Origin of the sequence: Pseudolactococcus raffinolactis NBRC 100932 (genome assembly GCF_001591765.1) — a bacterium.
In the GTDB taxonomy this organism is placed as follows: domain Bacteria; phylum Bacillota; class Bacilli; order Lactobacillales; family Streptococcaceae; genus Pseudolactococcus; species Pseudolactococcus raffinolactis.
Genome location: NZ_BCVN01000008.1, coordinates 1 through 57,671 on the forward strand (window position 1 = coordinate 1; position 57,671 = coordinate 57,671).

A 57,671-nucleotide genomic window follows, 5' to 3' on the forward strand; every position below is an offset into this window, starting at 1 on the left:
TTAAGTTTACTTTTTCTTAATATTTATACGTTTTATAATACTTAGTTAAAGATACACCAATTTCTACACTTTTATTTTGACACTTTACTTATACAATTGCTAGATATTTCATAAAAAAATATTATTTTCTTGCTTTTGACAAAAAAAGTTCATTCTAAATCAAAAAAAACGACTAGATTTTTTTTAATCGTTTCGTTTCCTTACCCATGCTCATGCACGTATGTGCCATCTAAGATTTTTCATTAGATACCATTGTCACGGCGAGTACTTTTTTATGAAAATCAATGTCTCAACTAAAATACTCTGATCAGATTTCAAAATTCTCTTTCTTGAAATCCGCATAGTATCGTCCTTTATGCGCTGTAAACTTCAGCACACAATAATCTGGATCAGTCACGCCTTCTGGATAGTACATCGTGTCACCTTCTCGCCAGATCATCTCTTTGGATTCATCGTCGGTGAGCACTTCCATCATATCAATTAACTACACACCACGAAATAGTTGCTCGTCACAAAAATAAATACAAGCCTTCGGGTTCTCCAGATATTGTGTTACTCGCATAGATGATGTATTGGTTGTGAACCAAAATGTGCTGATGCCTTCTCGTTTCCGAGGAGACAGCATGGCTTTCATATTTGGAAAACAATCTTGGTCCATCGATCCGATAAATGATACGCTCTGTTTGTCAATTAAGTTGCCAATCGTTTGTTCTGGGTTTTTCATCATGATTTTTTACTACTGTTTAGAATTTTAACATTGATAGCACTGTGCATGATATATTTGGTTAGCTCTCTATTAACTTTGCCTCCTTTCGTTTGCCTACTGTAATATAGTAAAATTTCAAGAATCGCTCTAAAACAACCTTATGTTGATGGTATGCTTTTCAAAATAATTTATGACTGTTTAATCGTTTCTTCCTTTCTTTAGCCCATTTGGCAAAATCAATTATATCTTTTTCAATTTCATCAATCTCCGGTTCATTAATAGGAGTTTCATCCGAATGAGAATGCTCATAGAATGAATATTTTGTCATAATCCTATCAATTATGTCACAATCATCTTCAGTTATAAATGCAAGTTTTTTTACTTGAGAACTTTTTATTTCTTGATTATACCTAGTAACGATTTTTCCTATGAGCAAGTCCTCTATGCTTTTTTCAGCCAATTTTCTAAAATCTTGACAAATTTTCCAAATTGCATCAGTATATGCCTCAGTATGTATATCTTTTTTCTTTATTTCGTTGATTCTATCGTTAACTAAAGTATTTAATGCAGTAACTATTTCTTGATGATCCACTCTAGATTTAGTGGCAATTCCTTTTTTATCGTTCCTAGATACAATCTCAACGACTTCTGTATCATCAGCCTCTGTTTGAAAAAGTTTCAATAAAGATAGTCTATGAGTAAAAATAATCACTTGTCTTTTTTTTGATAATTCTGCTAATCTCTTGACAACCTTTCTCTCATAATCAACATCTAAAGATGATATTGGATCATCAAATATTAACGGATTATTTATACCACTAATTGTGTTGTCTGCCAAAAATGCTGCCATTGAAACAATTCTTTGCTCTCCTTCACTAAGAACTTCTTTCGGAGTTATTACTTCTTTACTATTAGCTATTAATACTAATCGTAATGAAACCTGTCCCTTGTTTGCTTTTCCTTTTTTTATTGCTACTTTAATTTTTCCAGAAGTTAATTCTTCAAGTTCTCTATTAAACCTTTCTATAAATGATTCAGTTAAAAGTAATTCTGTAAGTTTTTTCATGAACATAGTAACAGAAATAGTATTTGTTTTCTTTTCCGAAATTTTCAACTTATTTTTCCGTTGTATTTTCAAATTATTTTGAATAATAGTGTGAGAATTCTCTTTGTAATATTCTTTTATTTTTAATTCAATATATTCAGTCTTGAGTTTTTCTACTTCCTCAACATTTGAACTCAAGTTTAATAATTCAAGCTCTTCAATCGTAACTTTCTTCTTGTCTTTAACCAGATCTATTATTGAAAAAATTTGTGTAATATCATTCTTTTTAGCTTTTTTCAAATCACTAATTTGATCAAAAATGGATCTATAAACAGATAAAATCTTATCGGCTGTATCATTTTCAAAGTCTACTCTTTTAATATCAGATATAAAATCTTCAACACTCTTTAACACAAAGGGAAGAGTCACACATTGTTTTATATTAATTTCAGTTTGTATTATATCTTGATTAATTTCACTATTCACATAAGAATCAATAGTCTGATATCTTTTCGCAACTTCACCCGTTAACTTTTGACCACACAAACTACAATTACATTGATTTTCTTGCAATATAGAAAATTTCCTTGCATATGACCATAATAGTTGCCACTCTTTACTTTCTACTATTGCATCATCAATATCTTTTGTTGTACTTAAAAAACTTTTCTTCAATTTATCCTGAATATTTTTTTGAAACTTCAGCTTTTCGCTAAGTTTTATAAAACTATCAATTCTTTCTTCAGTATAAAAAGTTGAACATTTATCAAGAAATTCTAACAACGAATTACAAGATATTATGATTGCATCCAGTTGTTTTTTTCGATTTCGAGTATCAGTTTCTTGAAAAAATATATTTAGTTTATTCAATCTTACTTCATCATTTTTATCATATGATGTATAAAGAACTTCCGGTACTTCTTTGATGCCTTTAACATACTTTATATCAATTCCCATATAATTCTTCGGAGTTAATAACTCCTCACATTCAATGGTTTTTATTTTTTCCTGAATATTTTGTCTAATAAAATCCATTACTTGAATCAATTTAGTGAAATAAGTTAGAAGTATTGGCTGATATGAGGCAACATTATTCTGTGTAATATACCCCTCTGAAACATATGTATCAAAGATACTAACTGGAAGAATTTTATCTTCTTTATCTATTCCCTCAAACGATTTTTGAATTACATTGTTTTCATCATTAACAGAAAATTCCACTTTGGCTCTAGGAATTTCAGAATTTGTACTAAATACATTTCCCAAAATTTTCTCTTTATGAGGGCTGTTTGTAAAACCTTTCAAAACTCTCACATAACCCGATTTTCCAGCACCGTTTAAACCATAAATGATTGTCGGATTTTCTTGTGAAAACACTAAGGGGGTCTTATCATAAAGGGCATTGACGTTTTTAGTTTCATTAATTTACAATAGGAGAATTTTATCACTTATACCATTAAGATTAAATCGGTCGATATTTAATTTTTGATTCTCAAAAATAGTATCATTTATGAGTGAGTCCATTATCTCATCAAGAAAGTCATTATCAATTTTTTTCTCTTCAAAAATTCTAATCAGTATTTTTACTACCCATGGTTCCTGCTTTTCAACCCATTCTTCTATTTCTTGATTTACAGTGAATTTCATGACTCTTCTTCCTTCCTTAGATATAGTTTCTATTTTACTTATTTTAAATATAAATAGCAAGTTATATTATTTTATATTAAAAAAACAATTTTTTATATCAATTATGATTTCCAGATATTTAGGAAAATATTTTTAGTGAAATTGAAAAAAATACCTCTATTAGTTCAACAGAGATATTTTTCCTATTATTAAATTTACTGAAATACCCAGATTTTGGCGAGACTTTTTGCGGGGGACTAAGTCAGTTTAACCAATTTTGAGCCTTTTACAACTCGTAAACCCTTTTAAATCAGCGTTGAAGTTTCAAATTTATTGACTTCGTTATTCCCACTCAACAGTAGCTGGTGGCTTAGCCGTAATATCATAGACGACGCGGTTAACACCTTTAACTTCATTGGTGATACGACGTGAAACCTCAGCGAGGACTTGCCAGTCGATTTCAGCGAAGTCAGCGGTCATCCCATCAATAGATGTAATGGCACGAATGGCGATAACTGTATCATAGCTACGGAAGTCACCAGTTACACCAACTGAGCTAACACCTGTATCGACAGTGAAGTATTGCCAGATTTTCTCGTTGAGGCCTGCTTTTGCGATTTCTTCACGAAGGATCAAGTCTGAATCACGGACTTTTTCAAGGCGTGGTTCTGTAATTTCACCCATGATACGGATAGCAAGACCTGGACCTGGGAAAGGTTGGCGCCAAACAAGATCGTGTGGCATGCCAAGAACTTCACCAAGTTCGCGGACTTCATCTTTAAAGAGTTTGTTCAATGGCTCGATCAGCTCAAACTGCATATCTTCAGGCAGTCCACCAACATTATGGTGACTCTTGATTGTTTGTGCTGTATCTGTACCAGATTCGATGACGTCAGTGTAAAGTGTGCCTTGGGCAAGGAAGTCGACACCGTCAAGTTTTGAGGCTTCATCGTCAAAGACTTCGATAAATTCATTGCCGATGATTTTACGTTTTTTCTCAGGATCAGCAACGCCAGCTAGTTTGCTCATGAAGCGTTCTTTGCTGTCTACTTTGATGATGTTGAGGCCGAATTTGCCGCCCAAGTCGTTCATGACTTGTTCTGCTTCGCCTTTACGGAGTAAGCCATGGTCAACGAAGATAGATGTCAATTGATCGCCGATGGCACGTTGCAAGAGCACGCCTACGACTGATGAATCGACACCGCCAGAAAGACCAAGCAAGACTTTTTTATCGCCGACTTTTTCGCGAATTTCTTTGATTTGTTGGTCTACGAAACCAGCCATTGACCAGTCGCCAGATGCTTGCGCGATGTTCTTCACGAAGTTTTCAATGATGTCGTGACCATATTCGCTGAGGGTTGTTTCAGCATGGAATTGCACGCCATAAAGGCCTTTTTCATCATTTGCAATGGCTGCAATTGGTGTTTTATCGGTATGGGCCGCAATTTTAAAACCTTCTGGTAGGACAGTGACGTTATCAGAATGGCTCATCAAAACAGTTTGCTCAGCGGGTGTGCCTGCAAGCAATTTAGATGTGGCATCAAGGTTAATTTTGGTTGGACCAAACTCTCCATTACCTGGGTTAGCTTCTACTTTTCCCCCTAGTTTTTGAGTCATGAGCTGCATGCCATAACAAATGCCCAAAACGGGAACGCCAAGCTCAAATACACCTGGATCAATATCAAAAGCGTCATCTTCATAGACTGAGTTAGGACCGCCTGAAATGATAATGGCTTTAGGATTGTAGGCTTTGATCTCGTCGAGGGTCATTTTATGGCTTTTCAGCTCAGAAAAGACGCCAAATTCACGAATCCGACGGGTAATCAATTGGTTGTACTGGCTACCGTAGTCGAGGACGATGATTTTCTGCATCTCTTGCTTATCTGTGGTTGTCAAAGTAGAACTCCTTCTCTTATGTTGCAAAAATTAGATTACATCTATTTTACCAAAAAAAATGCCCTTTTGCATTTTTATTTTTGGTGGTAGACCTTAGTCTTCTCTTAATTTGTCTAGTGTGGTTTGGAAAAGTTTCGGTGGATCTTGCTCGAACGCTAACCATTGGTGTGTCCTTGGGTGTTCAAATCCTAGCATTTGTGCATGTAAAAACTGACCATTGTTAGGTTTTAAGGCATTTTTCGGTCCGTATAAAGGATCACCTGCCACAGGATGGCCGATATAGGCCATGTGCACACGGATTTGATGGGTGCGGCCTGTCTCTAGGGTCAAACTGACCAAGGTAAAATCACCAAAACGCTCTAGCACTTCAAAATGAGTCAAGGCAGGCTTGCCACCGGCGATAACAGCTTGCTTTTTGCGATCCTTGGCATTGCGGCCTATCGGTGCTTCAATGATGCCACGGTCATTAAGTAAGTTACCATGGATAATGGCAAGATAACGACGTTTCGACGTGTGATCTTTAAGCTGAGCGGCTAGGAATTCATGCGCTTGGTCATTTTTAGCGACCATTAACAGGCCACTGGTATCCTTATCGATACGGTGCACAATGCCAGGTCTGATCACGCCATTGATGCTTGACAGGTTGGTCATGTGATACATCAATGCGTTAACGAGAGTGCCCGTTTGATGACCTGCTGAGGGATGGACGACCATGCCTTGTGGTTTATTAATCACGGCGACATCATCATCTTCATAAACGATGTCAAGTGGGATGTTTTCCGCTTCATAGGACAAGACTTCAGGCTCAGGGATGTCAAATGACACGATGTCATTTTCTAACACTTTGTATTTGGCTTTTTTGATTTGACCATTGACCAAAACAGCATCTGCTTTAATCAGGTCATTGGCCTGAGTTCGTGATACCTCTGAGTTATCTGAGATGGCCTTGTCAAGTCGCAATCCTGCGGACTGGGCTTTAATTTTTATTTTCAATTTATCTTAACCTTCATCTTTTTCTATCAAAATACCAATAAAGAGCACTACGAATCCTATCGACAGCAAAATATCTGCTACATTGAAAATAGGAAAGTTGATAAAGTCGAGCTGGAACATATCAACGACGTAGCCTTGGCGCACTCGGTCAATAAAGTTGCCTAAGGCACCTGAAATGATCAAGGTTAGGCCAATGCCATACCAATTTTTTGACAGATTTTTGAGCCAAAACCAGATAGCGACTGCCAAGACGATCACAGTCGTCAAGACAAAGAACCATTGCTGACCTTCTAAGATAGACCAGGCCGCACCGTTATTGCGCAGATGAGTCAGTGACAAGATGCCATTGATGACAGACTTTTGCTCTGATAATCTAAGATTTTTGACGATGGCCATCTTGACGATTTGGTCAAGGACAATGCCTAATATAATCACGATTGGTAAACTTATTTTTTTTAACTTCATTGTTTCATTATACCAAAAAAAGCAAGCATCTGCTTGCTAAATTTGCCAATTAAGGGGTTAGACTATTTCAACTGTGCAGATTTAACGCCACCCTCAATCGCCTCATCAAAGATAAAGGAACCGTTTGATGTCCGGTCGAGCAGATTTAAGTCTGGTAAATTGATTTCAAATAATTTATCAGTTTGTGATAGGACTTGTAGCATTTGTAATTCTTGGTCAGTTTCAGAGAATAAATCGCCTCCGTAGACGTTTTTCACTGTACCTGAGGCAAATACTTTATGTGGTGCTTTTTTGAGGTCACGAAGTATTTGTAAGCCACGACCTGCACGGCTTTTAGCTGGAATTTCATTGAAATTTACACGTTTCAGAGACCCACGCTGCGTCAAAATATAGAATGAATCGGTATCAGCAAAATAACTTGCAACGACAAAATCGTCGTCTTTCAAGTTAATAGATTTAACACCAGCAGCTTTTGCACCAACAACTGGTACATCTTGCGATGAGAATCTCAAGGCATAGCCATTATAAGTCACCAACATCACATCAGCATTTTGATCAAAGTCTACTGAAACAACCCGATCATCAGCCTGCTTGAATTTGGCATACTGCGCAGATTTTGAGCGATAAGTTCGCCAAGGTTTGAAGTCAGCGAGCGCTACTTTTTTAATCAAGCCAAATTTGGTCGACACCATAAGCTCACGAGACTCTAGATCAAAATCATCTAAGATTTGGACGAATAGAATTTCTTCCTCTTGAGAAAAGTTATTGACCAAGGAAGAGCTGTGCGTACCAATATCTTTCCACTTAATATCATCCAACTCATGAATTGGTCGATAGATGACATTACCAAAGGTCGTGAACATCAGCAGATGCTGCGTGGTTACCGCAGGTTGATGGAAAATCAGGCGATCATCCCCACGTTTGCCGATTTCTTCCAGTTTAGAGGCTGAAAAACTACGTGGCGTTGTGCGTTTGACATAGCCGGAACGTGTCACGCTGACAATCGTTTCTTCTTTAACGATGAGTGAGGCAGCTTGAACTTCAACTGCGACCACTTCATCCACCAAAATACTTTTACGAGGTTGCCCGAATTTCTTTTTGACTTCGCGCAATTCACGCTTCATCACATTAAACATCGTTTTTTCATCATTGATGATGGCGGACAATGTTGTGATGCGCTCTTTGAGCTCCGCTTCTTCACTTTGCAAAGTGACCACATCTGTATTTGTCAAACGATACAGTTGTAAAGTCACGATGGCTTCGGCTTGGGGTTCAGTAAAATCATAAGAAGCCATCAAGTTTTCTCTGGCATCCGCTTTATTATCACTGGCACGGATGAGGGCAATGACTTCATCCAAAATGCTCAGAACACGAATCAGACCTTCGACGATGTGCAGACGTTTTTCTGCCTTATTACGATCATAGATAGAACGTGAGCGGATGATGTCGCGTTTGTGGCTGATATAGCTTGATAAGATCGGGACTATCCCAACTTGACGCGGTGTGGCATTGTCAATCGCAACCATATTGAAGTTATAATTGACCTGTAGATCGGTATATTTGAGCAGATAATTTAAAATCAGCTCAGCATCCGCATCTTTTCTCAGCTCAATCGCAATCCGTAAGCCATCTCGGTCAGATTCATCACGGACTTCCGCAATACCTGCTACTTTAGCATTGACCCGGACATCATCGATTTTTTTGACCAATGTTGCTTTGTTCAGCTCATAAGGAATTTCAGTGACGACGATTTCTTTTTTACCGCCCTTGAGTTCTTCAATCTTGGTTTTAGACCGGACAACAACCTTGCCTTTACCAGTTTCATAAGCTTTTTTGATTTCAGACTTGCCTTGGATTGTAGCACCTGTTGGGAAGTCTGGGCCAGGTAGGAAGTCCATCAACTTATCAACGGTCGCAGTCGGATGGTCGATCATATAGACTGTGGCATCAATGACTTCACTTAAATTATGCGTCGGTATATCCGTCGCGTACCCAGCTGAAATCCCTGTTGAACCATTGACCAAGAGATTTGGAAAACTGGCTGGTAAAACGGTCGGCTCTTTTTCGGTATCATCAAAGTTCCAAGCGAAGGGCACGGTATCTTTGTCAATATCTTGTAAGAGGTAGGCCGAAATTTCAGATAGGCGCGCCTCGGTATAACGCATGGCTGCGGGTGGATCACCATCCATTGAGCCGTTATTTCCGTGCATTTCGACGAGGACTTGGCCCATTTTCCAGTCCTGTGAGAGGCGAACCATGGCATCATAAATCGAACTATCGCCGTGGGGGTGATAGTTACCCATGATATTTCCGACTGATTTGGCAGATTTCCGATAGCCCTTATCAAAGGTGTTACCGTCTTTATTCATCGAATAGAGAATCCGGCGCTGAACAGGTTTCAAGCCGTCCCGAATATCCGGTAAGGCGCGCTCCTGTATGATATATTTAGAATAGCGACCAAATCGGTCGCCCATAATCTCTTCTAGAGAGAGTTTTTGTACATTGCTCATAGTTTTTTCTTTTTCTTTTTATATGATTTCAGAGAAATTTTCGATGTCTTCTTTGGTTCCAACGACATAAAGAACATCGCCCAAGCCGATTTTCGTATTGTGTTTACCAATCGTTGCCGTGCCATCTGCTTTCTTTACAAATGCGACATTGACGTGATACTCTTGGGTCAGGTTAGCTTGAAAGAGGTTGAGACCATCGAATCTGATATTTCTGACGGCAATCTTGGCAAATGAGTAGTCATCTGATAGATCTAGATATTCAGAGATATCTGGATGTACTAGATTATCAGCAACCCGATCTCCAGCATCTTTTTCAGGCTGAATAATCTTATCCGCGCCAATTTTCGACAAGACCTTGATTTGTACATCTGTTGTTGCTTTGGCCACCACGTTTTTAGCACCAGCCTCAATCACGATCATGGTCGTCAAAATACTGGCTTGTACGTTTCTGCCAATGGCAACTACCACACCGTTAAACTTATCAATTTCAACATTCTTTAACACACGCTCATCCGTCGCATCCGCGATCATGACGTGTGTGGCAATATCTTTGTAGTCATCAATTTTTTTGGCATCAGTATCTATGGCCACAACTTCGTGACCATTTTTGACTAAACTTTTCACGACGCTAGAGCCAAATCGACCCAAGCCAATCACACAAAAACTTTTCATCTCATATTCTTTCTTTAAAGTGCCGGTAAGTTAAGTCAAACCTTAGCCAACAACTATTTCTTCTTCAGGATAACGAATCAATTCTTCATCTATCTTAGCATGACTACCAAGGGCATAAATGACAGTCATAATCCCTATTCGACCAATAAACATCAAAACCATAATTAAAATTTTACCAATGGCAGTCAAATCGGGTGTCAAACCTAAAGACAAACCAACTGTTGCAAGCGCTGAAATGACTTCAAAAAAGACATATTCAATCCCATTATTCAGTGGTAAATTTTCTGTTATCAGTAAAACAAAAGAGAAGCTAAAGATAATGGCCAAATAGATAAAGATAATCTCATAGACACGGCGAATAATCCGACGTGGAATTTGTCTTTCGTGATAAATCGTTTTGAAACGATTGCTAAAAATATAGCGAATATTCATCACTAGAACACCAAACGTTGTCGTTTTCACCCCACCCGCAGTCGAACCTGACGTCCCACCAATAAACATCAATACCATGGTCAAAACTAGGCTGGCATAACTCGTCGCATTATAATTACTAAAGGTAAAGCCCCCTGAACGCGGTGTGATACTCAGGAAAAAGTTTTGTGCAAAAAAAGTCATCGGATGACCATTGTACTCTTGGATATTGAGCAGACTATATAAAATCGTGCCCGTAACAACCAAGATTGCCGTCATGGTCAAGGCTAACCTAGAGTGTAGCGTGATTTTCTTGATACGGTGTAAATTAATCAAGTCAAACCAAACGATAAAACCAAAGGATCCTGATAAAATCAAAAGGCTCATGATCATCAGGACATAGGGATTATCCTTAAACTGAAACAATGACGTTTCAAATAAGTCAAAGCCAGCATTAGAATGCGCTGAAACAGCATGAAAAACACTAAACCAAATCCCTTTTGCCCAACCAAATTTAGGGACAAAATCAAGACTCAGTAAGACTGCACCGATGAGTTGCGTCACTAAAGACAGTTTGACAATGGACTTGACCAACTTATCACCGTTGTTAAAACTCGTGAAATTGTAGGCATCTCGTATCAGCATTTTTGATTTGAATGAGGGATGTTGTCCTGTCATATTTAACAAGAGCACCAAGAAACTCATAAACCCCAGACCGCCCACTTCTACCATAATCAAGATAATCACTTGACCAAAAGTATTCCAGTGGTCTGCTGTATTCACAACAGCTAAGCCCGTCACACAAGTTGCTGAAACAGCCATAAAAAGACTGTCCAAGTAAGAAGTCGCTTGACCATTTTGGTCAGAAATTGGTAAGGCTAGAAAAATCGAGCCAATCAGAATCACAAATAAAAATCCGAAGATAATCATCTGTGGCGGTTTCATTTGTTTTATAAATTGAGGCATGTGCATTCCTATTGCATCACTTCACTTTTTTCTTCAAGGGTAAATTCAACGTTATTTTCGATCCATTTCCGACGTGGCTCAACCTTATCACCCATGAGAACCGACACACGCTTTTCAGCCTGTGCGACATCATCCAAGGTTACTTGAATTAAGGTTCTCGATTCAGGATTCATGGTCGTTTCCCAAAGCTGATCAGCATTCATCTCACCAAGTCCTTTGTAACGCTGTAAAATTGCGCCCTTACCAAAATTCTTGCGCACATCGTTCAACTCACCATCAGTCCAGGCATACTCGATCTTTTCAGACTTGCCTTTGCCCTGACTCATCTTATAAAGTGGTGGCAGGGCAATGTAGACATGACCATTTTCAACTAAAGGTTTCATGTAGCGATAAAAGAATGTCAGTAACAAGGTTTGAATATGCGCACCATCGGTATCGGCATCGGTCATGATGATGACTTTATCGTAGTTAATATCCGAAATATCAAAATCTGCGCCTACGCCTGCACCAATCGTGTAAATCATGGTATTGATTTCTTCATTTTTGAGAATGTCAGCCATCTTGGCTTTCTCAGTATTGATGACCTTCCCTCGAAGTGGTAAGATGGCCTGGAACTTACGGTCACGGCCTTGCTTAGCAGAACCACCGGCTGAGTCTCCTTCGACCAGATAAAGTTCGTTTTTAGCAGAATTTTTTCCCTGAGCAGGTGTTAGTTTACCTGATAAGAGACCTTTATCTTTCTTACCTTTTTTACCAGTTCTCGCATCATCACGCGCCTTTCGAGCTGCCTCACGCGCATCACGCGCTTTAATGGCTTTTCGAATCAAGTTTTGTGATAGTTCCGCATTCTCCATCAGGAAGAAAGCTAATTTATCACTGACGATGTTATCAACGATTGGACGCGCTTTTGGACTTCCCAATTTATCCTTGGTTTGACCTTCGAACTGCAGATGTTCTTCGGGAACAAGGACAGATAGAATGGCAGTCAGACCTTCACGGTAGTCAGAGCCTTCTAAGTTCTTATCTTTCTCTTTAAGCAGGCCTGTTTTTCTGGCATACTCATTCATGGATTTGGTAATGGCTTGTTTAAGTCCCGCTTCGTGCGTCCCACCGTCTTTTGTTTTAACGTTATTGACGAAACTGAGAATGTTGTCAGAGTAGCCGTCATTGTACTGAATCGCTACTTCAACTTGGAAATTCTCCGCTTCTCCTGCAAAATACATGACAGGCGTTAAAGTATCCTTATCTTCATTAAGGTAAGCGACAAAATCCTGCACACCATTTTCATAGTGGAAGCTTGCTGTTTCAGGTTGACCATCAATTTCATTGCGTTCATCTGTCAAAGTCATTGTCACATTTGGCAAGAGAAAGGCTGACTCATTAAGGCGGTCAAAAATGGTGCTATATTTAAAGTCCGTTGTCGAGAATATCGTCGGATCTGGCATAAAGTGGACTTTCGTCCCCGTTTTAGATTTAGGTGCTTTACCGATTTTTTCAAGCGTTGTGGCAGGTTTGCCACCATTTTCAAAACGTTGGCGGTAGACAACACCATCACGCGTGATTTCAACTTCAAGATAACTTGAGAGGGCATTCACGACGGATGATCCGACACCATGAAGACCACCTGAGGTCTTATAGCCACCTTGACCAAACTTACCACCCGCGTGAAGTACTGTGAAGATAACTTCAACTGTTGGAATACCTGTTGCGTGAGTACCAACTGGCATCCCACGACCGCTATCAGAAACAGTTAGTGAACCATCTTTATGAATTGTCACATTGATTTGGTCACCGAAGCCAGAAAGGGCTTCATCGACAGCGTTGTCGACAATCTCCCAGACCAAATGGTGGAGACCAATCCCATCCGTTGACCCGATATACATCCCAGGACGTTTACGGACCGCATCTAGGCCTTCCAAAACCTGAATGGCATCATCATTGTAATTATTAATATCTATTGTCAATTTACTTTTCCTTTGGACATACAGTCTAGATTTTTTGATAGCAAAACAGTGCGTAACCCTCTAGGGAACCTCACTGTGATGATATAAAAAATGTTCTATACTATAGAATACCTTATTTTCTCGATTTTGGCAAAAATCTTTCTAAACAAAGTATACATGAGGATTGATTATGTAAAAAAACACCTCTGATGAGATGTTTTTTCGGCACTTGAGACTTGAATATTCTTTGAGCCTGTATCATCAAAAGAGATTTTTGCGTCTCTTTTCATAAAATATTTGCTAAAAAAGATTTCTGAGTTTCTTTTTGTCTATTTTCTAAAGAAAAAACTCAGAAATTTCTTTTTATCCAAAATTAAAATGCTATCGACTGACAGCATTTTAAATATGGACTGATTTAAAACTACTTAATTTTTTCTTCTTCATAGTCGCCATTGCTACACACGACTTGTTTACCACCGCCACGGACTTTCTTCTCAACCAAGAATTGACCACATTTTGGACAATCTCGACCGATGGGTTTATCCCATGAAGTGAATTCACAGTCTGGATAGCGGGCACAACCATAAAAAATCCGATTACGTTTAGACTTACGTTCAATAACTTGGCCTTCATGACAAGTCGGGCAGACGACGCCAATTTCCTTGACAATTGCCATGGTATTACGACAATCTGGGAAATTACTGCAGGCGTAAAACTTGCCGTATTTCCCAAGTTTAATCACCATAGGATGACCACAGACATCACAGTCGAAACCGGCAGGCTCATCTTTTATCTGGATCTTTTCGATCTCGGTTTCAGCTTTTTCAAGCTCAACGGCAAAAGGTTTATAGAACTCATCGACGACCTCCACCCATTTACGCATGCCGTGTTCGACATCGTCCAATGACTGCTCCATATCGACTGTAAACTCTGTGTTGACGATATTAGGGAAGAACTCGACAACCATGTTATTGACGATTTCACCAAGTTCTGTCGGCTCAAAGCGTTTAGCCGAGAGCTTGACATAGTAACGTCGCTGAATCGTTTCAAGCGTTGGCGCATAGGTTGATGGACGACCGACACCGATTTCTTCTAGCGTTTTGATCAGCGTTGCTTCACTGAAACGTGCTGGTGGTTGCGTGAAGTGTTGCTCTGGCTTGATGTTGTCTTTCTTGACAACATCGCCCTCAGCCATTTCCGGCAGCATCTTGTTCTTATCCGCGTCATTATAAACGGCCATATAACCGTCAAATTTGACTTGTGAGCCGTTGGACGTAAACATGACACCATTTTGCGAGAGATTGACCTTAACCGTATCAAAAACAGCAGGCGTCATTTGACTGGCGACGAAGCGATTCCAGATCAGGCGATAGAGTTTGAGCTGATCTTTGTCGAGGTACTTGGCAATGGCCTCAGGCGTGTTAAGGACGTTGGAAGGCCGAATGGCCTCATGGGCATCCTGAGCACCCGCAACATTCTTAACCTTACTGCCGTGTTTACTATATTTTTCGCCAAAGGTATCGACGATATAGCTGGCCGCTGCCGCTTGGGCAACTGGCGAGATACGTGTCGAGTCGGTACGCATATAGGTAATCAACCCTTGATGACCATTTGGCCCTAGCGTGATGCCTTCATATAATTGTTGAGCGACAGACATAGTCTTACGCGCTCTAAAGTTAATTTTATTGGCCGAATCTTGTTGGAGTGAAGACGTTGTATAAGGCAGGGGTGCATTGCGACGACGTTCTTTCTTATCAACTTTATCGACCGTAAATTCGTCTGATGTCAGACGTTCCATGACTTCTAAGACATCCGAATTTTTATGCAACTTCTTCTTCTTGCCATCAAGGCCGTAAAAACTACCCGGAAATTTCTTGGTCCCTTTTTTGAAATTTCCTTCAATTGACCAGTATTCTTCTGGGATAAAAGCATTGATTTCATTTTCACGATCAATGATTAATTTTAGGGCGATGGATTGGACACGACCTGCTGATAAACCTTTTTTAATCTTCTTCCAAAGGATTGGCGAGATAGAATAGCCGACTAAGCGGTCTAAAATCCGGCGGGCTTGTTGGGCATCTACCAAGTCTAAGTCAATTGAACGCGGTTCTTTAAAGGCGTCTTTGACGGCATCTTTAGTAATTTCATTAAAGACGACGCGATTCTTATCATGAACATCAAGCCCTAAAATATGGGCTAAATGCCAAGCAATGGCTTCTCCCTCTCTATCCGGGTCACTTGCGAGATAGACGGCTTTAGCGTTTTTAGCTTCTTTTTTAAGGGAATTAATCAAAGGCCCTTTGCCTCGAATATTGATGTATTGAGGTTCGTAGTCGTGCTCAATATCAACAGACATGGTTGATTTCTTTAAATCACGGATATGCCCAACAGACGCGACTACTTTATAGTTACGCCCGAGATATTTTTCAATTGTCTTTGCCTTAGCTGGTGATTCGACAATGACCAAATTCTTTTTAATTTTTGTTGCTGCTTTTTTCTTAGTTGCTTTCTTGGGTGTTGCTTTTTTAGCTGTCGTTTTTTTAATGGCTGGTTTCTTTGTTGTCGCTGTTACCATGAGGTTAGCCAACTTTCTATCAGATTACTCAACCTATCATAACGGCTTTTTTTCTGATTGTCAAGGCATATATGTTTTTCTTATAGGAGAAACACGTTTTTTTTGATGTAAAAAACAAATACGAAAGACTGAATGATAACACCTATATATTATAACTTTAACTTGAAATATTTTGGTATTATAATGGTGTTACCAGAAAAGGAGCTACTATTATGGCAACAGTTACGATTAAGGTTAAAGATAACGAATAACAATTTTTTCAAGCGATGGCGAAATTTGAGGGACTTTCATTATCTGAGAGTATCAAACGTACGATGGTTGAAAAATATGAAAACGATTATGATTTAAAAGTCGCAGAAACTTCAATTGCTGAATTTCAAAAGTACATTATTTCAGATAAACCAGTCCAATCTTGGGAAGACTTACAACCAGAATTGGGGCTTGATCGTGACGTATGACTTTATCCCTTCGCCTAAATTTAATCGACAATTTCGTATACTTGATAAGTTTACCCAAAAATGCATTCAAAACTATATTAACAATGTCATCTTAAAAGCAGATAATCCGCACAACCACGGCAAGCAACTTGTTGGAGACTTAGCAGTACTTTGGCGTTATCGAATTGGCGACTATCGATTGATAGTCACGATACAGGATAACGAACTGATGGTCCTTGCCTTGCAAATCAATCATAGACGAGATATCTATCGATAAAAAAGTCACTCTATTCCTATAATAAAAACTTCCACTTTCTAAATGGAAGTTTTTTTATAGCGTTAGGCTCAACTATTTTCTGCTAAGAAATCTGCTGCCGCACCAATTAAGTTGGCATCATTTTGAAATTCACACACGGCAATTTTGGGCATCATTGTTGCTATCCCTACTTTGTCATAAATAACTTGCAAGGCTGCTTGTAGTTTTGGAATCAGGAAGTCTGCCTGAGAAATACCGCCTCCTAAGAGAATGATTTCTGGGTCTAATGCGTACTGTAAATTAAAGATAGCACGCGCCAGACTGTCGAATAAAACAGCAACTGCCGCTGTAGCATCAACATCTCCCCCTTCAGCCAGAGCAAAAATCTCCTGACCATTATAGGTTGTATTATGTGCTGTATTATAGTCTTGCGCCATGCGAACAGGGCTTGCATCGACCGATAAAGTGTTATCACCCATGAGCATGAAACCAAATTCTCCACCCATGAGATGCGCGCCGTGTCGAATTTTTTTATCTAGAACGACCGCACCGCCGATGCCTGTTCCAATGACGAAAAATAGCAAGTCTTGATAGTCTTTTCCTGCACCATATGACACTTCAGCCAATGCTGCACAATTGGCGTCATTCTCGACTGAAACTGGCAGGCCAAAAAGTTCTTCGAAGGCAGTTTTGATTGGAAAATTATGGATGTAAGGTAGCGCTGATGCACCATAAATCACGCCATCTGCCTTGCTTACGGCACCTGGACAGCTAATGGCGATCCCTGTGAGCTCGACTTGTTTTGCGACTTCATTTTTAATCTCTGCAAAGACTTGATAAAAGCTTTCTAAAGTTTGGGGTGTGGCTTTCGAGCCTTTGTTCGCGAGTTGACCCTTGTCAAAACTTGCATATTTGATGCTTGTGCCACCAACATCGATTGTTAATAATACCATTTGTGTTATTTCTCCATTTCTGATTCATGTAATTCAAGTCTTGAGGTGTCTGCTAGGTCTTTAAAGAAGTAGGCTGATTTTTTCAAGGTTTTAATTTGTCGTCGAATATCGACTGAGATTAAGCCATAACGATTACGGTAAGAGTTGCGCCAACTAAAACAGTCAATCGGTGTCCAAAGATGATAGCCGAAACAGTTACTACCTTCTGCAATGGCCTTGTGGACATAATAAAGGTGTTCTTTGATAAACTGAATCCGATAATCATCCTTAATCTGATTGGTTTCTGAATCATAATAGCGTTCTTCACGGCTCACGCCCATGCCATTCTCAGAGACAAACCAGGCGATGTTGCCGAAATTCTCCTGGATATTTTTGGCAATGTCATAAAGCGCTCTGGGATAGATTTCCCAACCTTTATCCACATTCATTCGAACACCACGTTTGTCATAGGCTTCAAAATATTTATTGGGTAACCAGTCTACAGCAAGCGAATCAGACGAATATTTTGGTGCTTGTGCACGATTAGGATGGTAAAAATTAACCCCTAGATAATCAATGGTATTTTGACGAATAATGTCTAGTTCTTCTGGTGTTGCATCCCAAAGTACACCATCTCGGGTCAGAATTTCAACAAGTTCAGCTGGAAATATTCCCTTGACGGAGGCATCCATGAATAGCCGATTTTGCCACAAATCTGTAAAATGTGCTGCTGCTTGATCAACCTTAGAATCACTGGCAGGATAGTTAGGTGTCAAATTAAGGATGATACCTATTTTACCGTCAGGGTTTCGATTCAATCGTCTAAAGGCAGCAATAACTTTTGATGAGGCCAATTGCAAATTGTAAGCCACTTGCACTGCTTTTCTACCATCAATCAGATTCGGATAGTGAAATTGATAAAGATAACCCCCTTCAACAACTACCATCGGCTCATTATGTGTGAACCAATCCGTCACCCGATCACTGAAAAGCTCAAAACACTTTTCAGCAAACTTAACAAATAAGTCAACAACATGTTTCGATTCCCAACTGCCATACTGGTGTACTAAATCAACTGGCACATCAAAATGGTGGAGATTGATAACTGGTCGAATACCTTGTGCTATAAATTCATCAATGACATTGTTGTAGAATTGGACACCTTCTTGATTCAAGGTAACCGCTTCCAAATCATCGATCAAACGTGTCCACTGAATAGACGTTCTCACGGAATTCAAGCCAGTAGCCTTCATCAAAGCGATATCATTTTTAAAGTCATTATAAAAATTTGATGCCGTATCAGGACCAATACCATGCCAATATTTCTCAGGAGAAATTTCAAATTCATAATCAAAGATATTGGCATGAAGTTTCTTAAACCGACCTTCAGTTTGTGGACCAGATGTGGCAGCTCCCCACCAAAAATCCTTAGGGAAATTTAAAGTCGTCATACATCGTCTACTTTCTATATAGTTTTAGATAATTTTCAGACACATTTACTAAACGACATGTTACATTATATAGTTGTCCTTAAATTGAAAACGCTATCTTTTCTATAATTTTAGTCTAAAGGAATCTGTTATATTTGTCAAGAAAATATGTACAGATTTGCAGTAACAAAGTAAAGGCTATAAGAAAAAGCCATCTCTCAAGAGATAGCTGAATTTATTTCAAGATGATAGCTGCAATCATAGGACTAACAATGACATAAACAATTCCAGTCACACCTATAGATAAGCCTGCCATGGCACCTTCTATTTGACCTAGCTGCATGGCTGCACCAGTCCCAATGGCGTGACCCGTGCCACCAAGTGCCACACCTTTCGCCACCCGATCCTTAATCCCAAATAAATCAAGCAGCACTGTTCCGATCACAGAGGTTAAAATACCAGTCGCTACGACAACGACCAAGGTAATCGTCGTCATGCCTCCCATTTTGCTGGTAATCCCGATGGCCATGGCGGTTGTCACGGATTTAGGAAAGAGACTTATGGCAAGAAAGAAATTCATGCCAAAGGCTTTGGCGAGGAGTGCTGTTAAAGTTGTGTTCACGATAGCACCTATCACAACACCTGCGATGATACTGCGCGCATGAAACCTCATGAGTTTAAAGGCTTGAAATAACGGTATTCCCAAGGCCACTGTTGAGGGTATAATCAAGGTATTCAGATAAGACCCACCGACATAGTAATCACGATAAGAAATGTTTGTTGCTTTCAAAAAGACAATTACCATAATCACGGCTAACAGTAAAGGCGTTGTCGCAGGGTTTGTCCATTTTCTATGAATTTGTGCCGCAATAAAATAGGCCAAAATAGATAAAGTCAGGCCAAATAATGGATTTGCTACAACTTCTTTCATTTTCGGTAATCTCCCTCAAAACGATGTTTGACAAACTGTGTCACAAAGCCTATAACAGCAATATTAACGACAATCGCAAGAACAGTGATGACGATAATCTGCCACCAATACTTGGCAATGGCATCCCAGTGACTCATGATCCCAACACCAGCTGGCAAGAATAAAATCGTCATATTTTCGATCAGAAATTGACCAGCATCATAAATCTGACGGAGTCTAATGATCCGAAATTTAAGGGCGAGAAATAATAAAACCATCCCAATAATCGAACCAGGAATTGGTAAGTTTAAACCCGTAGATAAAACTTCTCCAATAATGGAGAACAAGAGTATGTACATGAACTGAAAATAAATTTTCATTGCATAAGTGCGACCTTTCTGATATATATGCTTATTATAGCGCTTTTTTCTGAAAATTACAGGAAAAAATCTTATTTTCTGGTAAATAAAAACTGACTTGTGCCAGTTTTTTTTAGATATTGATTGACTAAAATTTGATATTCAACAAGTCCATCATTTCATGGTAAGCTGTCTCTATCCTTTGTTGCTTCTCTAAAGGGATCTTGTCAAAATATTTGCCACCTTTGATGTAGTCTTCTGCCAAGTATACTTGATAATCATAGGCTGGATAACCCAGAAATGTCCGATTAATTGGCTCCCTTGAAACCCAAGTCGGATGTGCCTTAACACCGGTTAGGCTTGTTTTACCATCTTTTTTAGCAACCTGAACCTCCATGATTACACCACGCTCAGTCCAGTAATTTTCGAGTGTTTCATAGCGTTGGTTTGATAAGAGATTACCCATGGAATAGATGATGAATTTTTTCTCGCCATCTTTTTCAATGGTTTCTGTTGGTTCTGCCACGTGAGGGTGACCACCAAAAACAATATCTGCTCCAAAATCAACCATTTGACGATAGATTCTTTCTTGCTCAGGCGTAGGCTCTAAGCTGTATTCCTCACCAGACTGAGGCATGACAATTGTTAAGTCTGCAATTTTTTCAGCTGCCTTAATTTTCTTTTCAACCTTAGCCATATCCAAATCATTCAGATACTTGTCATAATCCGACTGACTAATACTCGCTTCTATGCCATTAAACCCATAACTAAAACCTAAAATAGCAATTTTAATGCCATTAACAGTCTTAACTAGTATTTTATCATCTGGTACATTAACTCCGAAGGTATCAAGACTTGCTTTTTGAAAAGCATTCGCGGTGTATTTGAGACCACTTATCCCAGTGTCCAAAATATGATTGTGGGCCAAATCTAAAGCATCATAACCTGCGTCTTTAATAGATGCGACGACATCTTCAGGTGCATTAAAAATCGGATATCCTGCCAATTCACGATCTGGATTGATTGTGCCTTCAAAATCTCCCAAAGCCAGATCAGCAGAAGAAATTAATGGTTTGATTTGTTCATAGTCATTCGAAAAATCGTATTTCTCACCATCAAAAGCACTCCCATAAACAATATCATGATAGAGCATATCACCACTGGCCATAATTGTTGCTTTTTGTGTTTCCTTTGATGTTTGTGCCTTAGATTCAGACTGACTCGTTTTCTTTGTTTTAGCTTGACTTGCTTTAGGTTTCACATCTGTTTTTTCCGATGACTTTGAAAAATGTTCACCAATAAATAGAACCACAATTAATCCAGCTAAAACCAGCAAGATTATCACTAAACTTTTCGGTATTGTCGAAAATTTACTCCGCTTACTCCGTCTACTCTGCAACTTTTCCTCCTTTACAACTTCCCTTCAATTAATTATTAACTGCCTCAAACAAAATACTATAAAAACTCAGACTTAATTATTTTAACAAGCATTAAGACTTTATCTCATTATAACATATACAATATGTTAAAAAAGCAAGAAACTTAAAATAAAAAAATACAGGCATTATGTCCTGTATTTTGAGGAAAAAATTGTTTATAGATTTTCTATAACAGCTTTGGTAAATTCAGCTGTCGTCAACTGACCACCTAAATCCCGAGTTGTATGTCCACTTGCAATAGCTTTTGCAAGTGCCAATTTCACCAGTGTTGCGGCTTCTCCCCAACCCATAAACTCAAGCATCATCACACTTGACAAGATCAAACTTGATGGATTGGCAAGACCTAAGCCTGCGATATCTGGTGCCGTACCATGTGTCGCTTCAAAAATCGCATGCCCCGTGATAAAATTGATATTCGCCCCTGGTGAAATCCCAATCCCACCTACCTGGGCAGCTAGGGCATCCGAAATATAATCACCATTCAAATTAAGCGTCGCGACTACTTGATAGTCTGATGGATTCAGCAAGATTTGCTGTAAGAAGTTATCTGCAATCGCATCATCCACATAGATTTTACCTTCAGCCAAAGCCTGATCTTTAGCAGCTTTAGCAGCCGTGATGCCGTCTTGTGCCTTAATTTGATTGAACTCATTTACTGTGAAAGTCGGATACTCACTTGCAACCTCGTAACCCCATTTCTTAAAGCCACCCTCGGTAAATTTCATGATATTGCCTTTATGAACCAGCGTCAACCGCGTATTACCATTCGCCACAGCATGATCGAAAGCAGCTCGAACCAAACGTTTGGTCCCATCTGGCGATACAGGCTTGATGCCAATGGCGGAAGTCTTATCAAACCGAATTTTATTAATGCCAAAGTCAGACTTTAAAATCTCGATTAATCGAAGGGCGTCTGCACTTTCACTTTCGAACTCAATTCCAGCGTAGATATCCTCTGTGTTCTCACGAAAAATCGTCATGTTAACATTTTCAGGATGTTTAACAGGTGATGCGACACCTGGAAAGTAAGCCACTGGCCGCACATTGGCAAAGAGGTCAAAATTTTGACGCAAGGTCACATTCAAACTACGGAAACCGCCACCAATCGGTGTCATTAATGGGCCTTTGATAGCAATCAGGTTCTCTGTCAAGCTTGTCAATGTCGCTTCCGGTAAATAATCCCCAGTTGCTTCAAAAGCCTGTTCACCAGCCTGTAACTCTTGCCAAACTATTTCTTTCTCGCCAGCATAACTTTTAGCAACTGCTGTATCAACTATCTCAATCATGGCAGGAGAAATATCAATCCCCACACCATCGCCATTAATATAAGGAATTTCAGGGTTATTAGGAACGTTTAACTTCCCATCAATCATTTCAATCTTTGCCATCTAACACCTTTTTCTTAATCACCATTTGCAGAATACCACCATTTTCATAGTACTCTAAATCAGCTTGTGAATCAAAACGTAGTTTAGCTTGGAACGTTTTATCATCAGCGTGAACTGTAATCAACTGACCAATTTCTGGTTTTTCAGGGAAATCAAAACTGAAGCTTTCAAATCCTGTCAAGCCAAGACTGTCTGCTGTTTCACCTGTCAAAAATTGCAGTGGAATCAAGCCCATCATAGCAAGATTACTACGGTGAATCCGCTCAAAACTTTCAGCAATGACGACTTTAACACCTAGAAGATTTGTCCCTTTAGCTGCCCAGTCACGTGATGAGCCCATGCCATAGTCTTTACCTGCTAAAACGACAAGCGAGGTACCGTCAGCCTTGTATTTCATGGCAGCATCATAAATCGGTAACACGGCTTCACCGTATTTGGTTACGCCACCTTCAATACCTGGTGTCAATTGATTTTTAATGCGAATATTCGCAAATGTCCCACGCGTCATGACTTTATCATTCCCACGGCGACTACCGTAGGAGTTGAAATCACGTGGCTCAACACCTGCCGCAGATAGAAATTCACCTGCTGGTGATTTCATGGCAATGTTACCGGCTGGGCTGATGTGATCTGTTGTGACAGAATCGCCAAATTTTGCCAAGACACGTAAGTTCTTAAGTGGTGCATTGCTAGAAGTCGCATCTAAACTTAAGTCTTCAAAATAGGGTGGATTAGCAACATAGGTTGAGTTTTCATCCCAGTTATAAGTTTCAGATTTTGATGACTTGATGTCATTCCATGCTTCATTTGCATCAAAGACATGGGCGTAGTAAGTTTCGTAAAGTTCACGTGTGACATATTTGTCCACTTCCGCTTTTACGGTTTCATAGTCAGGCATAATATCTTTGAGGTAAGTCGCCTGTCCTTCTTGATCCACGCCAAGTGGTTCCCTTGTTAAATCTTTTTTAACATTGCCCGCAATAGCGTAAGCGACAACGAGCGGTGGGCTTGCGAGGTAGTTAGCCTTGACAAGTGGATGGATGCGACCTTCAAAATTTCGGTTGCCCGAAAGGACAGATGTCACGAGGACATCTTGGTCGATAATCGCTTCAGAAACATCATCATCAAGTGGCCCTGAATTTCCGATACAGGTCGTACAGCCATAGCCAACTACGTCAAATCCGAGACTTGCGAGTGGTGCCATCAAGCCTGCATCTTCTAAGTAGGCGGTCACGACTTTTGAGCCGGGTGCGAGGGATGTTTTAACTGTTTTGGGAACTGTCAATCCTTTGGCCACGGCGTTTTTCGCCAAAAGACCGGCCATCATCATGACATATGGATTACTAGTATTGGTACAAGACGTGATAGCCGCAATCGCGATGTCGCCTTCTTTCACCAGACCGTCAGCTTTAGGTTCACCTGTTGCAAGGTATTTTGAAAAGGCCTTAAATTCAGAAGCCATCTGACCTAGGGCAATCAAATCTTGGGGACGTTTAGGCCCTGATAAATACGTTTCGACTGTTGCCAAGTCAACTTCGATGACTTGATTATAAGCTGCTTCTTTTGTAGCATCATAAAACAAGTGATTGGTTTTAGCATAAGCTTCAACTAAGGAAACAAGTTTTTCATCTCGGTTGGTATTGGTTAAATAATTAAGTGTTTCATCATCAATCGGGAAGAAGCCACAAGTTGCGCCATATTCTGGTGCCATGTTGGCGACTGTAGCCCGATCTGCAAGCGTCAAACTCGCGAGACCTGGCCCGAAGTACTCGACAAATTTCCCCACAACATTTTGGTCACGCAAAATTTTCGTCATGGTCAAGGCTAAGTCAGTGGCTGTCGCAAGCGGGTTAAGATTACCAACAAAACGCACACCAATGACTTCTGGCATTGGGAAATAAGACGCTTCACCTAAGATAGCGGCCTCAGCTTCAATCCCGCCAACACCCCAACCAAGCACACCTAACCCGTTGATCATGGTTGTGTGACTATCTGTACCGAATACAGTGTCAGGGAGTAAAACACCCTCTTTCACACTCACAACATCTGAGAGATATTCGATATTGACTTGGTGGATGATCCCTGTTGCAGGTGGGACAACACGGAAATTTTCAAAAGACTCAGTCGCCCATTTGAGAAACTCATAGCGTTCGCCATTGCGTTCAAATTCACGCTTGGCATTGAATTGCAAGGCTTGCTCAGAACCTGAATAGTCAACTTGTACTGAATGATCGATGACTAAGTCAACTGAAACTTCTGGATTAATCAGCTCTGGTTGACCGCCTAATTTTTTGACTGAATCACGCATAGCAGCAAGGTCAACAACTGCTGGTACACCAGTAAAGTCTTGCAGGATAACACGGCTAGGTTTAAAAGGAATTTCACCGGAATCAAGTGTCTTGCCATCATAGTTCTGTAACTTTTCAAGATGTTCTGATGTGAATTTGACACCATCAAAATTGCGGAGTATCCCTTCTGTTAGGATGCGCAATGAATAAGGTAGCGTCTCTATGTTTGCGATAGCAGATTGAATATCAAAATAGGTGTAATCAGTCCCATTAACCGTAAGCGTTTTCTTATAATTTTTCGATGTCATGCGTTCCTATCCTTTAGTTTTGTATATTTTTTAGTCGTCAACACACTTTCATAGGCCGGCCGAATAATTTTATTCATGTTAAGCATTTCTTCCATGCGGTGGGCACTCCAACCAACAATTCGCGCAATCGCAAATAAAGGCGTGTAAAGCTCCTCTGGAAGACCCAACATTTTGTAGACAAAGCCACTGTAGAAGTCAACATTGGCCGATACACCTTTATAGATGTTCCGCTCTTGGGCAATGACTTGCGGTGCGAGACGCTCAATTTTTTTATAAAAGTCATACTCGTTATGCAAGCCTTTTTCATCAGCCAATTCTTTAACGTAAGACTTGAGCACTTCAGCGCGAGGATCAGAAACCGAGTAAATGGCATGCCCCATCCCGTAAATCAAGCCTTGTTTGTCAAAGGCTTCCTTATTCAAAATTTTTCGCAAATACTCAGAGATTTCCGCTTCATCACAAGGATCATCAAGATTAGCCCAAATATCATCTAACATTTTAGACACCTGAATATTGGCACCACCATGCTTGGCCCCTTTTAAACTTGATAAAGAAGCGACAACTGAGGCGTAAGTATCCGTTCCAGAACTGGTCACAACGTGAGTCGTGAAGGTCGAGTTGTTCCCGCCACCATGTTCCATATGCAGAATCAACGCCAAGTCCAAAACCTTTGCTTCAATGTCTGTAAATTGTTTATCTGGTCTTAATAGACGCAAGATATTTTGCGCCGTCGTCAGGTTTTCATCTGGATAATGGATGTAAAGACTCTCACCATTTTCATAGTGATTATAAGCCTGATAGGCATAAATCGCCAGCAATGGAAAATTTGCGATCAAACAAAGCGATTGATCCAATACATTTTCTAGCGTCATCTCACTTGCCTTGCGATCAAAAGTTGCCAAACTCAAAATACTCCGGCTGATCGAATTCATGATATCACTAGAAGTCGCCTCCAGAATAATATCTCGCACAAAGTCTTCTGGTAACTGGCGTTTATCTGAAAGCACTTTGGTAAATGTTGTCAGTTCTTCTAACGTCGGTAGCTCACCAAAAAGGAGCAGGTAGGTAATCTCCTCAAACCCAAATCGATTTTCCGCTTTAAGATGCTTTGATATATCTTTGATATTAATCGCACGATACTCTAAGATACCTTGCATGGGCTCACCATCTTCATCAAAGGAATGGATGGCTGAAATATTGGTTAATCCCGCTAAAACACCCTTACCACTGACATCACGAAGCCCTTTTTTGACATCATATTCTTGATAAAATTCAAGTGGAATGATGGAATTTTTTTTAATCTTTTCTATATATTTATTCATGAAATGCGTCAACCTTTCGAATGAATCTTCTGAAAATTTTGATATTGCCTTATTATAATTTATTTTAAAGATATTTACAAGTTTTTATACCCATTTTATTTTCACTTTTATTTTAATAGTTCGTTTTTATATTCACAATTAAAAGGTAAGACTCATTCAAGTATTAAAGAAACTTCATCAGTGGGTCTGACGAAGTTGACTGGCAAGTTCTTTAATTTTTCTGAGGCGATGATTGACACCTGATTTACCTAAAGGTGTCGCTAATTTTTGTCCTAACTCAACGATTGTTGCATCTGGATTAGCCATTCTAGCAACTGCAAGTTCGCGTAAATTATCTGGCAATTTATCCTGACTTTGCAAAAATTTGATATCTTCAATTGCTGATTGGGCAGCATTGACGGTTTTACCAATATTAGCGGCTTCAAAATTGGTCTGACGATTAGCTGTGTTGCGCATCTCGCGGACAATCTTTGCATCTTCATACTTAAACCGTGCGGCATTTGCACCAATGAGACTGAGAAAATCTATAATCATCTCAGAATTTGATAGATAGGTGACCACTCTTGTTTTACGAGCAATCATCTTACTTCTGATGCCAAAGGTTTCAAGTAAATACTGCAAATCTGACGCATGTTCCTCATAATAAGAGGCAATTTCCAAATGGTATTTACCATTCTCAGGGTTTGTCACACTGCCACTGCTTAAAAAAGCCCCTCGCAAGTAGCCGATGGCTTTTTTTTCATCAAATTTGACGCTATCAGGGACGCCATGATCTAGCAAGAGACTATCTGCTAGTTCAAAGTGATCCAAAACCTCTGATACGTTATCTTTGATCTTCAAGGTGTAAACACGATTTTTAGACAAAGTGGTTTTTTGATGGGTTTTAATTTCAGATTTGATGGCGTATGCTTCTGATAGGGTAGCATAGATGAAACGTGCTGTTGTAGCGTTTTCAGTTGTCACAGAGAGTGTCAAACCATTTGAAATACCAAGCACGCCATTCATCCGAATGAGTGCAATGATAACCCCATCTGTCACTTTTAACTGGGTCAATTCCTTCTTAACATCTGCTGAAAAACTCATTGACTGCGACGCTCACTGATTCTCATGATTTCTTCTGTAACTGCATCTCCATTATGAAAAGCACCGCCATCTACTAACTTCAAGAAATTAGCGGAAATCACGCGCACGTCTTCTGCCTGTAGCCTATTGAAATCATGTGTTACTTGTACTAGGTACTCATCGAATTTATTTGAATTCATGTAAGCATCTGGCACTGCCTCAACATTAACTAAAACAGTATCAACAAATGGAACACCAACATGCTCGTGCAAGACTCTCACATGATCAGCATCTGTGAAGTTTTCTGTTTCCCCTCGTTGGGTCATAATATTACAAACATAGACGACTTGAGCTAAAGTTCTGACTAGCGCTTCACGTATTTCTGGAATGACGACATTAGGTAAAATAGATGTAAAAAGACTACCTGGCCCCATGACAATCATATCCGCGGTCATTATCGCATTAACGACATGGCGAGATGCTGTTGGTTGCTCATCATTAAAGGTATTGGTCACATAGACATGATCAATTGTCCCAGGGTAATCCGCAATCCGACTTTCACCAATGATTTCTGTTTTATCTTTAAAAACAGCATGTAAAGTCAGAGCTGATTCGCTAGAAGGCAAGATACGACCCTGGACATGGAAAAATTTGGATAATATTTTAAGGGCATTATAAGTCGAGCCTTGCATTTCAGAAACGCCAGCAATGACAAGATTGCCAATGGGATGGCCACTGAGCGGCCCATCCTCAGCACGAAAACGATATTGAAAAATCTGCCCATAGACCCGTGGCATATCACTCATGGCAACAAGTACATTGCGCAAATCACCTGGCGGTGCAATATCAAGCGTACCTCTCAGTTTACCTGAACTCCCACCGTCATCCGCAACTGTGACAATCGCCGTCAATTCAACATCTTCTTTTCTCAGCGAATCCAAAATGACTGGAATACCGGTCCCACCGCCAATGACAACTATTTTTTTCTTTCTCATGAGCGGTTCACCGTTTCCTTTCTTCTGTCTTTGTCACGATGACTGAGATTAACCAACCAGCCATTAGCAGTCAATTCTTCCGAAATCCTTTTAGCAAAGGCGACACTCCGGTGTTGACCACCTGTACAACCAACGGCAATCATGAGAACCGATTTTCCTTCTTTTTCATAACCAGGAATAATCGGATTGAGCATGGTCATCAAGTTTTGATAGAAATCCTCTGATTCTGGCGCATCCATGACATAGTGATAAACGGCATCATCAAGTCCTGTTTGGTTACGCAGTTCTGGTACATAATGCGGATTAGGCAAGAATCTGACGTCAAACACTAAATCAGCATCCAATGGTAGACCATATTTAAAGCCAAAACTCATGACCTCAATTCTAAAGGCAGCTTTGGTATTTTCTGTCGCAAATTGTTGGATAATGAGTGAGCGCAGATTTCTAGGCGTTAACTCTGTCGTATCAATCACATTTTGTGAAAATGATTTTAAGGGGGATAACAGCTCACGTTCTCGCATGATGCCATCCAAAACACGACCATCTTCTGCAAGAGGATGACTGCGACGCGTTTCTTTATAGCGCGCAACCAGTTCTTCGTCAGAACTATCCAAAAAGAGCAATCTAAAGTCAACTTGTGGATTATCTGAAAGGTCATTGACGATATCAGATAAGGCGTCAAAAAAGCTACGGCTCCGCATGTCCACTACCATTGCGACTTTATCAATATCGCTACTTTCTGAGGTTGTCAATAAACTAATAAATTTTTCAATCAAATTAGCAGGCATATTATCAATCGTAAAGTAGCCCATGTCTTCAAAAGATTGGATGGCAACCGTTTTACCGGCTCCGCTCATCCCAGTGATAATCACTAAATTAATTTTTTGCATTTGAAAAACTCCTTTTCGTTTTGAGCAATAAAACAGACCAAAATGCTAAGTAAACCACGCCAAAAATCATGAAACACAGCATAAAATAGCGTTCTGGTAAGATATTAATAACTGGATCCGTTGCTGGATCAAACAGCCAAGTGGCATCTCGAAAAAATATTTGATGAAAAGTAATAAAGATTGACTCAAACCCACCAAATAACGCAATAACAGCGATAAAAACTGGCACTATCAGACAGATTTTTATGCCTTGATAGAATTGGATGTAGCACTTTTTTTTGATAAAGACAAACGTAGGTAGGAGTAAGACAATTGTAAGGAAAAATGCTAATAGAAAGAGCTGTTTGACATCAGCAAAGTGTTTAAGTCCAGCCTGTGAGCTAGAAAAATCAGGCATATTTAACTTTTTAACTGCAGGATTCAGCAAGTAGCCCATCAAACGATTAAAATTATAGCTAATCGTTTTTGAACCGAGATAAGTCAAATCCGGTAGTTTAAACACGTCAATCAGACGGTAAAATAAAGGCATCGCAGCAAGAATTGTCAGGGTCGCACTAGCTGCAATTGACCAAATAATCGTGAGTAAAAAGTGACCTTTAGCTTTCATAACTTACCACTCAAATTTCCCAGTCATCCAATGATGCAACGACATGCGTCGGGGCAATTGGTAGATTTGGCACTTCTTCTGCTTTGGTAAAACCAGTCGTAACGAGCAAGGTATCAATATCATTATCAATACCGGCGCGAATATCCGTCAGGTAATTATCCCCCACCATCAAAAGATCACGTCTGGCAATCCCGATTCGTTCAACGGCTTTGTTCATAATAATTGCGTTTGGTTTGCCGATAAAAATCGGTTTGACCCGAGTGGCAACTTCCAGTAATTTATTAATACTACCCGCACCCGGTAACAGACCACGCTCTGTCGGAATGTTCAAGTCAGGGTTGGTCCCGATAAACATAGCACCCTTGGCAATGGCAAGAGTTGCCAGGGTCAATTTCTCATAAGTTAAATCATTATCTAAGCCTACAACAACATAGGCTGGATTTTCAGTATCTCTTTGGTAGCTACCGTAAATCGCAGATTTGAGACCCGACTCACCAATGACATATGCAGTCTCGCCTTTTGCCATATCATCCATATACTCTAGTGTTGCTAAAGTTGCTGTATAGATGGTCTCTTCAGATGTCATGATGCCAAATTTTTCTTGCAATCTCTCTTGGACTTGCGCCGGTGTTTTGGTCGTATTATTGGTCACAAATAAATGTGGGATATTTTTTTCCTGTAGCCGTTTGACAAATCGCGTTCCCGCTTCAATACGATCTTCCCCCAGATAGATCGTACCATCCAAATCAATTAAATAGCCTTTGTACTGTGTCATTTTATTTCTCTTTCCAAGTCATTTCAGCCTGTGCATGCTTACCTTCCGATACAATTTCGTGAAACGACTGCACCCCTACCAAGTCCACACGTGATGTCACAGTGGTGCCGTAAAGCACTTCCTTGCTATACTTCAACTGAATTTTCGACGGCACGTGGGTGCTCAAAAAATCATAACCTAAAACATCCGTCATCCAGTCAAAATACTTACTATTATTCACATGACCGTTTTGATCAATGTCGTTGAACCTCACATGATAACTCTTTTCAAGCGGCGTATCTGACAGGGCCGTGTATTTGTGGCCACGGATAATCTTTGAGATTTTATCAGACTGATAAGGGGCGACAATATCATCCTCAACATGGGCGACTTTTCGGCTACTAATATCAATCAATACAAAAGTCGAATTAACCGTTAATAAAGCGTCACCATTTTCAGCAAAGAAGACAAAATCTCGATAGCAGAAAAATTTATTGTATGACTTGGCAAAGGTTTCAATCGTAATCACTTCGCTAAACCTTGGCAGACGGTTAATGGTCACATCATATTCGACCACAACCCAAGCATAGTTATAGGTCTCTTTTAACCAATCATCGCTAATCCCAAGGCTATGGGATTGTTCCCCCGATAGTTGCAAGGCGATATTGAAAATACTAGGCAGTTTCATATTGCCGTTGGCATCAGTTTCATAATATGGGACAGTATATTTTTTCGTGTAAGTTAGCATACTCTTATTTTACCAAAAAAACGCCGAAATTGGCGTTTTAGTTATTTGATAGGTTCTCCATGATTAAAGAGTTTATTATAGTCTTCAATATTTGAGACGCGATTAAAATCTAGATCGCCTGCGAAGCCATTGAGACGGCCACGACTAGTATACTGATGCAAGTCATACTTAATCGTTGTATCAGGTGATGTATCCCAATAACCAGTATCGCCTCCATAGTGCGCTAACCAAATGCTATTATAGGGTGTCACGTCTAATTGATTAGCCGTAATAAACCAATCCTGTGTGTAAATACCGATATTTTTGGCGCCAAGTTTAATCAATTCATCTCGGAAAGCTTCAATACCTTGATTAAAATCACTTTTCATCGTCACTTCTTCAACATCTAGCCACCAATAAGTCGGTTTATATTTTTCTGCACGTTCATAAAATTCATTGGCTTCTTCACGCGTTTCTTTTTCAGATTTACCATTGACATAGGCATAGACAGCAACTGGCACATTACGTTTTTGAAACTCTTGAATGTGTGTATCCATGGCTTTGTCTTTGCCATTTTGAAAAGCCGCATTATTTTTTTTCTTCATGCTAATGCCATGTTGCACACGGACAATAACGCCATTAACCTGTTGCGACAAAGTATCATAATCCATCTCTGACGGTAACTGCCAGCCAGAAATATCGATAATCGGTTTGTTGAGATCAACACCATTATTAAGCGTGACCTTAGTCACCGTACTGTCTTCAGCACTATCATCTTTTGCAATATTTAACTCAACAAAAAAGGCAGCAAGGGCAAGTGACAAAATGAGAGCCATCAAAATCCCTGGCGGCTTCAAATGTTTTCGCATCATATTCATTATTACATTATATCAAAAATCTCTAGTCATCGTCTAGTAAAAACGTCTCAAATACGTCATTACCAAGCATGAGTCCCTGTCGTGTCATGAAAATATGGTTACCTGATTTCTCCAGAAGTTGCTTTTCTATCAACTCTGTAACTGTTTGCCCATAGATCGCTTCAAAGTCTTGGTTGAATTTCTCAGAAAACTGCTTGATATTGACCCCTGATTTCTTCCGTAGCCCCAAAAAAAGTTCTTCTTCCATCTGTTCCTTGAGTGTGAGTTTTTCTTTGACGACTTGCTTATCCGCATGTTCCAAGTAATGGTGAATCGGCACATGATTCTTGTACCGCACACCGTCGACGTAGCCGCTCGCCCCAGCGCCGAAACCATAATACTCGGCGTTGTTCCAGTACATAAGATTATGCGCACTCTCGTAGCCGGCTTTACCGAAATTCGAGATTTCATAATGCTCGAAGCCTGCATCTTGCAAGCTATCGATGATGTAGTTATACATCTCAAAATCCGTATCTTCACTCGGCAAATCAAGCCGCCCACGACGCATCTTATTCATGAAAATGGTGTGGTTTTCAAGAATCAGAGAATACAGGGCAACGTGAGGCAGATCAAGGCTCAGGATATTAGCGACGTCTTGCTTCACATCAGCCATGGTCTGACCAGGTAGGGCGTAAATCAGATCGATTGTGATATTATCAAAGCCTGCTGCTTTAAGCTTCGCAACATTGTCAAAGACATCTTGGGCGTTATGACTGCGACCGATTTTCTTGAGTAGTTTATCATTGAAAGTCTGTACCCCAAGGGAAACTCGGTTGACATGGTTTTTCTTTAGGACCGCAATCTTCTCATCTGACAAATCGCCTGGATTAGCTTCTACTGTAAATTCTTGTAGCTCTGTCAGATCAAGATTTTGTGTCAAACCAGATAAGAGTCTGTCTAGCTGCTCAGAAGAAAGCGCTGTCGGTGTCCCACCCCCAATATAGAGGGTTTTGAGTGCTGTAATATTTTCAGCAGCAACTTCCGCTAAAAGTGCCGTAATATAATCATCTACGGGTTGATTTTTGATATAAACCTTAGCAAAGTCACAATAGTAACAAATTTGTGTACAAAATGGAATATGGACATAGGCTGAGGTTGGCTTGTGTTGCGCTGTTTTCATTAATTTTCTTTCATTTCTTCTTGGTTTAGAACAAGTCTATTGGTTCATTATGCTGTTTTTGGCCCGCTCTGTCAAGTTTAATCATCTTGTAGCTATCTCACTAAAATTTGAGCAATAAAAAACTCAAGTCCTCAGACTTGAGACTTGGTTCGTCGTGCTATTTAACGCCTAAAAATGTTCAGTTGTCAATACTCACGTGAAATTTTTTCATCGCTATCCATCTGTGCAATCAGACCCTCAACACCATCAAATTTAATCATACCACGAATCCGTTTTAGGAAGTAAACCGTAGCGGTTTCTCCGTAGATTTCATCCCGAAAATCAAAAATATTGACTTCAAGTGTCTGATGTTGACCACCAAAGGTATCATTGTAGCCAATAGATGCCATGCCACGGTAGCGTGTCCCCAAGACTTCAATATCAACAACATAAACGCCAATAGCTGGCAAATATTGATAATTTTTAGATTCAATATTGGCAGTTGGATAGCCGATGGTGCGGCCTCTGGCTTCACCATGGACGACAAGACCCGTCACTTCATAGTCATAGCCTAAAAGGTGATTAGCAAGACTCACATCGCCATCTAAAATCGCTTGACGCACTCGGGTTGATGAGATTTTTTCACCCGCATCTGATACTTGAGCGATTTGGTAAGATTCATAGTCAGAAAGTTGCGTAAGATCACCATGATCTGACCCAAACTGGTAGTCAAATCCGACAACAATCGCTGCAATATTTAATTTTTTGACATATTTTTGAACAAAATCATGGCTGGTTAACTTGGCAAAATGGCTAGTAAAATCAGTCAGATAGAGGAAATCAACCCCATTTTCTTCAAAAAGCGCCAAACGTTTATTGGGTGATGTCAGATGCTTGAGCAAATCTTCATTAAATTTTTTAAAAACGAGAATTGGACTTTCTGGAAATGTCAGCACTGAAATGCTAGCATTTTTTTCGACCGCTAATTCACGCGCCTTGTCAAACAAAGCCTGATGCCCACGATGTAAGCCGTCAAAATAACCTAAAACTAGGATAGTTGGTGCTGCATCAAGATTTTGTTCACTAAATTGATTGACTTTCATTTAATTACCTTCTTAGGTTTATAAAGTTGACCATCTCGTTGTTCTAGAATCGCAATGAGTTGCCCATTTTGCATGCCTGCAACAGTTCGATGTTCAGCTATAATCGTGACGAAACGGCCAAAGCCGATTTCTGAAACTTGCTCAGGTGTCAGCTCGACTTTTTCTAAATCAGAGACACCGTATTCGATAGGCAAGAACGCCTCGTCTAAACGATCCTCAGCTTTGAGTTGCTCTATTTCTGATAACTTAAAGGCCTTGTCGATGGTCAAGCCAGCTGATGCCGTCCGCTGCAGGTAAGACATATGACTGGCATAGCCAAGTTTAGCCCCCAAATCAACAGCCAGTGTTCTGACATAGGTACCCTTGCTACAAACAACACGGAAGTCAAAGTTAACAAGACCATTTGCCGCATCGAAAGTGGGCTCAGACGTTCTAGCAAACTCGGAAATCGTTACCTGCCGCTGCGGTCGCTCGATCGTCTCACCAGCGCGTGCATACTCATAGAGCTTGCGACCATTGACCTTGACCGCCGAATACATGGGTGGAATTTGCGTGATTTTGCCGACAAAGTCGGCCATGGCAGCATCAATCTCTGTGGTCGTTGGCACGTTTACAACGGGAGTAGAGGCGACCACTGTACCACTTGCGTCTTCTGTTTCAGTCGAAAAGCCTAGGGTCACTTGACCCTCATAGATCTTGCCAGCTTCCGTCATGTACTCAATCACGCGCGTCGCCTTGCCTACCGCAATCGGCAAGACGCCAGTCACGTCAGGATCTAAAGTCCCGCCATGACCTATTTTTTTCGTCTGCAAGATTTTGCGCAGTTTGAAAACTACATCGTGACTGGTCATGCCGGCTTCTTTATAGATATTTAAAATTCCGTTTACTGTCATTTTGAGTCCTTGTTTAAATTAGCAAATTTCTCAGCCATGGTTGGATTTTTCTTGGTTAATTTCTTAACTGATACATCTTCTAGTTTGTTATTAGCCAAGCGTAGTTGATTTTCACTCGTTAAGAGTGCTTTTTTAACTTCTTCCATCCGTTTGATGGATTTATCAATCTCATCAATGGCCTTGGCGAAATTTTTGCTGGCTGAGTTATAATTCTTTTCAAAACTAGTTTTGAAGACATCTAAGTCCGCTTCAAAAGTCGTGATATCAATATTTTGCTCACGAATCAAGGCGATTTCTTGCTTGTAAGCCAATGAATTCATGACAGCATTACGCAACAAACCGATCAATTGAATAAAGAAATTGGGACGTACCACATACATTTTAGCATATTCATGCGAAACATCCACGATGCCAGTGTTGAAATAATCATTATCGGCTTCTAGCATGGTCACTAGGACTGCGTACTCGCAGTTTTTTTCGTTGCGATCTTTGTCTAGTTCCTTATAAAAATCACGGTTTTTATGCTTGGTCGCCGTTTCATCGCCTTCATTTTTCATTTCAAACATGATGGAGATGATTTCATTGCCATAATCATCCAGTTCACGGTAGATGAAGTCGCCCTTGCTGCCTGTTCTGGCATCATTATCTTTTTCAAAATAAGCCTTTGGAAACATGGTGGCGCGCACTTTATTGAACTCATTTTCGGCAAAGTTCTCGAGACTTTCGCCAATGGCTTTAGTGGATTGCTGAGCCTTGAAGTTTTTGTAGAAATCCACTTCATCGTTTTTGGCCTTGAGTAAAATCTCGTACTCATTTTTAATGGCATTGGCTTTCAGTTCTTGCTCTTTTTCGGTTAACAAGAGTTCGTTTTTGACCGCATCCCGTTCTTTAGCAAGTTCCGCTAGGGCTTTTTCGTTTTCAGATACCGTTTTTTGTAGGGCGAGTTGTTTTTCGGACTCTAGCTGTTGTAACTGCGCTTTGAGTTCTGACAACTCAGTTTGGAGGGCAGATTTAGTTTGTTCTTCAATCAATTTTACTTCAGCAGACTTGGCATCTGATATACTCTTCTTCTCAAGCTCTGATTTTTCAAGCTGATTTTTAAGCTCAGAGACTTTAGCCTCAGCCTGAACTGCTAGTAATTCCTTTTCTTTTTCAAGCTGCGCATGAATTTCTTGCTCAAATTCCTGTGTACGAACTTGCGCCAAGATATCTGCAAAACCTGATGCATCAACCGTGAAAACTTCCCCACAATGTGGGCATTTGATTTGATTCATTTAAACTCCTTAACAGTCTACTTAATGCGTCAAGCGCCACTTGATAATATCACGTATCAAGTCTATATCAAAAGATTGATGATGGCCGAATTGAATGGTGCCTTTGCTCGTTTTATAAGGTGCCAAGCGCTCACCAAAAGCTATCATTACAGCATCATCAAACCCATTGCCTAGAATGCCACCTGGATAAAACCCAATGTGTTTTTTATAGGCTGCAAAACCACATAAATAATGATGATCTTGATAAAAGCAAGGCATTTTATAAGAAATCCGTTCGGTAACATCTGGTGCAACCTCATAAATAGTCTCATAAATTTGCTTTAGTCTGGCTGTAACCTCTGGTGACTGATTCACCATATACTCAAATACTTCTGGCGTCATGATATCTATCTCTCAATCTTTCTAGTCCCACCAATGCTGTTTGCTAGCTGGTCATTCACCGCATGATCTGCAAAATAAACGGTTAACCGATATTCATAACTGGTATACCAACTCACTAGAACCGCTTGTACCCGATACTATTTTGAATCAATCACTGTTGCACATCCTATCCTTTTAGATTGGCAATTCCCTCATAATTAGAGACTTTCTCAGTTTTTTTCAACCTTCTCAATCGGTGCCATTTGGGCCAGAAGGCGTTTTAAGCCAACTTCTGGGAAGGCGATTTTCAATTCCATGTTTGAACCGGTACCGGATACATCTAAGACCGTACCATCACCCCATTTTTTATGGTGAGCGGTGTCGCCGATGCTCCAGTCGCCAACTGTTTTATCAGTCGCGCCTTGTCTTGCTGAAACTGAGCCAACTGATGACACAGCGGATTTACGGCCTTTAATGGCATCGGCTAAGCTGACACCTGAGCCAAATTGACTTCTTGACGATGTGCTGGAAGATTTATAAGTGGCATTAAAGCTCGTATTAGCTTTTCTGGCTTGACCTGTATAAGTCAGCAAGTCATCGTCAATTTCACGCAAGAAACGCGATGGTTGATTATAGCTTGAGCGACCAAAGAGCATGCGTGAGCTGGCATTCGTGACATACAAGACTTCTTCCGCTCGTGTTATGCCGACATATGCTAGCCTGCGTTCTTCTTCTAACTCATCTTCATCTTCGGCTTGCCGACTTAGCGGAAAGACGCCTTCCTCCATGCCGACGAGGAATACGACCGGAAACTCTAGGCCTTTAGCGGCGTGTAGGGTCATGAGGGTCACTTGGGACGTTTCATCGTAGCTGTCGGTATCCGCGACTAGACTGAGATCGTTGAGGAAACGGCTGAGTTTGTCCAGGCCTGTTTCGCCTTCGACTGCGTTTTCAGATTCCTTATCGTCAAAGCTTTTGGTAACCGTCAGAAACTCTTCGATATTTTCCAGACGGTTTTGGGCTTCCAGACTGGTGGTCTGAACTTCCAGCGCTTTTTTATAGGTCGTTTTATCTAGGACTTTTTCGACTAATTCAGTGATGGTAAACTGGTCCACATCATCTGCTAGATTGAGCAGGGTATGGGCCAGATTAAAGAGTTCAGATGCCGCCTTGCCCTTGAGCGAGCTGAGCGTGACATCTCGTGACGCTTCTAGCAAAGAAACATTTTGTTGCGCCGCAAAATCACGGAGCGTTTCTAGCGCTTTAGGACCGACGCCGCGTTTAGGTTCATTGACGATCCGCTCAAACGAGATGTTATCACGAACATTGGCAATGACATTGAGGTAAGCAACAACGTCCCGAATCTCTTTACGAGAGTAGAATTTAGTGCCGCCGACCATGGTGTAAGGAATGTTAGATTTAAGGAGCGCTTCCTCGATTGCACGAGACTGGGCGTTGGTGCGATATAAAACAGCAAAGTCTGAATACTGACGCTTGTTTTCTTGCAGTTCATGGTTAATTTGTCCCGCAACAAAATTGGCCTCTTCACGTTCATCACCAGAACGGTGATAAATGATGTTTTCCCCGTCAGCGTTTTGCGTCCAGAGTTTTTTAGGACGACGTTTTTTGTTGTTATTGATGACTTCATTTGCAGCTTGAAGAATGGTTTTGGTTGACCGATAATTTTCTTCTAGCAAAACGACTTTGGCCTCAGGGTAGTCCTGCTCAAAATCCAAAATGTTTTGCATATCAGCGCCACGCCACCCATAAATAGATTGGTCTGCATCCCCTACGACGCACAAGTTTTTAAACCGCTTAGCGAGGAGCTGCACCAATTGATACTGGGCATGGTTGGTATCTTGGTACTCATCGACGTGAATGTACTGAAATTTACCTTGATAATAAGCCAGAACATCTGGATTTTTATCGAAAAGGAGGATGGTGTTCATGATCAGGTCGTCGAAATCCATAGACTCGCTGCGCTTGAGCTCCGTTTCATAGCGTTTGTAAGCCTTGGCGACAATTTCTGTGTAGAGGTCGTTGGCGTTTTTGGCATAGCTCTCTGCTGTAACGAGGTCATTTTTGCTATTAGAAATGGTGCCTAGAATGGTGCGCTCTGTGAATTTTTTCGGGTCAACGTTGAGCTCTTTTAGGATACGTTTCATCAAGGTGCGTTGTTCACCCGGATCGACGATGGTGAAATTGCGGTTGTAGCCGATATGATCAGCATCACGACGAAGGATGCGGACACACATGCTATGGAAGGTGGCGATGAGGGTATCTTGCGTTCGAGGGTTTAGATCAATCGCTCGCTCACGCATTTCACGCGCTGCTTTATTAGTAAAGGTAATCGCTAGAATATTCCAAGGATTGACCATTTTTTCTTCAATTAAATACGCAATTCTATGCGTTAGAACACGTGTTTTACCAGAACCTGCTCCCGCCATGATTAAAAGCGGGCCTTCTGTTGACTGTACCGCCTCAGCTTGGCGGTCGTTCATACCTTGTAATAATGGATTCATTTTACTCTCTTTTCCTGTTTGACATCTCTATTATTATAACATAAATGACTAAAGGTGTAGAAACAGTGACGTTTGAAAACACCCTCATTTTTGCAACATAAGTATTGTGGTATTACCGCACAATTTAGTAAAAAAATGAATACTGAAAATAAAAAATAGACCAGAATTCAAAATTTTCTAGTCTATTTTTTAGAGATCTCTTGTTTTATTGACGTTTCAACTTTTTCATCATTAGAATAATGAGTAAGTAAATCATTACTGGTCTCAGTAACCAAAAAAGTGTTACTGGGATACTTTTAAACATGACAAGCATATAACCATGTTGATAAAAATTCACCATACTTGTCAAAAATGGTAAAGCTAAGAGAAGCATAACAGTCAAATGCAACAAGTTGGGGTGCTGAAACTTTTCTTCAAATTTAAGCATTTCATCTCCTTTAATTAGACAATAATATATTTTTCTTAATTTTACCTTAAACTAAAAAGCCCTAGCATCTTTAATAGATACTCAGGACTTCTCTTATTCACTTTAAAAATTAGTAAATTGATTATAACTCACTTCAAAAGCTTTTTTAACATCTTTTTTAGCGGTGTCAAATGGGAATTCCTTGACATAATCCGCAAAGACAATAATCCGATTTACGGCTTCAATATCATCACAGGTAACAAGCGTCAATTCTTTCTTACCGGGATGATCATCAATCACTTCGACGTGATCAGGTGTCATGACTTGGACATCACGAATTTTGTATTGATAAATTTTTTCCTTATCCGTGATGTAAATGACCATGTCTTTTTTGGCGCGCTCAAGTGGTGTGAAAAGCAATTGTGGTGCACCTGTCACACCGCTAACATGATGACTGGCTAAGGCGTAATTACCTTGACCCATGACAGCATCTTCTTTTAGTGTTCCAGCCCCGTACATGAGTTCAACGTTGCCAATACCTCGAAAAATTGGTAGGTTAATTCCTAAATCAGGGATGGCAATACCCCCAATGACTGGCAGTTTTTGCGCATTTAACTGATTTTTCATGACATCTTCAAATGAAATGGGATTAACTTTTGAAAAATCAAAGTCACCAATTCCTTTTTGATTGTTTTTCTTCAACGTATTTTTATCAATCTTGGTCACTTGATACTTATTGGCATTCCATGCCATGAGCATGTTTCGGAAGCCTTTATTAAAAATCAGTAATAAACCAAGCATTAAGAGCAAGACCAGAAAAATGTTCACTAACCAACGTCTTACTTTTTTCATTAGGATACTCCTCACTGCATTATTTTAAATCTGCGATATTGCCAAGCTGATACTCAGATTTTTTATCAATCTCAAAGCGGTCTTTCAGATTTTTGCTGACATAGACCTTATTATCTTTATCGACAAAAATCGCTTCAATATCTTTGTGCTGCGCCACAAATTCATACCCTTTTTTAGTCCCTAGAGCAAAAATGGTTGTTGAGAGCGCATCACCGTCCACCCCTTTTTTACTGACAATGGTCACACTTTGGATGTCATTGTCAAAAGGATAGCCTGTTTTGGGATCCAATAGATGGGGATAGATCTTACCATCCACTTCTAAGAATCTTTCGTAAATACCTGAAGTTGACACAGATTCGTCTTGCGCATCTAAGAGACCAACTTGTGCAGATACCGCTTTATTAGGGTCTTTAATACCGATCGTCCATGGCTCCTCAGCGCCCCGATGCGAGTGACCAATCAGGGACAGACTTGAAGAACCTAGGTCTACAATCGCAGTTGTGACACCATGATCTTTCAGATAATCCGTCATCCGATCTGAGACGTAGCCTTTGGTAATCGCCCCCAAATCAATCTTGGCACCTTTTTTGGTGATATAAACTGTTTGCTTTTGATCATCAAATTCAATTAAGCGATAAGAAACTAAAGGCAAGGCTTGATCGATTTCAGCCTGACTGGGTTTTCTAGCATCGTCAAATCCAATGTGCCAGAGGCTACTAATAGCACCGATCATCATATCAAACCCTGTTTGTTTATCAGAATAGTCATAGGCATCTTTCAGTAGCTTGTAGACAGCTTTTGAAACTTTGACAGGTTTGATGCCGGCTTGATCATTTATCTCATCTAATTCACTGCCAGATTGATTGACTGAGATTTTCTTATCGTAGTCTTTGGCAATGGCAAGAGCTGCGGCAACATCTTTTTCATGGCCTTTATCGTAGGAGGTAATTTTGACATAGGTACCCATGGTAAAAGCTTCTTTGACATAGGGTTTTGTCCGCAAGTCACGCTTTGGCGTGCCACACGCTACTAAGACTAGGCTAAGTCCTAAAAGCATGGTTACTAAGCCTAGGCTTTTTTTAAACTTCTTCACTTGTCACTTCCTCAGCACCATTTTCAGGCGTATCTGTTAGCTCAGCTTCACGCTCAACTAAAGCGAAGGTGACGATGTGGGCTTCTTTATCCAGACGCATCACTTTCACGCCTTGGGCGCTACGGCCGGTTTGGGAGATGTTGTCGACGTTGGTCCGGATGATGACGCCTGTATCCGTGATCAGCATGAGGTCTTCATCGCCATTAACGGTCACGAGGCCGGCTAATTTACCAGTCCGCTCGGTCACATTCATGACTTTGATCCCTTTACCGCCACGGCCTTTGGTTGGATACTGTTCAGCGCTTGTTCGTTTACCGAGACCATTTTCACTGACAACAAGAACTTCCTGACTGTCATTGATAGTACTTGAGCCGACGACAAAGTCACCTTCACGGAGGTTAACCCCTTTAACACCTGTCGCTGCACGACCCATGTCACGGAGGATATTTTCTTTGAAGCGAACAGAGTAACCATCATGTGTTCCGATGATCAATTCTTCCTGACCTGTTGTGAGTAAGACATTGACTAACTCGTCATCTTCACGCAGGTTGAGGGCTTTTAGACCATTGGTTCTGATGTTGGCAAATTGATTGGCGCTGGTCCGTTTAATAATCCCACGTAGGGTTGTGAAAAGGAGGAAGCGCTCTTGGTCAGATTTTTCAACATTGATGACTGTTTGGATTGATTCGCCTTCATCCAGTTTAAGCAGATTGACGATCGGCAAACCTTTGGCCTGACGACCATACTCTGGAATTTCGTAGGCTTTCATCCGATAGACACGGCCACGATTGGTGAAGAATAGGAGATGGTCATGTGTTGAGGTTGACACCATGTGTTTGATGAAATCTTCATCTGACACACCAGATCCTTGTACACCACGGCCACCACGGTTTTGCGCACGGAATTCATCTTGGTTGAGACGTTTGATATAACCTTTATTTGACAAGGTAATCAAAACATCTTCTTCTTCGATTAGGTCTTCGTCTTCTACACTGAGAACTTCACCAACGAGCAGTTCTGTCCGGCGAGGATCCGCGAATTTACGCTTGATCTCTTCCATTTCCTCCGTGATAATGGCAACAACACGCTCAGGTTTCGCAAGAATATCAATCAAATCTGCGATCAAGGCCAATAAGTCATCATATTCTTTTTGAATCTTGTCGCGTTCCAAACCAGTCAAACGACGCAGACGCATGTCTAAAATGGCCTGTGATTGACGTTCTGATAATTCAAAACGTGACATCAATTCGGCTTGCGCGATAGCATCTGTTTCAGATCCACGAATAATTTTGATGATTTCATCAATATTATCCAGGGCAATCAACAAGCCTTCTAAAATATGGGCACGCGCTTCAGCTTTTTCTTTATCAAACTGTGTCCGACGTGTAATCACTTCTTTTTGATGCGCGATGTAATGCGTCAGGATTTCTTTAACTGATAAAATTTTCGGCGCGCCATCAACGATTGCCAGCATATTAAAGCTGAAGTTGGTCTGAACGCTAGTTAATTTGTAAAGGTTATTCAGGATAACATTGGCAGACGCATCACGGCGAACTTCGATAATGAAACGGACGCCATCACGGTTAGACTCATCACGGACTGCTGTAATGCCCTCAATACGTTTTTCTTGCGCCAAGCGTACAATATGCTCATGCAATTTCGCCTTGTTAACCATATACGGAAACTCGGTAATGACGATGCGTTCTTTACCAGATTTTGTGATTTCAATCTCTGATTTGGCACGCAAGGTAATGCTACCTTTCCCTGTTTCATAGGCGCGATGAATCCCACTACGTCCCATGACAAGGGCACCTGTTGGAAAGTCAGGACCAGGCAAAACTTCCATGATATCACGTGTTGTCGCCTCAGTATTGGCCATGAGGAGTTTGACGGCATCAATCGTTTCACCAAGATTATGTGGTGGAATATTGGTCGCCATCCCGACAGCAATCCCTGTCGTCCCATTAACCAAAAGGTTAGGGAAACGTGCAGGAAGTACAACAGGTTCACGTTCTGTACCATCATAGTTATCGATAAAATCGACTGTTTTTTTGTTAATATCGCGCAACATTTCAAGCGCAATCTTGCTCATCCGTGCTTCGGTATAACGCATGGCAGCGGCGCCGTCACCGTCCATAGAACCGAAGTTACCATGACCGTCAACGAGCATGTGGCGGTAACTCCACCATTGTGCCATCCGAACCATAGATTCATAAATGGCCGAATCACCATGTGGGTGATATTTACCCATAACATCACCGGTAATACGGGCAGATTTTTTATGTGCTTTATCAGGTGTCACACCCAGCTCATTCATACCATAAAGAATACGGCGATGTACCGGTTTTAGACCGTCACGTACATCGGGTAAGGCCCGTGCCACGATGACACTCATGGCATAGTCGATGAAACTCGTCTTCATTTCACTCGCCAGATTGACACTGACTAAATTTTTGTCTTGCATTGATATACAGCCTTTCAAATACTAATCACGTATTGCCACCATTATACCAAAAAAATAGGAAAAAAGCTAGGCAGAACCTAGCTTCACAGTCTGTTGATGGCTTTTGAAAAAGCAAATTTTTGCGCCCTTGTCAAGTCCTCGGATTCGTTCCTGACTTAAAGCGTTAATTGGTCATATTTCGTTAAATCTAGATCATCTTTTTTGATCAAAGTTCCAAAACCTTCACTCGTAAACAATTCAAAAATCAGTGAATTTTTCAAGCAACCATCGAGTAAAACCGCTTCATTTAAGCCATTTTGCATGGCATATTTGATGGCTTCCAGTTTTGGAATCATACCACCGGAAATCTTACCGGCCGCAATCAAGTGATCAATTTCTGACAGCGTCGTTTCGGGTAAAAATGAGGCTTCATCTGGAAAATTCGAATACAAACCACGAACATCTGATAAAAGAATAAAGCGTTCAGCCTGCAATTCTCCTGCAATTCGGCTAGCTGCGGTATCGGCATTGACATTATATATCTCGCCCGCCGCATCAACACCCGCAGTCGCAATGACAGGAATAGCCGAGGTCTTCGCAATCCGTTCAATGATTTCAGTATTAATCTTGGTGATCTTCCCAACGTAACCCAAATCTTCAGACAGTTGCTCGACTTCGATCATCCGCCCATCAATGCCAGAGATGCCAATCGCTTCGCCCCCTAGTCGTTGAATATCCCGAACCAGACTTTTATTCACCATGCCCGACAGGGCCGTCAGTGCAAGCTCAGCGGTCTCCTCGTCGGTATAGCGCAAACCGTTGATGAACTTCGATTCTTTGCCGTACTTATCAAGTAATTCATTAATGGCAGGCCCGCCACCATGCACGAGGACGACATTGATCCCCAACGTCTTTAAGAGCAAAATATCACTCAGGACTGACTTTTTGATGACATCGTCCGTCATGGCGTTGCCACCGTATTTGATAACGACCGTCTGCCCCTGATACTTGAGCATGAAAGGCAGCGCCGCCGTCAGCGTTTCGGGTACATTCATAAAATCCCCTCCAATATCGCCACGCCGTCCGCCAACTGCGCTTTTGTCATGACCAATGGTGGCAGCAGTCTAACAACGTCTTTACCTGCGGACAAGACTAGGAGACCTTGCGCTCTGGCTTCTGACAAGACCGCTTGCAACTGAGTACCGTCAGTGAGTTGAATACCGACCATAAGTCCAAGATTTCTGATGGCTTTAACAGTTGGTTTGCTTGCTAATTTTTCCTTGAGCTGTGCTTTGAGAAAGTCTGCTTTATCAGCCACTTCAGCTAAAAACCCATCGGAAGTCAGTTCAGTCAAGACAGCCTTAGCACTTGCCATGGCTAAAGGATTCCCGCCAAAAGTCGAGCCGTGTTTTCCGGCACTAAAACAGTCAGCGTAGCAATTTTTAGCCAACATGGCGCCAACTGGCAAACCATTGCCTAAGCCTTTAGCCGTCGTGAAGATATCCGGTTGCAGTCCGAAATGTTCAAAGGCAAATAATTTACCCGTCCGACCATTGCCAGTTTGAACTTCATCCACGATGAGCAGAACTCCCTGTTCTTGACAGCTTTTGAGTGCTGCCGCAAATTCTGCTGTGAGTGGGGTCACGCCTCCTTCACCTTGGACGATTTCAAAAAGAATGGCACCCGTTTGAGGGGTGACAGAGGCTTTAAGACTGTCGACATCGTTATAGATGGCTTTTGAGAAGCCTGATACCATGGGCGAGAAGCCGTTTTGGATTTTGTCCTGCATGGTGGCTGACATGGCGCCGAAAGTCCGACCGTGAAAGCCGTCTTCGAAGGCCAAGATTTCTTTGCCTGGTCTGATCAAACGGGCTAGCTTTAGTGCTGCTTCATTGGCTTCTGCGCCAGAGTTTGCGAAGAATGCCTTGTAGTGGTCAGCATGGTCTAGTAAATCCGCAACTTCTTCCTGCAAAGGATTGTTGTAGAGGTTAGAGAGATGGGCGAGGGCATCCACTTGTGTTTTTACAGCAGCTTTGCCCACTTCAAAAGAATAGCCTAGGTTCATCACGCCAATGCCACTCGTGAAATCTAAGTGTTTTTTGCCAGTCTCATCAAATAGATAAACGCCTTCGCCATGCGTAAAGGTCATGGGAATTCTAGTCCCGTAATTTTGGAGTAAATGTGTCATAGACTTTTTCTTTCTTAAGAATGGTAGAGGGCATTGATTTCAACATATTTATAAGTTAAATCACAGCCCCAAGCTGTTCCGGATTGAGTGCCGTTGTTAAGCTCAGCATCAATGACAACTATCTTTTCTTTGAGTTTTTCAGAGAGCTCTGCTTGGTCAAAATCAACAGGTGTTGAATGAAGTAAGACCAAATCACCTTGAATTTCTAACTCAATATCTGGGACATCAAAGGCTGCGACTTGCCCAATCGCTGAAATCACGCGCCCCCAGTTAGGATCAGCACCAAAAATCGCTGTTTTAACAAGGCTAGAGCCCACGATCTGTTTAGCAATCAGACGTGCTGATAACTCATCTGGCGCTCCAGTAACATTGACTTCAATGAGTTTGGTTGCCCCTTCGCCATCTGCTGCGATTTTTTTCGCCAAGTCTTGACAGACAATAGCTAGAACAGTTTTGAAAGCTTGGTAATCTTCGGTATCGACTAGGATTTCAGCATTGTCAGCTTGACCATTTGCCATGACGAGCACTGTATCATTGGTAGAAGTATCGCCGTCTACCGTGATTTGGTTGAAAGTCGTCTCAATTATTTCTGACAGCATGTTTTGCAGCAAAGGTTGGGCGATTTTGGCATCGGTTGTGATGAAGCCAAGCATGGTCGCCATATTGGGATGAATCATGCCTGAGCCCTTGCAGACACCTGCAACCGTGACCGTTTTGCCTGCAATCTCAACTTCATAAGTCACTTCTTTTGTGACCAGATCCGTTGTCAAAATAGCTTCAGCGAAACCGTTGGTATGACCATTTTCAGCAGATAGTTTAGAAATGCCCAGCGCGATTTTATCCATGGGAAGTTGTTTGCCGATAACACCCGTCGAGCAAACCGCGATGTGACTTGGGTTGAGGTCAAATTTTTCTGCCAACAAACGCTGCGTCTTTTTGGCGTTTGTAATCCCCTCGTCTCCTGTCACGGCATTGGCAATGGCTGAGTTGACAATGATGGCTTGTGCCACACCACCTGCGACCACTGCTTTATCCAGATCAATCGGCGCTGCAGCGACTTTGTTTGTCGTGAAGACCCCTGCGACTGCTGCGGGAACGTCTGAAAGGATGAGTCCTAAGTCCAACTTTTGGAATTTAAGCTCCGCATGTGTGGCATCTGCCGTGAACCCCTTAGGTGAGGCGATATTTCCTTTGATTGCTTTAAATTTTGTCATGTTATAAAATCGGCACGAGGTCAAGCCCAGCTTTTTCGTCAAAATCGAAAAGGTGGTTCATATTTTGAATCGCTTGCCCTGCCGCTCCTTTCACGAGATTATCAATAACGGTCACAACCGTCAAAGTATGAGTCAGTTCATTATAGCCAAGGCCAATGTCGGTAAAATTTGTGCCAACGACACTATGCAAATCAGGCAAGAGACCATCATTTAAGACTCTCACGAAGTATTTATCGTCATAAGTCTGGTGATAAGCCGCCACCACATCTGAGAAGGTGATTCCCTCTGCTAATTTGGCATAGGTTGAAACGAAAATCCCACGATTAACCGGAATCAGAGACGTTGAAAATTGGATCGGTTTGGCATTGGTGTTCCAAGAGATTAACTTGTTAAAAATTTCTGGAATATGTTGGTGCTGATTGAGTTTGTAGAGACTGACATTTTCGTTAGCATTGACGTAATGACTGCTGTCGGTCAAGTTCTTGCCTGCACCTGACAAACCTGATTTGGCATCGATAATGACACTGTCTAGCTGAATCAGGTTGGCCTGATAAAGCGGTGCTAGGCTTAATAACGTTGCAGTCGCATAACAGCCTGGATTAGAGACATAAGCTTGCGTCGGTCGGTCAAAATCAGCTAAGACATAATCTGCTTTTGATAATAAATTTTTATGGACGGCTGACTTTTTGTACCATTTTTCATATTGTGCCGGATTTTGTAAGCGGAAATCACCTGACAAATCGACGACTGGAAAATCTGCTGCGATGAAATCTGCTGCTAACTCTGCCGCAATCCCAGCTGGTGTCGCAAAGAAAACCAAATCTGCTGTGGTCATGATTTCATCAGATGAAAATGTTTTGATGGTCAAAGTTGCATATTTTGGAAAATTGAGCAGTTTTGGAAAAAGATCTGTTAATTTGGCGCCGATATTTGACGTGCCATAGACATTGACGATTTCAGCGTCTGGATGACTATGGAGCAGCCTCAGCAATTCTAATCCTGAGTATCCCGAGATACCAATGATGGCTATTTTTTTCATAAGTGTTATCCTTTAATTGAATATATATACAATAATAATGTATATTTTTACATTTGTCAAGTGGAATGTGGGTTATTTTGCAACTTTATGCAAGATTTTCAGGAATCCTGTCTTGGTATACAAAAAAATCGCATCTCTGCGAATTTTGGATAGATAGTAAAGAACTTTTTATAATTTATTTGCCGTTGATTTGATAAATTTGATCGCCCATAAGACATATAGCGAAAATAAAATAAGACAGATAATTTTAGAAGAAAAGCTAGAAATATAGAGTGCTTGAAAATCCTTCAAAAATCTCTGTCCCCACAAAAATACACTGAGTACGATAAAAATATAACCCCAAAGGATAATAATAGATAATCGCTTACTTTTGACAAGCAAACTGAACCAGAAAACTTTGAACAATAAAAAGACACCTGAACTCAGCAAAATAATTTCAAATAAATAGCAAACCCAAGAAATTGGTGTTGGCTCTATTCCAAACCAAGAAATATTGACTGCATAATTCCAAAATAAACCTATCAATACAGTCCAAATCGTTAAATTTCTTAAACTCTTTGTTTTCTTATCAACTTGCTTCAATAATTTTTTGGACATCTGGATAGCACTAAGACCAAAATATGATTCAGCACCAATGCCGTCAGCTTGTGCATCCAACAAATCTAGCAAAACATCATAAGCTAATTCAGAAACAACTTCTGAATTATAGATTGCACCATTAAGCAACAAAGTATCGTACAGACGATCAAAATATAATCGATTTTTAGGATTTAAGTTTTCTGCTAAAGCTGTAAGCTGCACGCGATATTTTTCACCAGCCATCAATTAATCCCTTTCTTTCAACCAAGTATATGTCAAACAACCATAAGCAACTGCTAAAACAAGTCCTATCACTTTGGATGTTAGTGCAGGTACATAGATTACTTGAAAATCTTTCAAATAAAGTTTAATAAGCACAAAAATACCAATGATGCTGCACATATAAATGCACATTATAAAATAAGTCAACCCTTTATTCTTAAATGTTATCGTACGTAAAACTAGTCTGAAAAAGATTATTGCCGCTATCATATAAACGAAGCACCCTAACAGATAGCTAAGCCATGAGATACTAAGTGATTTTTCAGAAAACCAGTTGATACTGCCAAAATAAGTCCAAAATAGAGCAGAAATACCAAAATACCAAATAATTTTTCTGAGTTCATTTGGTGTCTCTTTTTCCATTTTTTAAGGATGTTATCCGCCATTTCATCCGGAGTCATACCAAAATATTTTATGGCATTCTCTCCATCATTCTGTGCATCTAATAGATCCAATAACAGGTTATAGGATGTTTCCAACATCGCTTCTTCTTTGTAAAGTAGAGCACCATTTAAAAAAATCGCGTCATATAAATCATTGAAATAGGTTTTATTTTCTTCAGTCAAGTTATCTTGAATGTCAGAAATTTTTTCTCTATACATCTCTTTCATTACTTTCTCCCCAAATTCGATTAACTTTTCCTACCAAACTATCAAAATCTTCCCAAAATGCTTGTAAGGTTACAAGTCCTTGCTCAGTAATTTGAAAATATTTTCGATTTGGTCCCTCTTTTGATTTTTTCATCAAACTTGTGACATCTCCATTTTTCTCCAATTTTTGTAAAATCGGATAAATCGTACCACCAACTGCATTGTCAAATCCTGACTGTTTCAACTTCTGTATCAATTCGTAACCATAGACTTCGCCATCTGCTATCACACGCAAAACGCAACCATCCAAAATACCTTTTAACATCTGTGATTCTCTAATCCTTATCACCTCACTATGTTGTTTTGCTAACTAGTATGAAATCATTATATCATTTTCCGCTAGTTTGTAAAGCTATATAGTAGAAAATAATCAAAAAAAACGCATTTCTGCGAATTTTGGGTTCTATAAGAATTAACTCAGTAGTTAAAAGTTTTCAAATACTACATCAATACATGTAAGAAAATCTACTTATCCAGTCCGACTAGCTTACGTTGTCTAAGATTGGCTTGATTTGCCACATACTTCATGACCGTTTTAAATTCTTTTGCTGTTGCTCTATCAGATAAATCAGCGATGCTTTTGTTATATTTATCTACGATTTGTTTGACTTGCTCTTTTTCAGTCATCTAGTTTTTCCTCCAATTCTTCTATTGTGTATCTTTCAGATAGTACTAATTTCACATTGTCTGCTGCATAGTGAACTTCTGCTATGTTACTTTGATAGTCTTTAACGATGATATGCAAGACTATTTTTTGATGTCTCTCTTTTACTTTTTTGATATTTTCTCTTGCTTTGAAGTAGGCATTAATAAAAGTTTTCTTTAGAACTTTTCGTCCTTCTGCCACTTCACGCTCTTTCGTAAACTGCCAAGCGATTTGTGGTTCTTGATAAACATAGAAAATCGTTAAACGAAAACCACTCTTCTCTGCACGAATTATGTTTTTCTCAGCAGATAAAATCGCAAAAGTCGCATCAAGGATAAACGAATACCCCTTGTCTAACACATATTTTAAAGCCTGTTCAACTAACCAAGAACAAGCTTTTTGGAAGGCAGATGAGTTTGTGCCGTTATAATCAGGGAACTGAGTCCGAAAGGCATCTGCATCAATGATGACATGATTATCATAGTTTTCAGCAAGTCCCAATGCTACTTCTGTTTTTCCAGCGCCAGGACTACCTGCCATAAAGACCGCATCTTTTTCATCATCCGAAGACTTTCCTTGGATAATGCTCTCAATAAACTTATCTTTATTGGTTTTCGCATATTCTAAATAACTATCGCTAGAATTCAAGAAAAAGCCCTCCTTATTGTTATTTTGATAAGCATCATTTTAGTGACTTAATAACTTTCTTCTGATATCAATATTTGTTGTCTAATCCCCATGTTTTTACTTGCTTCTTAATCCATGTTACAGTGCAAATCTTTAAAGCTTATTATACCAGAAATAAAGTTTTATTTGATAAAAATATATACAAAAAAGCACCTGTTAACTGTTTAATAACGACTTTCAGGTGCTTCCTTATTTTAAAATTTCGTTTTGATCCCTTTTCTGTCGTAATGATTGTAGTTAAATATGAAATTAAATCGAAAAAAAAACGCATCTCTGCGAATTTTCATTTTTCTTTCGACTCATTTTTTGTTAAATCATCATCAATTATGGTGTCATCTCTGTATTTCACAACAAGTTTATCAGTAAATTTTTTAGCTTCATCTCTCTGATACATGGTCTTGATCCAGTTTTTTATTCCAGATGATAGAAGGTCATTATTAATAACATTATTTGAATCCTCGCCAACTTTTTTACTTGCCAAATCAGGAATCTTTATTGTAACAGAATTATAGGGGACATCACTACCTATAATGGGGAAATCTGCAAATAATTTCGACTCTACGACAATACTTACTCCTTTAACATTATTAAGGATAGTATTTTTGAAATAATATTCAGCTGTAAATTTTCTAATCCCCCAAAAAATACCTATGACTAAAGCAATTAATACACTTAACAAAAAAATTGTTTTCCGTATTTTATACGTTCCCTGTTGTTTTTTTATCATTTCACCTTGTCCTCTTTAACTGATATTACTTTGAAAGAATTATTCTCAAATTTAACAGCAATGCTGATTTTGTATTTGGATTTGTGTAACAATGAAAGACCTTTATACATTTTTACTTTACCTTCCAAGTTGGTCGTAGTATTTTTGTTAATATCATCTAGTTCGGATTGAAGGCTATCCTTATTTATCCAATCGATTTTTTTATAGCCTTTATCTTTCAAGATATTCTCTACATCTGAGAACACTCCACCTACCCTCGAAGATGCATTCAACCGTACTTTATCTACTGGCGCAATAACATTACCATCATAACTGAGTTGCCAATCTTTGCTTACCGTTTTAAGTTGAACTTCCAAAATAGAATTACTTAGGGCTTGCTTAATGGACTCCTGAGCCTTCTGTGATTGATCATCAAATATAGGATTATCTATTTTTAATTTGGGCACATCGATATGTACCATTGCCTCAGATTTTCCAGATAGTCCAAGTACTGCTTCCAATTTATTAAGCGGAACCGTGTCTACATCGACACCATCAACTGATGAAAATGAATCATTCACCATCACATAATTTGCTTGTGCTATTCTTTGTTGATTTGTAGGATTTAATGATTTTAAGAATGAGCCTGTAAGTTTCGGAATTCCAAATAATAAAAGAATTACAAGCGTAATAAGAAACACAATAAATACAGATAAATTACTTAATATTCTAAGTAAAAATGTCGTAGGACCTGTAAATATTTTTATACCTATTTGGGCTGCTGAAAGTGTAGGATTCACTGCACCTATCATAGCCGTATTATTAATATCATCAATTAAGCCTTGATATCTTTCAGGTGTTACGTCCTTTGCTGTTGTAACTTCTGTTGTTCATTTCCAACGCTAGTCATTCTTTATCTCCCGATTTTTCCCTTTTAGATTGCTCCAATTTATTTCGGTAGCATCGCAAATTTCAACACACTTCTACCGAGTTTTGTAATATTCCAGATTAAAAAATCAAACAAATTTATTTTAAAATACAGAAAAAGATGCAAGTCTGCAAAATTCCTTTGTCAGAACTTTGATGATCATGCATCGCTGCGAATTTTAATAAACTAATAAGTCCTATTCATCATCCATACTCAAAACGCTCAAGAAAGCTTCTTGTGGCACTTCGACAGAACCGATAGACTTCATGCGTTTCTTACCTTTTTTCTGTTTCTCGAGGAGTTTACGTTTTCGGGAAATATCGCCACCGTAACATTTGGCGAGGACGTTTTTACGTAAGGCTTTGATATCGCTACGGGCGACAATTTTTTGACCAATGGCGGCTTGAATTGGGACTTCAAATTGTTGACGTGGGATGATTTTCTTGAGTTTGTCCACGATAATTTTACCACGTTCGTAGGCAAATTCTTTGTGGACGATGAAACTCAAGGCATCGACACGTTCACCGTTAAGCATGATATCCATCTTAACAAGAGAGCTCTTACGGTATTCCGAAATTTCATAGTCAAAGCTGGCATAGCCCTTGGTGCTTGATTTCAGCTTATCAAAAAAGTCGAACACAATTTCTGACAATGGCATTTGATAAATCACGTTCACACGATTTTCATCCAGATAATCCATGGTCACAAAATCACCACGTTTACGCTGTGCTAACTCCATCACGGCACCCACATAGTCTTGAGGGACCATAATTTGTGCTTTGACAAAGGGTTCTTCGATATTATCAACGCGGGTCGGATCAGGAAATTCAGACGGATTGGCCACTTCTAGCGTTTCACCATCAGTTGTATTAATATGATAAACCACACTTGGGGCAGTCATGATCAGGTCAATGTTAAATTCACGTTCCAAACGTTCCTGAATAACGTCCATGTGCAGCAAACCGAGGAAACCACAACGGAAACCGAAACCAAGGGCTTGTGAGGTTTCAGGTTCAAACTGGAGACTGGCATCATTAAGCTGCAATTTATCCAAGGCTTCACGCAAATCATTGTATTTATTCGATTCAATCGGATAAATACCCGCAAAAACCATTGGGTTCAACTGTTTGTAGCCATGTAATGGTTCTTCAGCAGGATTATCCGCTAAGGTGATGGTATCACCAACACGCGTATCAGCAACTGTCTTAATGGCAGCTGCGATATAGCCAACGTCACCTGTCGCTAAGAACTCGCGTCCAACTGTTTTTGGCGTGAAAATACCGACTTCTGTGACATCAAAGGTTTTACCATTGCTCATGAGTTGAATTTTATCGCCAGGCTTGACGATACCATCCATGACCCGAACTTGAAGAATAACGCCACGATAGGCATCATAAACTGAGTCAAAAATCAAAGCTTTCAGAGGATTATCGACAGAGCCTTGTGGCGCTGGCACTTTCTCAACGACTTGCTCCAAGATTTCTTCAATCCCGATGCCTGCCTTAGCCGATGCCAAAACTGCTTCTGAAGCGTCCAAGCCAATCACATCTTCGATTTCTGCGCGAACACGTTCTGGGTCTGCTGCTGGCAAGTCAATTTTATTGATAACTGGCAAGATTTCAAGGTCATTGTCCAAGGCTAAATAAACATTGGCGAGGGTTTGGGCTTCAATCCCTTGCGCCGCATCTACGACTAAAATCGCACCCTCACAAGCCGCAAGAGAACGTGACACTTCATAAGTAAAATCGACGTGTCCAGGTGTGTCGATCAAATGGAAGGTATAGTTTTCACCATTCTTAGCCGCATAATTCAGCTCAATCGCGTTCAGTTTGATGGTAATCCCACGCTCACGCTCCAAATCCATCGAATCTAAAAGTTGGGCCTGCATTTCACGCGCCGTTACTGTTTTGGTTTGCTCCAAAATCCGGTCAGCTAGTGTTGATTTCCCGTGATCAATATGGGCAATAATCGAGAAATTTCGAATATTTTTTTGCCGTTTTTTAATTTCATTTAAGTCTATAGTCATAAGCTTTATTTTACCATATTTTCTCCAAATAAAAAACCTGTCCGACGACAAGTTATCTTATTTGCAACTGTTATTTACCAAACCAAAGGGCAATTTCACGCTCGGCCGCCTCAGGACAATCTGAACCGTGTACGATATTTTCAACAGAATCATCATCAGAAGCGTGAGCAAAGTCACCACGAATCGTTCCAGGTAAGGCATCTGATGGATTTGTCGCGCCCATCATTTTACGCCAAGACTTAATCACATCCGACCCCTTTAATACGCCGATCACTACAGGTCCTGATGTCATATAAGAGACAATATCAGGATAAAAAGGCCGATCAACAAGATCAGCATAGTGCTGGTCAAGCACTTCTTTCGTGACTTGGCGCATTTCCAGTCTTTCAATCGTAAAACCACGATGTTCGATACGGTTAATCACTGAACCAACCAATAATCTGCGAACGCCATCAGGTTTGATGATAAAAAAAGTATTTTCCATTTGAGCTCTCCTTCTCTGTGAATTCACTCCGTGAATGCTTGAAACTTGACCTACACTGGCACTTGGTCCGAGTCAGGTCATTCGCGAACCTAGGCCCGCGAAAAGTCTTCCTAAATGCCATTAAATCTCAGTATTTTTGTTTTTCTTCCCTAGCCATATCCTTCAACTTATGAAGGAACCAATACTCACAGACTAGGACTAGAATAATCAACATAGCCCAACCGATCAAAGCTGATGCTAAAATCAAAAGACTAGTCGCACCTTTTCTGATATAGATTTTTGTCGGATGATTATGATTAACATAAACCGGTATCTGCGTCCCAACTTTACCAAAGTTTTTTAAAAAATTAGCAACAGGAACTGATTGGTAGTCTTTCCCTTTAAAAGTGTAGGCCACCATTTTGCCACGCTCAGGATTTTTAACCACCTGACCGATAACCATGGTTTTGACTTCCTTATGTTCCGTCAAATACCGTTGAAAATTCATGCCACCGACAAATAACAGGATCAGAGCGAAAAATGCCAAGACCACGCGTGAAATTCTTTGTAGTATCTTATTCATTTAATCAAATATCCTATAGAAATCTTCTAATTTCATTTGTTCTTTCTCTGATGTCGTCAAATCTTGCACGATTTTGCCATCTTTCATAACAATCAAACGATTGCCATATTTGAGCGCATCTTCCATGTGATGTGTGATCATCAGCGCTGTCAAGTCCTTACTAGTGACCAAATCATCCGTCAACTGCATCAAGGCTACTGATGTCTTGGGATCTAACGCCGCCGTATGTTCATCCAACAAAAGCAAGTCAGGTGGTACAATCGTCGCCATCAAAAGACTCAAAGCTTGTCTTTGCCCACCTGATAAATTACCAGTTGGCGTATCCAGATGCTTCTCCAAACCATTACCAATTTGCTCAGCCAGGCTCGCAAAATCCGCCTTGTACTTGGTGATATTGCGTAATCTCAGACTTCTTCTCTGCCCACGAAGCGCTGCGATGGCAATATTTTCCGCTACCGTCATCCGAGGTGCCGTTCCGACTTTCGGATCTTGAAACACCCGGGAAATGGCAGCAGCACGCTTTTCAGGGCTGTGATTGGTCACATCGTTACCCTTGATGAACACTGAACCTGAAGTCAGGGATAGCGTACCTGATATGGCATTAAACAAGGTCGATTTGCCAGCGCCATTGCCACCCAATATGGTAATGAAATCTTTGGCGTAAATTTTCAAGGAAACATCATCTAAAATGACCTTACGATCTTCACCATTTTCAATGACTTTCGTTGCATTTTTAAGTTCGATAATTGGGCTGTTATCATTTGACATTGAGTTTCACCCCCTTGAAAAATTTGTCTTTAAAGGTT

Annotated in this window: 53 protein-coding genes and 1 pseudogene (1 of these 54 running past the window's edge); 2 read left to right on the plus strand and 52 right to left on the minus strand. The window is 40.3% G+C overall.

What is annotated here, in order from left to right:
- Window positions 1-307: 307 nt before the first annotated feature.
- From LRA01S_RS11200 to topA, 11 genes are all read right to left on the minus strand, one after another.
- Complete coding sequence (locus tag LRA01S_RS11200) at window positions 308-475, minus strand: pyridoxamine 5'-phosphate oxidase family protein (RefSeq protein ID WP_218003133.1); 168 nt, start codon at window positions 473-475, stop codon at window positions 308-310.
- Window positions 476-884: 409 nt separating this feature from the next.
- Window positions 885-3,128, minus strand: a complete 2,244-nt coding sequence (locus tag LRA01S_RS04120; protein WP_061774351.1) for an AAA family ATPase — start codon at window positions 3,126-3,128, stop codon at window positions 885-887.
- A gap of 48 nt (window positions 3,129-3,176) precedes the next feature.
- On the minus strand, window positions 3,177-3,398 hold the full coding sequence (locus LRA01S_RS04125; RefSeq protein WP_061774352.1) for a hypothetical protein: 222 nt from the start codon (window positions 3,396-3,398) through the stop codon (window positions 3,177-3,179).
- A gap of 321 nt (window positions 3,399-3,719) precedes the next feature.
- Window positions 3,720-5,249 carry a glutamine-hydrolyzing GMP synthase gene (guaA, locus tag LRA01S_RS04130; protein WP_061774404.1) on the minus strand — a complete coding sequence of 510 codons (1,530 nt, stop codon included), beginning with the start codon at window positions 5,247-5,249 and terminating at the stop codon, window positions 3,720-3,722.
- Between the two features lie 117 nt (window positions 5,250-5,366).
- On the minus strand, window positions 5,367-6,260 hold the full coding sequence (locus tag LRA01S_RS04135) for an RluA family pseudouridine synthase (protein WP_061774405.1): 894 nt from the start codon (window positions 6,258-6,260) through the stop codon (window positions 5,367-5,369).
- Window positions 6,261-6,272: 12 nt separating this feature from the next.
- Window positions 6,273-6,731: a signal peptidase II gene (gene lspA / locus LRA01S_RS04140; protein WP_061774353.1), complete on the minus strand. Its 459-nt coding sequence runs from the start codon at window positions 6,729-6,731 to the stop codon at window positions 6,273-6,275.
- Between the two features lie 62 nt (window positions 6,732-6,793).
- Entirely contained in the window at window positions 6,794-9,241 is a 2,448-nt protein-coding gene (gene parC, locus LRA01S_RS04145) for a DNA topoisomerase IV subunit A (protein ID WP_082785379.1), read from the minus strand.
- Between the two features lie 18 nt (window positions 9,242-9,259).
- Window positions 9,260-9,913, minus strand: coding sequence for a potassium channel family protein (locus LRA01S_RS04150; RefSeq protein WP_061774355.1), 654 nt, complete (start codon window positions 9,911-9,913; stop codon window positions 9,260-9,262).
- Between the two features lie 42 nt (window positions 9,914-9,955).
- Window positions 9,956-11,290: a TrkH family potassium uptake protein gene (locus tag LRA01S_RS04155; protein ID WP_061774356.1), complete on the minus strand. Its 1,335-nt coding sequence runs from the start codon at window positions 11,288-11,290 to the stop codon at window positions 9,956-9,958.
- Between the two features lie 8 nt (window positions 11,291-11,298).
- Window positions 11,299-13,278 (minus strand): DNA topoisomerase IV subunit B, encoded by a 1,980-nt coding sequence (gene parE, locus LRA01S_RS04160; protein WP_061774357.1) that lies wholly within the window; start codon window positions 13,276-13,278, stop codon window positions 11,299-11,301.
- Window positions 13,279-13,654: 376 nt separating this feature from the next.
- Window positions 13,655-15,808 carry a type I DNA topoisomerase gene (gene topA / locus LRA01S_RS04165; RefSeq protein WP_061774358.1) on the minus strand — a complete coding sequence of 718 codons (2,154 nt, stop codon included), beginning with the start codon at window positions 15,806-15,808 and terminating at the stop codon, window positions 13,655-13,657.
- Between the two features lie 263 nt (window positions 15,809-16,071).
- Between topA and relB the strand changes: the two are divergent.
- Together relB and LRA01S_RS10760 are read left to right on the plus strand one after the other, a co-directional pair.
- Window positions 16,072-16,266, plus strand: a pseudogene (relB, locus tag LRA01S_RS04170) (type II toxin-antitoxin system RelB family antitoxin); the annotation flags it as partial.
- Window positions 16,256-16,522: a type II toxin-antitoxin system RelE family toxin gene (locus tag LRA01S_RS10760; RefSeq protein ID WP_082785381.1), complete on the plus strand. Its 267-nt coding sequence runs from the start codon at window positions 16,256-16,258 to the stop codon at window positions 16,520-16,522. The pseudogene relB and the gene LRA01S_RS10760, both read left to right, overlap by 11 nt.
- A 68-nt stretch (window positions 16,523-16,590) precedes the next feature.
- Here LRA01S_RS10760 and LRA01S_RS04175 read toward each other — a convergent pair whose 3' ends face one another.
- The 41 genes from LRA01S_RS04175 to LRA01S_RS04370 form a co-directional block, all read right to left on the minus strand.
- Window positions 16,591-17,454: an ROK family protein gene (locus LRA01S_RS04175; RefSeq protein WP_061774360.1), complete on the minus strand. Its 864-nt coding sequence runs from the start codon at window positions 17,452-17,454 to the stop codon at window positions 16,591-16,593.
- Window positions 17,455-17,459: 5 nt separating this feature from the next.
- On the minus strand, window positions 17,460-18,884 hold the full coding sequence (locus LRA01S_RS04180) for a glycoside hydrolase family 1 protein (protein WP_061774361.1): 1,425 nt from the start codon (window positions 18,882-18,884) through the stop codon (window positions 17,460-17,462).
- A gap of 214 nt (window positions 18,885-19,098) precedes the next feature.
- A complete protein-coding gene (locus LRA01S_RS04185) occupies window positions 19,099-19,794 on the minus strand; it encodes an LrgB family protein (RefSeq protein WP_061774362.1) in 696 nt (231 codons plus the stop codon).
- On the minus strand, window positions 19,791-20,153 hold the full coding sequence (locus tag LRA01S_RS04190) for a CidA/LrgA family protein (protein ID WP_061774363.1): 363 nt from the start codon (window positions 20,151-20,153) through the stop codon (window positions 19,791-19,793). Before LRA01S_RS04190 ends, LRA01S_RS04185 begins: the two co-directional genes overlap by 4 nt.
- A gap of 127 nt (window positions 20,154-20,280) precedes the next feature.
- Window positions 20,281-21,531 (minus strand): CapA family protein, encoded by a 1,251-nt coding sequence (locus LRA01S_RS04195; RefSeq protein ID WP_061774364.1) that lies wholly within the window; start codon window positions 21,529-21,531, stop codon window positions 20,281-20,283.
- A gap of 195 nt (window positions 21,532-21,726) precedes the next feature.
- Window positions 21,727-22,959 (minus strand): NADP-dependent isocitrate dehydrogenase, encoded by a 1,233-nt coding sequence (gene icd, locus LRA01S_RS04200; protein WP_061774365.1) that lies wholly within the window; start codon window positions 22,957-22,959, stop codon window positions 21,727-21,729.
- On the minus strand, window positions 22,946-25,555 hold the full coding sequence (acnA, locus tag LRA01S_RS04205; protein WP_061774366.1) for an aconitate hydratase AcnA: 2,610 nt from the start codon (window positions 25,553-25,555) through the stop codon (window positions 22,946-22,948). Before acnA ends, icd begins: the two co-directional genes overlap by 14 nt.
- Window positions 25,552-26,877 (minus strand): citrate/2-methylcitrate synthase, encoded by a 1,326-nt coding sequence (locus LRA01S_RS04210; RefSeq protein WP_061774367.1) that lies wholly within the window; start codon window positions 26,875-26,877, stop codon window positions 25,552-25,554. Before LRA01S_RS04210 ends, acnA begins: the two co-directional genes overlap by 4 nt.
- Before the next feature lie 177 nt (window positions 26,878-27,054).
- Entirely contained in the window at window positions 27,055-27,960 is a 906-nt protein-coding gene (gene whiA, locus LRA01S_RS04215) for a DNA-binding protein WhiA (protein WP_061774368.1), read from the minus strand.
- Complete coding sequence (locus LRA01S_RS04220) at window positions 27,957-28,934, minus strand: YvcK family protein (protein WP_061774369.1); 978 nt, start codon at window positions 28,932-28,934, stop codon at window positions 27,957-27,959. The genes whiA and LRA01S_RS04220 overlap by 4 nt, the downstream gene beginning before the upstream one ends.
- On the minus strand, window positions 28,931-29,824 hold the full coding sequence (gene rapZ / locus LRA01S_RS04225; RefSeq protein WP_061774370.1) for an RNase adapter RapZ: 894 nt from the start codon (window positions 29,822-29,824) through the stop codon (window positions 28,931-28,933). The genes LRA01S_RS04220 and rapZ overlap by 4 nt, the downstream gene beginning before the upstream one ends.
- On the minus strand, window positions 29,811-30,431 hold the full coding sequence (locus LRA01S_RS04230) for a TIGR01906 family membrane protein (RefSeq protein ID WP_061774371.1): 621 nt from the start codon (window positions 30,429-30,431) through the stop codon (window positions 29,811-29,813). The genes rapZ and LRA01S_RS04230 overlap by 14 nt, the downstream gene beginning before the upstream one ends.
- 10 nt (window positions 30,432-30,441) lie before the next feature.
- Window positions 30,442-31,206, minus strand: coding sequence for a TIGR01457 family HAD-type hydrolase (locus tag LRA01S_RS04235; protein ID WP_061774372.1), 765 nt, complete (start codon window positions 31,204-31,206; stop codon window positions 30,442-30,444).
- Window position 31,207: 1 nt separating this feature from the next.
- Window positions 31,208-31,933 (minus strand): acyl-[acyl-carrier-protein] thioesterase, encoded by a 726-nt coding sequence (locus LRA01S_RS04240; RefSeq protein ID WP_061774373.1) that lies wholly within the window; start codon window positions 31,931-31,933, stop codon window positions 31,208-31,210.
- A 41-nt stretch (window positions 31,934-31,974) separates the two neighbouring features.
- The gene (locus LRA01S_RS04245; protein WP_061774406.1) at window positions 31,975-32,781 is read right to left on the minus strand and encodes a GH25 family lysozyme; all 807 of its coding nucleotides are present in this window, start codon (window positions 32,779-32,781) and stop codon (window positions 31,975-31,977) included.
- A gap of 31 nt (window positions 32,782-32,812) precedes the next feature.
- Window positions 32,813-33,949: a radical SAM family heme chaperone HemW gene (gene hemW, locus LRA01S_RS04250; protein ID WP_061774374.1), complete on the minus strand. Its 1,137-nt coding sequence runs from the start codon at window positions 33,947-33,949 to the stop codon at window positions 32,813-32,815.
- Window positions 33,950-34,134: 185 nt separating this feature from the next.
- The gene (locus tag LRA01S_RS04255; protein ID WP_061774375.1) at window positions 34,135-35,031 is read right to left on the minus strand and encodes a bifunctional riboflavin kinase/FAD synthetase; all 897 of its coding nucleotides are present in this window, start codon (window positions 35,029-35,031) and stop codon (window positions 34,135-34,137) included.
- Window positions 35,028-35,924: a tRNA pseudouridine(55) synthase TruB gene (gene truB / locus LRA01S_RS04260; RefSeq protein ID WP_061774376.1), complete on the minus strand. Its 897-nt coding sequence runs from the start codon at window positions 35,922-35,924 to the stop codon at window positions 35,028-35,030. The genes LRA01S_RS04255 and truB overlap by 4 nt, the downstream gene beginning before the upstream one ends.
- Window positions 35,921-37,198: a DUF2130 domain-containing protein gene (locus LRA01S_RS04265; protein ID WP_061774377.1), complete on the minus strand. Its 1,278-nt coding sequence runs from the start codon at window positions 37,196-37,198 to the stop codon at window positions 35,921-35,923. The genes truB and LRA01S_RS04265 overlap by 4 nt, the downstream gene beginning before the upstream one ends.
- Before the next feature lie 21 nt (window positions 37,199-37,219).
- Window positions 37,220-37,579: an iron chaperone gene (locus tag LRA01S_RS04270; protein WP_061774378.1), complete on the minus strand. Its 360-nt coding sequence runs from the start codon at window positions 37,577-37,579 to the stop codon at window positions 37,220-37,222.
- A gap of 209 nt (window positions 37,580-37,788) precedes the next feature.
- Entirely contained in the window at window positions 37,789-40,080 is a 2,292-nt protein-coding gene (gene pcrA / locus LRA01S_RS04275; RefSeq protein ID WP_061774379.1) for a DNA helicase PcrA, read from the minus strand.
- Between the two features lie 205 nt (window positions 40,081-40,285).
- The gene (locus LRA01S_RS04280) at window positions 40,286-40,507 is read right to left on the minus strand and encodes a hypothetical protein (RefSeq protein WP_061774380.1); all 222 of its coding nucleotides are present in this window, start codon (window positions 40,505-40,507) and stop codon (window positions 40,286-40,288) included.
- A 102-nt stretch (window positions 40,508-40,609) separates the two neighbouring features.
- A complete protein-coding gene (locus tag LRA01S_RS04285; RefSeq protein ID WP_061774381.1) occupies window positions 40,610-41,338 on the minus strand; it encodes a class A sortase in 729 nt (242 codons plus the stop codon).
- A 19-nt stretch (window positions 41,339-41,357) separates the two neighbouring features.
- Entirely contained in the window at window positions 41,358-42,395 is a 1,038-nt protein-coding gene (locus tag LRA01S_RS04290; RefSeq protein WP_061774407.1) for an FAD:protein FMN transferase, read from the minus strand.
- Between the two features lie 22 nt (window positions 42,396-42,417).
- Window positions 42,418-44,895 carry a DNA gyrase subunit A gene (gene gyrA, locus LRA01S_RS04295; protein ID WP_061774382.1) on the minus strand — a complete coding sequence of 826 codons (2,478 nt, stop codon included), beginning with the start codon at window positions 44,893-44,895 and terminating at the stop codon, window positions 42,418-42,420.
- A 155-nt stretch (window positions 44,896-45,050) separates the two neighbouring features.
- Complete coding sequence (gene argB, locus LRA01S_RS04300) at window positions 45,051-45,929, minus strand: acetylglutamate kinase (RefSeq protein WP_061774383.1); 879 nt, start codon at window positions 45,927-45,929, stop codon at window positions 45,051-45,053.
- Complete coding sequence (gene argD, locus LRA01S_RS04305; RefSeq protein WP_061774384.1) at window positions 45,926-47,062, minus strand: acetylornithine transaminase; 1,137 nt, start codon at window positions 47,060-47,062, stop codon at window positions 45,926-45,928. The genes argB and argD overlap by 4 nt, the downstream gene beginning before the upstream one ends.
- Before the next feature lie 14 nt (window positions 47,063-47,076).
- Complete coding sequence (argJ, locus tag LRA01S_RS04310) at window positions 47,077-48,276, minus strand: bifunctional glutamate N-acetyltransferase/amino-acid acetyltransferase ArgJ (protein WP_061774385.1); 1,200 nt, start codon at window positions 48,274-48,276, stop codon at window positions 47,077-47,079.
- Between the two features lies 1 nt (window position 48,277).
- Complete coding sequence (gene argC, locus LRA01S_RS04315; RefSeq protein ID WP_061774386.1) at window positions 48,278-49,315, minus strand: N-acetyl-gamma-glutamyl-phosphate reductase; 1,038 nt, start codon at window positions 49,313-49,315, stop codon at window positions 48,278-48,280.
- A gap of 168 nt (window positions 49,316-49,483) precedes the next feature.
- The gene (locus tag LRA01S_RS04320; RefSeq protein WP_061774387.1) at window positions 49,484-50,137 is read right to left on the minus strand and encodes a hypothetical protein; all 654 of its coding nucleotides are present in this window, start codon (window positions 50,135-50,137) and stop codon (window positions 49,484-49,486) included.
- Between the two features lie 263 nt (window positions 50,138-50,400).
- Entirely contained in the window at window positions 50,401-50,787 is a 387-nt protein-coding gene (locus LRA01S_RS04325) for a DUF1129 domain-containing protein (protein ID WP_096824042.1), read from the minus strand.
- A complete protein-coding gene (locus LRA01S_RS04330; protein WP_061774408.1) occupies window positions 50,771-51,106 on the minus strand; it encodes a PadR family transcriptional regulator in 336 nt (111 codons plus the stop codon). The genes LRA01S_RS04325 and LRA01S_RS04330 overlap by 17 nt, the downstream gene beginning before the upstream one ends.
- A gap of 185 nt (window positions 51,107-51,291) precedes the next feature.
- Window positions 51,292-51,453, minus strand: coding sequence for a hypothetical protein (locus tag LRA01S_RS11035; protein WP_003139232.1), 162 nt, complete (start codon window positions 51,451-51,453; stop codon window positions 51,292-51,294).
- Window positions 51,446-52,120, minus strand: a complete 675-nt coding sequence (locus tag LRA01S_RS04335; protein WP_061774389.1) for a zeta toxin family protein — start codon at window positions 52,118-52,120, stop codon at window positions 51,446-51,448. Before LRA01S_RS04335 ends, LRA01S_RS11035 begins: the two co-directional genes overlap by 8 nt.
- A 322-nt stretch (window positions 52,121-52,442) precedes the next feature.
- Complete coding sequence (locus LRA01S_RS04340; RefSeq protein WP_061774390.1) at window positions 52,443-52,886, minus strand: hypothetical protein; 444 nt, start codon at window positions 52,884-52,886, stop codon at window positions 52,443-52,445.
- Window positions 52,883-53,677 carry a 6TM ABC transporter family protein gene (locus LRA01S_RS04345; protein WP_061774391.1) on the minus strand — a complete coding sequence of 265 codons (795 nt, stop codon included), beginning with the start codon at window positions 53,675-53,677 and terminating at the stop codon, window positions 52,883-52,885. Before LRA01S_RS04345 ends, LRA01S_RS04340 begins: the two co-directional genes overlap by 4 nt.
- Window positions 53,678-53,989: 312 nt before the next feature.
- The gene (gene lepA / locus LRA01S_RS04350; protein WP_096039172.1) at window positions 53,990-55,819 is read right to left on the minus strand and encodes a translation elongation factor 4; all 1,830 of its coding nucleotides are present in this window, start codon (window positions 55,817-55,819) and stop codon (window positions 53,990-53,992) included.
- Between the two features lie 70 nt (window positions 55,820-55,889).
- Window positions 55,890-56,303: a nucleoside-diphosphate kinase gene (ndk, locus tag LRA01S_RS04355; protein WP_061774392.1), complete on the minus strand. Its 414-nt coding sequence runs from the start codon at window positions 56,301-56,303 to the stop codon at window positions 55,890-55,892.
- 127 nt (window positions 56,304-56,430) lie between these two features.
- Window positions 56,431-56,865 (minus strand): DUF3592 domain-containing protein, encoded by a 435-nt coding sequence (locus tag LRA01S_RS04360; protein WP_061774393.1) that lies wholly within the window; start codon window positions 56,863-56,865, stop codon window positions 56,431-56,433.
- Window positions 56,866-57,633: an ABC transporter ATP-binding protein gene (locus LRA01S_RS04365; RefSeq protein WP_061774394.1), complete on the minus strand. Its 768-nt coding sequence runs from the start codon at window positions 57,631-57,633 to the stop codon at window positions 56,866-56,868.
- Window positions 57,623-57,671 carry the 3' end of an ABC transporter permease gene (locus LRA01S_RS04370; RefSeq protein WP_061774395.1) on the minus strand. The gene runs 791 nt beyond the window's last position, so only the last 49 of its 840 coding nucleotides appear in the window; the start codon falls outside the window, past its right edge; it ends in the stop codon at window positions 57,623-57,625. Before LRA01S_RS04370 ends, LRA01S_RS04365 begins: the two co-directional genes overlap by 11 nt.

Coding starts and splice junctions, on each gene's coding strand:
- LRA01S_RS11200 (WP_218003133.1), bottom strand. CDS start 475: ATGATGGAAGTGCTCACCGACGATGAATCCAAAGAGATGATCTGGCGA.
- LRA01S_RS04125 (WP_061774352.1), bottom strand. CDS start 3,398: ATGAAATTCACTGTAAATCAAGAAATAGAAGAATGGGTTGAAAAGCAG.
- guaA (WP_061774404.1), bottom strand. CDS start 5,249: ATGCAGAAAATCATCGTCCTCGACTACGGTAGCCAGTACAACCAATTG.
- lspA (WP_061774353.1), bottom strand. CDS start 6,731: ATGAAGTTAAAAAAAATAAGTTTACCAATCGTGATTATATTAGGCATT.
- parC (WP_082785379.1), bottom strand. CDS start 9,241: ATGAGCAATGTACAAAAACTCTCTCTAGAAGAGATTATGGGCGACCGA.
- LRA01S_RS04150 (WP_061774355.1), bottom strand. CDS start 9,913: ATGAAAAGTTTTTGTGTGATTGGCTTGGGTCGATTTGGCTCTAGCGTC.
- LRA01S_RS04155 (WP_061774356.1), bottom strand. CDS start 11,290: ATGCCTCAATTTATAAAACAAATGAAACCGCCACAGATGATTATCTTC.
- topA (WP_061774358.1), bottom strand. CDS start 15,808: ATGGTAACAGCGACAACAAAGAAACCAGCCATTAAAAAAACGACAGCT.
- LRA01S_RS04175 (WP_061774360.1), bottom strand. CDS start 17,454: ATGGTATTATTAACAATCGATGTTGGTGGCACAAGCATCAAATATGCA.
- LRA01S_RS04180 (WP_061774361.1), bottom strand. CDS start 18,884: ATGACGACTTTAAATTTCCCTAAGGATTTTTGGTGGGGAGCTGCCACA.
- LRA01S_RS04185 (WP_061774362.1), bottom strand. CDS start 19,794: ATGAAAGAAGTTGTAGCAAATCCATTATTTGGCCTGACTTTATCTATT.
- LRA01S_RS04190 (WP_061774363.1), bottom strand. CDS start 20,153: ATGAAAATTTATTTTCAGTTCATGTACATACTCTTGTTCTCCATTATT.
- icd (WP_061774365.1), bottom strand. CDS start 22,959: ATGGCAAAGATTGAAATGATTGATGGGAAGTTAAACGTTCCTAATAAC.
- acnA (WP_061774366.1), bottom strand. CDS start 25,555: ATGACATCGAAAAATTATAAGAAAACGCTTACGGTTAATGGGACTGAT.
- LRA01S_RS04210 (WP_061774367.1), bottom strand. CDS start 26,877: ATGAATAAATATATAGAAAAGATTAAAAAAAATTCCATCATTCCACTT.
- whiA (WP_061774368.1), bottom strand. CDS start 27,960: ATGAGTTTTTCAGCAGATGTTAAGAAGGAATTGACCCAGTTAAAAGTG.
- LRA01S_RS04220 (WP_061774369.1), bottom strand. CDS start 28,934: ATGAGAAAGAAAAAAATAGTTGTCATTGGCGGTGGGACCGGTATTCCA.
- rapZ (WP_061774370.1), bottom strand. CDS start 29,824: ATGCAAAAAATTAATTTAGTGATTATCACTGGGATGAGCGGAGCCGGT.
- LRA01S_RS04230 (WP_061774371.1), bottom strand. CDS start 30,431: ATGAAAGCTAAAGGTCACTTTTTACTCACGATTATTTGGTCAATTGCA.
- LRA01S_RS04235 (WP_061774372.1), bottom strand. CDS start 31,206: ATGACACAGTACAAAGGCTATTTAATTGATTTGGATGGTACGATCTAT.
- LRA01S_RS04240 (WP_061774373.1), bottom strand. CDS start 31,933: ATGCTAACTTACACGAAAAAATATACTGTCCCATATTATGAAACTGAT.
- LRA01S_RS04245 (WP_061774406.1), bottom strand. CDS start 32,781: ATGCGAAAACATTTGAAGCCGCCAGGGATTTTGATGGCTCTCATTTTG.
- hemW (WP_061774374.1), bottom strand. CDS start 33,949: ATGAAAACAGCGCAACACAAGCCAACCTCAGCCTATGTCCATATTCCA.
- LRA01S_RS04255 (WP_061774375.1), bottom strand. CDS start 35,031: ATGAAAGTCAATCAATTTAGTGAACAAAATCTTGATGCAGCACCAACT.
- truB (WP_061774376.1), bottom strand. CDS start 35,924: ATGACAGTAAACGGAATTTTAAATATCTATAAAGAAGCCGGCATGACC.
- LRA01S_RS04265 (WP_061774377.1), bottom strand. CDS start 37,198: ATGAATCAAATCAAATGCCCACATTGTGGGGAAGTTTTCACGGTTGAT.
- LRA01S_RS04270 (WP_061774378.1), bottom strand. CDS start 37,579: ATGACGCCAGAAGTATTTGAGTATATGGTGAATCAGTCACCAGAGGTT.
- pcrA (WP_061774379.1), bottom strand. CDS start 40,080: ATGAATCCATTATTACAAGGTATGAACGACCGCCAAGCTGAGGCGGTA.
- LRA01S_RS04280 (WP_061774380.1), bottom strand. CDS start 40,507: ATGCTTAAATTTGAAGAAAAGTTTCAGCACCCCAACTTGTTGCATTTG.
- LRA01S_RS04285 (WP_061774381.1), bottom strand. CDS start 41,338: ATGAAAAAAGTAAGACGTTGGTTAGTGAACATTTTTCTGGTCTTGCTC.
- LRA01S_RS04290 (WP_061774407.1), bottom strand. CDS start 42,395: ATGCTTTTAGGACTTAGCCTAGTCTTAGTAGCGTGTGGCACGCCAAAG.
- gyrA (WP_061774382.1), bottom strand. CDS start 44,895: ATGCAAGACAAAAATTTAGTCAGTGTCAATCTGGCGAGTGAAATGAAG.
- argB (WP_061774383.1), bottom strand. CDS start 45,929: ATGAATGTACCCGAAACGCTGACGGCGGCGCTGCCTTTCATGCTCAAG.
- argD (WP_061774384.1), bottom strand. CDS start 47,062: ATGACACATTTACTCCAAAATTACGGGACTAGAATTCCCATGACCTTT.
- argJ (WP_061774385.1), bottom strand. CDS start 48,276: ATGACAAAATTTAAAGCAATCAAAGGAAATATCGCCTCACCTAAGGGG.
- argC (WP_061774386.1), bottom strand. CDS start 49,315: ATGAAAAAAATAGCCATCATTGGTATCTCGGGATACTCAGGATTAGAA.
- LRA01S_RS04320 (WP_061774387.1), bottom strand. CDS start 50,137: ATGGCTGGTGAAAAATATCGCGTGCAGCTTACAGCTTTAGCAGAAAAC.
- LRA01S_RS04325 (WP_096824042.1), bottom strand. CDS start 50,787: ATGAAAGAGATGTATAGAGAAAAAATTTCTGACATTCAAGATAACTTG.
- LRA01S_RS11035 (WP_003139232.1), bottom strand. CDS start 51,453: ATGACTGAAAAAGAGCAAGTCAAACAAATCGTAGATAAATATAACAAA.
- LRA01S_RS04340 (WP_061774390.1), bottom strand. CDS start 52,886: ATGATAAAAAAACAACAGGGAACGTATAAAATACGGAAAACAATTTTT.
- LRA01S_RS04345 (WP_061774391.1), bottom strand. CDS start 53,677: ATGATAGGTGCAGTGAATCCTACACTTTCAGCAGCCCAAATAGGTATA.
- lepA (WP_096039172.1), bottom strand. CDS start 55,819: ATGACTATAGACTTAAATGAAATTAAAAAACGGCAAAAAAATATTCGA.
- ndk (WP_061774392.1), bottom strand. CDS start 56,303: ATGGAAAATACTTTTTTTATCATCAAACCTGATGGCGTTCGCAGATTA.
- LRA01S_RS04360 (WP_061774393.1), bottom strand. CDS start 56,865: ATGAATAAGATACTACAAAGAATTTCACGCGTGGTCTTGGCATTTTTC.
- LRA01S_RS04365 (WP_061774394.1), bottom strand. CDS start 57,633: ATGTCAAATGATAACAGCCCAATTATCGAACTTAAAAATGCAACGAAA.